Genomic DNA, 56,872 nt, shown 5'->3' with positions numbered 1-56,872 from the left:
CGCTGATCCCCGCGGGGGCCATCGCGCTTCTCACCGTCTCCGTCAATTTCGTCGTCGACTGGATGCTCCTGCGATCCTCCGGCCTCAAGGAGTGAGAGGATGAGTTCCGCCCAAGCCAGAGACGTCCTCCTCGAGATCCGAGATCTCAGGATCGACGGGCGCACCAACGAGGAATGGGTGCCGATCATCAAGGGCGTGGACCTGACGCTCCATCGCGGCGAGGTGCTGGGCCTCATCGGGGAGAGCGGCGCGGGCAAATCGACGATCGGCGCCGCGGCGATGGGCTATGCCCGCGACGGAACCCGCATCTCCGGCGGCTCCGTGACTTTCGACGGGCGCGACCTCGTCACCGCGTCGGAGGCACAGCGCCGCGCGCTTCGCGGCGCGCGCATCGCCTATGTCGCGCAATCGGCCGCCGCCTCCTTCAACCCCGCGCACAGGATCATCGACCAGCATGTCGAGGCGCCGGTCCATCACCGGCTGCGCTCGAAGGCCGAGGCCCGCGAGGATGCGATGGCCCTCTACGAACGGCTGCGGCTGCCCAATCCCGACGAGATCGGCTTCCGCTATCCCCACCAGGTCTCGGGCGGACAGTTGCAGCGGGCGATGACAGCGATGGCGATGTCTTGCCGCCCCGACCTCATCATCTTCGACGAACCCACGACCGCACTCGACGTCACCACGCAGATCGAGGTGCTTGCCGCGATCCGCGACATCGTGGCGGAGGTGGGCACGGCTGCGATCTACATCTCCCACGACCTCGCCGTGGTCGCGCAGATGGCCGACACGATCAAGGTCCTCCTCCGCGGCGAGGGGGTCGAGGAGGCGGAGACGCGGCGGATGCTTTCCCATCCGCAGGAAGAGTACACCAGGAGCCTCTGGGCCGTGCGCAGCTTCGAGAGGCCACAGAAGAGGCGTCCCGCCGGCGGCGCCGCCCCGCTCGTCGAGATCGCGGGCGTCGATGCCGCCTATGCGAGCGGCGGCAAGGTGCTCGACGACGTCTCCTTCGAGATCCATCCCGGCATGACGCTCGCCGTCGTGGGGGAATCCGGGTCGGGCAAGTCGACCGCGGCTCGCGTCATAACCGGCCTCCTTCCCCCGGCCCGCGGGGAGGTGCGCCTGAAGGGGAGCCCCCTGCCCCCGCATTTCCGCGACCGCTCCCGCGCCGAGCTGCGGCAGGTTCAGATGATCTACCAGATGGCCGACACCGCGCTGAACCCGAAGCTCAGGATCCGCGACATCGTGGGCCGCCCGGCGCAGTTCTACGGCGGGCTCTCCGGAAAGGAGCTGCGGCGGCGGGTCGAGGAGCTCCTCGAGCTCATCGAACTCGATCCCGCGGACTACATGACCCGTCGCCCCCCGGAACTGTCCGGCGGGCAGAAGCAGCGGATCGGCATCGCGCGCGCGCTCGCCGCGGACCCGGAGGTCATCATCTGCGACGAGGTGACGAGCGCGCTCGACCAGCTCGTCGCCGAAGGCATCCTGAAGCTCCTGGGTCGGCTGCAGGACGAACTCGATCTCGCCTACATGTTCATCACCCACGACCTCGCCACGGTCCGCGCGATCGCCGACGAGGTGGTGGTAATGCGCGACGGGCGGGTGGTCGAACAGGGTCCGAAGGACGAGATGTTCGCCCCGCCCCACCATCCCTATACCGACCTCCTCCTTTCCTCCGTGCCGGAGATGGACCCGGACTGGCTGAGCCGCCTGCTCGAGGAGCGGGGTCGCGACAATATCGGCGAGGCCGCGCGCGACGGATCGGGCGGGCATTGAGGGCGGAAATCGTTTGGCCCGCGGCCCGCAAACCCCTACCCTTCCCACGGTGATCGCCTGACGATCCGCCACGACGTACGCCAGACGGGAGGGATGCCGTGCCGGAAAGCCGCCTCGATATACGGGAGACCGAGCCCCGCGTGATCGAGATCGAGACCGCGCGGGTGCTCGCGCGAAGGCCCTCGCATTTCGCCGTGCTCGACATCGGGTCGAACTCCATCCGTCTCGTCGTCTACGACGATCTTTCCCGCGCGCCCTTTCCGCGGTTCAACGAGAAGTCGCTGGCGCGGCTCGGCGCGGGCTACGACGCCGAGGGCAACTTCACCGAGGACGCGATGGAGCGGGCGACACACGCCGTCCGGCGCTTCGCCGCGATCGCCCAGGCGATGGGCGTCGAGCGGCTCGATGCGATCGCCACCGACGCGATCCGCCGCGCGGGGAACGGGGCCGAACTCCTCGACCGCTTCCGCGCCCTCGGCATCGAGGTGCGCGTCCTCGGCGGCGAGGAGGAGGCGAGCTTTGCCGGGCGTGGCGTGATCTCGGGCTTCTTCCAGCCACGCGGCCTCGTCGGCGATATCGGCGGCGGCAGCCTCGACGTGGCGGAGGTGCTGGGCGACCGGGTGGGCGCGCGGAAATCCTCCATGCCGCTCGGCGCGCTGCCGGTGACGCGGATGCTCGAGGACGGCGTGAAGGCGGCGAAGAAGGAGGTCGACGCGATCCTCGAGGAGGGCCTGCCGCCGCTTCTGACCGATCCGGTCTTCTATGCCGTGGGCGGCGGCTGGCGGGCGCTCGCGCGCGTCCATATCGCCCGGACCGGGCATCCGATCAGCGTAGTCCACGGCTACGAGCTGCCGCGCAAGGTCGCGCAATCTCTCGCCAAGGAAATCGCCAAGATGGACCCCGACGAGATCGCGGCGCTCGACGACGTCCCGAGCCGACGGATCGACACGACCCCCGCGGCCGCCCTCGTCCTCTGGCGGGTGCTGAAGCGGCTGAAGCCCGACCGCGTGGTCTTCTCCGCCTGCGGGCTCCGGGAGGGCTGGCTCTACGATCAGCTCTCCGAGGAGGAGCAGTACCGCGATCCGCTCCTCGAGACGGCGATGGCGATCGGGCTGCCCTCCGCGCGGGTGCCGGATTTCGCCGCCGCGCTGGCGGACTGGACCGAAGGCCTCTTTCCCGGCGAGACGCAGGGCCGCCGGCGTCTCAGGCTCGCCGCCTGCGCGCTTACCGATCTCTGCTGGCGCGACCACCAGAAGATCCGCGATACCGAAGCCTATTCCCGCGTCCTGCAATTCCCCTTCATCGGCGTCCGCCACGCGGAACGGGTCTTCCTCGCGACCGTGCTGCGGGTGCGCTACGGCGGCAAGGTGGACGACGTGGTGGAAGAGGCCGCGAAAGACCTCCTGAGCGCGAGCGACCTCCGCCGGGCGGAGATCCTCGGGAGGGCGCTTCTTCTCGGCCACCGCTTCTCCGCGGGCGTTCCGGACCTGCTGACGAAATCGCGCGTGCGGATCGACAGCGAGATGGTGCGGCTCGAGATCCTCGACCCTGGGGAGGTGCCCGACACCGACGCGATCCAGTCCCGCGTCGACAAGCTCGCGAAATCCGCGAAGGTCTCCCGCGCCGAGATCGTGGAGGCGGACTAGCGCGCGGCCCGTCCCGCGAGTTTCTCGTAGATCGGCAGTGCCGCGTCGGCGAGTTGGCGGAGTTCTCCGTCGAGCTCCGGCAGCGGCCCCTCCGGCTCGGCGAAACCGCCGCTCGCATGGACCGCGTCGTACCAATGCACAGCCCAGACCCCGTCGCTCGGATGCCCCGCGCGGGGCCAGGAGAGCATCGCCTCGGTGAAGGAGAGCCCGAGCGCCCCGCAGAGCCCGCGGAGCGCGGCGTCCGGACCCGCGCGGATCGCAGCGCTGTCGAGCACCGGGCCGCCGAACCGGTCGTGGAGCTCGAGTTGCCGTTCGTAGCCGAGATCGGCGAGGCTCGGCAGCTCCCGCTTTCTCGCATAGCTCGCGACGACCCGCGTGGGATGGCGGATCAGGAAGACATGCGCCGCGCCCTCGGCCCAGTCGAGCGGAAAGCCGTCGAGCATGTGCTGGCACATGTGCTTCTGGTACCAGTGTTCCCGCCCGTCGGGCACCGGCCCGGCACAGGCGCGCGCGACCTCTTCCGGATCGGTGGGCTGGGAGGCGAGGATCTCGTCCCGCATCGGATGCTCGAGCCCCGTCGCCGCGAGATAGGCGGCGTAGAACGGCTCGTCGCTCACCGCGCAATCGGGCCGCGCACCGAAGGCGTACATCATCGCGGTCGAAAGGTTCCGCGGCCCCGACCAGCCGACGATCCTCACGCCCCCCTTTCCACCAGCTCGCGGTAGAGCTCCCGGATCCGCAGCGTCACCGGCCCCGCTTCCCCTTCGCCGATCTTCCGCCCGTCGATCTCGCTCACGGGCGTCTGCGCGCCGAACGTGCCGGTCAGGAACGCCTCGTCCGCGCCGTAGGTCTCGACGAGGGAGAAGTTGCGCTCGCGAAGCGGGATGCCGTCGGCGCGGCAGAGGTCGATCACCTTCTGGCGCGTGATCCCGTTCATGCAGTAATCGCCCGTGGAGGTCCAAACCTCCCCCCGCCGCACGATGAAGAAGTTGCAGGCATTGGTGGTGTTCACGAAGCCGTGGATGTCGAGCATCAGCGCCTCGTCCGCGCCCGCCTTCTCCGCGGCGATGCAGGCGAGAATGCAGTTGAGCTTCGAATGGGAATTGAGCTTCGGGTCCTGCGTCATCGGCAGGCCGCGCAGGTGCGGCACGGTGGCAAGCCGGACGGGACGTGCGAGTTGCGGCTTCGAATGTTCCATGATGATGACGAATGTCGGCCCCTCGCGGCTGAGCGCGGGATGCTGGAACGGCCGCACCTTGGGCCCGCGCGTGACCATCAACCGGGCATGGGCGTCGGTCTCCATCCCGTTCGCGGCCCGCGTCTCCTCGAGCGCGCGGACGACGCCCGCGCGGTCGTGCCCGAGATCGATGTCGATCACGCGCGCCGCCTCGAAGAGCCGGTCGAGATGGTCGTCGAGGAACGACCAGCGCCCGTCATGGAGCCGCAGCCCCTCCCAGATCCCGTCGCCGAGCATGAAGCCGCTGTCGTAGACGCTGACCACAGCCTCCGCCTTCGGCACGATCTTTCCGTTGAGATAGATGAGGATCGCCTCGTTGCGCGCATCCTCCTCCGCGGCGTGGGTGATCTGCCTGTCGGTCATGCCGCGTTCCCTTCCGGTTCTCCTGCGCCGCGCGCCCGCGTGAAGGTCCGCTCCATCCAGGCGACGAAGGACGTCGCATCGGCGGATTGCGGTCGATGCTCGGGGACCAGCAGGTAATGCTTTTCTTCGGGGATCATCGCGGCGATGTCCAGAAGTGCCAGCCGTCCGTCGCCGAGCGGACGTTCCAGGAGGCTCGTCCACCCCAGCGCGACCCCCTGCCCGTCCATCGCCGCATAGGCCGCGTCGCTGTAGCTGCTGAACCGCAGCCGCGCCTCGGCGACGGCGCCCGACCACCCGGCGCGCGCCAGCCATCTCGGCCACCCGATCCAGCTCGGCTCCGGCGACGCGCTCTCAATGAGGGAGAATCCCGCGGGCCGCGCGAGTGCGCCGGGATCGAGCGCCCCGAGCCGCGCGGCGAGCGCGGGCGCGGCGACGGGGGCGATCGTCTCGGGCAGCGCGCCGGCCACCCGCATCCCCCGGAAGGGCGGCCGTCCATAGCGGATCGCGACATCGACCTGCCCGTCGTCGGGCGCCGACCACGCATCCTCCGTCAGCACCCGCAACTCGACATCGGGATGCGCGTCGCGAAACGCCGAGAGCGCGGGGAGCAGGCGGAAATGCCCGAACGCGATCGAGGCCGCGACCGTCAGCCGCTCTCCCGTCATCGGCAGCGCGGCAACCGTCTCCGCGATCCCGTCGAAACCGCGCGTCACTGCCTCGAAGAGCCGCCGTCCCGCCTCCGTGAGCCGCACCCGCCGGTGGCTCCGCTCGAAGAGCGGGCGTCCCAGATCCGTCTCAAGCGCCTTGATGCGGCGGCTGACCGCCGCCTGCGTCACGTTCAGCTCCGCCGCGGCGCGGGTGAAGCTTTCCCGCCGCGCGGCCGATTCGAAGGCCACGAGCGAGGTCAGGCTGGGCAGGTCGCGGCGCAATCCATGCATGACGATTCCTTGTGCGACAGGGCGTCTTTTCGCAAGCTTAGAGGGATCTTTGCGAACGATCCATGACCTTAGATCATGCAAGGCGATCGGCGATGTGCCGTTGAGCGGGTCACCCGCGGCTCTATGCTGCGAGCGGTTTTCCCGAAGGAACGCGTCATGCCCAAGGACAATCTCGACCCGTCCGCCATCGCGGAGCTTCTCTCCGCCCGCCGCGCGGGCCATTCGCTGCCCGCGGGCCTCTATACGAGCCCGGAGGTCTGGAAGGCCGATTGCGACGCGATCTTCTCGCGGCACTGGATCGCCGTGGGTGTCGCATGCGACGTGGAGGAGGCAGGCGATGTCATCGCCCTCGACATCGGGCCCTCGTCCATCGTGATCCTGCGCGACGACGACAACGAACTCCGCGCCTTCCACAACGTCTGCAGCCATCGCGGCGCGCGGCTCGTCCCGCCAGGCCGCTCCGTCGTGGGCAAGCTCGTCTGCCCCTATCACCAATGGACCTACGATCTCGACGGCGCGCTCGCGCTCGCGCCGCAGATGGGCCGCGACCTCGACCGCGACCTGCATCACCTGAAGCCCGTCGCGCTGCGCGACGTGGGCGGCCTTCTCTATGCCTGCCTGTCCGACGATCCGCCGGGCGATATCGACACCCTCGTCGAGATCGCGGGCCCAAGGCTCGCTTCCTACGATCTGGGGCAGGCCAGGATCGCTTTCGAGGAGGACATCATCGAGGACGGCAACTGGAAGCTGACCCTCGAGAACAACCGCGAATGCTATCATTGCGCGTCGAACCACCCGCAGCTCAGCCTCTCGTTCCACGCCGCGGATTTCGGCTTCGACCCCGAGGGCCTGACGGAGACCGAGCAGGCAGAGGCCGATGCCCTCGCCGAGGCCTATGCCCGCTACAACGCCTACTGGGCCGCGGAGGGGTTGCCCTTCGAGGCGGTGGAGCACACGCTCGGCCATGCCACCAACTTCCGCACGCAGCGCCTGATCATCGCGGGCCTGGGCGAGAGCCAGACGCCCGATACCCGCGCCGCCGTCGCGCTGCCGCTCGGCTCCGATCGGCCCTGGCTCGGCGATCTGCATCTCTGGGGCATCAATTCGTGGAATCACGTGATGGGCGATCACGCCGTCATCGTCGCGGCCTATCCGATCGCGGCCGGCCGGACCCTCGTCCGCACGAAATGGCTCGTCCATCGCGACGCGGTGGAGGGGGAGGATTACGATCTGGAGAATTTGACCACCGTCTGGCGGACCACCAACGCGGAAGACGCGCATCTCGTGGGCCTCGCCCATCAGGGCGTCTCGTCGACCGGCTACCGTCCCGGCCCCTATTCCCGCTACACCGAACGCGCGGTCGACGACTTCGCCACGTGGTACGTGGAGCGGATGCGGGATCACGGATACGGCGCATGAGTTTCGAGGACTGGCACCTGCGCCGTCGCCGCCGCTTTCCCTCCGACCGCTGGGGCCGGCTCGTCTGCCGCGCCGCCTGGGACGAGGTACCGGGCGTGCGGAGCTTCCTGCTCGTCCCCGAGGATGGCAGCCGGATCGAGCACGATCCGGGCCAGTTCCTGACGTTCCGGATCGAGACGGAGGCGGGAACGATCGAACGCTGCTACACCATCGCCTCGTCGGCCGCCCGCGACGGCGGGGTGGAGATCACCGTGAAGCGGCAGGAGGGCGGCGCGGGCTCGCGCCTCCTCCACGACCGGCTCGCCCCGGGCACGACGATCGAGGCGTTCGGCCCCTCCGGCCGCTTCGGCCCCGCCTCCTGGCCCGGGGAGCGTTTCGCGCTCGTCGCCGCGGGCTCGGGCGTCACGCCGATGCTGTCGATCCTGCGCACCGCCGCCGATCGCGGCCTCGACATGGACGTGGTCTTCGTCCACGTCGCCCCCACAACCGCCGACCTGATCGCGGCCGACGAGATCGCCGCGCTCGGCCGCCGCCTGCCCCGCCTCGTGCGGGTCCCGATGCCGAGCCGGGATCCCGGCGCCACCCGCCTCGCGGGTGACACGCTCGAGCGGATCATCCCCGACATCGCCACCCGCACCGTCCTTTGCTGCGGGCCGCAGGGGTTCATGGAGGCCGTCCGCACCGCCGCCCGCGCCGCCGGTGTGCCGCCGGAGAGTTACGGCGAGGAGAGCTTCGACTTCTCCTCCCCCGAAGAGCAGATCACGCCCTCGGCGGAGACGCCCGCCCGCCAGATCACCCTCGCGCGTTCGAAGACAAGCATCCCCTGCCCCGAGACCTCGACGATCCTCGGCGCGATCAGGGCCGCGGGCCTGCCGATGCCGTCGTCGTGCGCGCGGGGCCTCTGCGGCACCTGCAAGACGTTCAAGCATTCGGGCGAGGTCACGATGGCGCACGAGGGCGGCATCCGGCAGCGGGAGATCGACCGCGGCTTCATCCTGCCCTGTTGCAGCCGCCCGCTCACCGACATCGTGCTCGACGCCTGATCCGGGCCTAGCGCGCCAGCCACCCGCCATCGACGTTGAGCACCGCTCCGCTGACGTAATCGGCGGCCGGCGTGCAGAGGAACGTGACCGCCCCCGCGATGTCGGACGGATCGCCCCAGCGCCCGGCGGGGATGCGGTCGAGGATCTCTCGCGAGCGCACCGGATCGTCGCGCAGCGCCGCGGTGTTGGCCGTCGCGACATAACCCGGCGCGACCGCGTTCACGTTGATGCCGCGTCCCGTCCATTCGTTGGCGAGCACCTTCGTCAGCCCCGCCACGCCGTGTTTCGCCGCGGTATAGGAGGGCACGCGAATCCCGCCCTGAAAGCTCAGGAGCGAGGCGATGTTGACGATCCGCCCCCGCGCGCCCCGCGCGATCGCCGCGCGTCCAAAGCCGCGGCAGAGCAGGAACACCGCCTTGAGGTTCACGTCCATCACCGCGTCCCAGTCGGCCTCGGAGAACTCCGCGCTGTCCTTGCGGCGGATGATGCCCGCATTGTTGACGAGGATGTCGAGATCGCCAGCCGCGCCGAGGCGCTCGGCCCCCGTCGCCGGGTCGGAGAGGTCGAGCCGGAACTCCTCCGCCCCGCCGCCTGCATCGGCGATGAGCGCGAGCGTCTCCGCGCAGGAGGACCGGCCCGCGGCCAGCACATGCGCCCCGGCCTCCGCGAGCCCCAGCGCGATCGCCTGTCCGATCCCGGTATTCGCGCCCGTGACGAGCGCCCGTCTGCCGTCGAGCCGGAACCTGTCCGCCATCGTCCCCTCCCCTTTCGCGTCCAACCGGACGAAACGCCCCCGGTTCCGTCCCGCTTCAGCCCTGCGGGCCCTGCGGCGCCATCTCGTCCCAGAAGGCGAAGATCGCGTCCACGTTCAGCGGCGACATCCAGCCGTGCCGCTCGAAATCGGCGCGCCTGCCCGCATCCCTGAGCGTGGAGAGGAAAAGCCTGCGGTCCGCGTCGCGCTGCGTGGGCGTCCGCGCGGCGGCGAGATCGCGCACCCGCGTGAGCCGTTCGACCCGTTCCGAACGCGGCGGCGGCGCCTCCGCGGTCCCGCCATCCTCCTCCCGGCCGAAGCCGTCGCGCAGTGCCGCGCCGAGATAGCGCACGGGACTCCGCACGCCCGATTGCCGCGCGACATAGGCGAGCCGGTCGGAGATCGCCTCCTCCCCGTGCTGCGCGATCCATTGCCGCGCCAGCCGGTCGCTCGCCCCGAGGTCGCGAAGCCGGGCATAGACGGGCCCTGCCCGCGCGGCCATCCCGTCGTCGATGTCGAGGATGGCGAGCTGCGGGTTCTCCTCGATGAGGAAGCGAATATCGGTGACCGCCCGCCCCCGCCTGCGCGTCTCGGGCGTGAGCACGATGTTGGAGCTGCGGCTGACCTCCTCCACCGCGGGCTTGATGATCTTGGCGTTGAGCTGCTTGAAGCTCTCGTAATAGGCGCTGTCGACCCCCATCAGCCGGCGGAAGAGGTCGAGCGGCCACCACCCCGTGCTCCCCGTCCGCACGAACCGGTAGCAATTCTCGTAGAGCGCCAGGGCATGGCCGGAGGTGAAGCGCTTCTGGATGTCGAGATTGATGAGCGCGAAGACCTTCGGGTCGTGCAGCTTCTCCGCCAGCGCGGGGGAATAGGCGTATTCGCAGATCCCGCCCTTGAGCTTGGCATAGGACAGGAGCGACGAGACCCCCCATTCCTGCCGCCCGCGCTCGTCGAGCATGTCCCATTCCGCCACGGTCTCGGCGAGGCCCCGGAGGCTCGCCTTCAGCGTGTCGAAATCGTTCGAGTTGTAGCCGATCATCAGGCAGAGCGTCCGCGCGTCGATCTCGTGCTTCGGCGCCGTGATGAGCGTATCGTAGGCATTGAGGAGCAGCACGTTCGAAAGCTTGCGCTGCAACAGCGTCAGCTTGCCGGAGACGTGGATCGCCGCCACGTTCTTCTTCACCGACGGCCGGCGCAACGCGCCCGTCAGCCGCTCGCGATCGAGTTCACCCATTTGCCCGCCCTCGTGCCGCCGGCCCTCTGCCGGGGCCATGCGGGGATCATGACCGAAAAGGCACCTTCGCGCTACCCCGTCCGGGGTACTTCAAGGCCGTCCCGTAAACGGGTTCTTCAGGCTTTTTCGGTCCCGGCGCGCCCCCGATAAGGAACCCGTTTCCGGGACGGAGGAGGCGCTCGGTCGCCTCTGATGAGGCATTGGAGTCCCGAACGACCGCTGGAGAGGGGATTTGTGCACGTTTCCCGCGAATCGGACCCTTTCATCCCGCATTCGGGTCCCGATTGCACCGCACACTGGTCCCGTCTATCCCGGATTTGGGTGCCGTAATCTCTTTAAACCATTGTTTCTCAACTACTATTCAGGATCAAACCTTCTAAAGACTCGATAGATCCTTCAACCGTCACGTTGCCTATCATGAAGGTTTCGTGGCGAAACCGAACGCTCAGGCACAGATTTCGACGGGAAAGGATTTCATTCGCCCCGATCACATGCTGCTATTATGGTGACAGGCAAGAAACTCGATAACATCAGCGAGGCAGTATGACATCATCAGGCAAGGCTCCCCTGCCCCCATATGCGAATATCGATCCGGGGCGGGCCGCGGCCAAGCTCGGCGCTCCCGTGGACACCGTGCGATTCGCCAAGGCGTCGGCTTTCGCCGCCAAGGGCCGCGAGGATCTCGCCCGCCGCGGCTATGCCCCGGACGGAGAGAAACGGCTCCGGCGGTTCTCGACCTGGGAGGTCTGCCGCTACCTGATCCCGGTCGCCCCCGCGCATTTCCGCCGCGTGCTCCGCGCCCATCCCGATCTGCCGCAAGGGACCGGCGAGGGCAACTCCAAGTGGTTCACCCTCTCCGACGTCCTGCGCCTGCGCGACCACTTCGCGACCGAAGGTGCCGCCGACCGGGAATACCGGCCCTGGCGTCCGGAGGGGTTGGCCGCAAAGGTCGTGGCCGTTGCCAACTTCAAGGGCGGCGTCGGCAAGACATCGACCTGCGCCCATCTCGCCATGTCGGCCGCGCTCGACGGCTACAAGGTGCTCGTCGTCGATCTCGACAGCCAGGGCTCCCTGACCTCGATCATGGGGGGCAAGGTGGCCGACGAATGGATGACCGCCTTCCCGCTCCTGGCCAAGGATTACGCCCGCGCCGTCGAGACCGAGAACCGGGTGCGAGAGGCCGGGGGTCAGCCGCCCCTGCCCCTCGACGAGACGCTCACCGCCGCCCGGAACATCGGCGCGCGGGACGTGATCCAGTCGACGCACTGGCCCAACATCGATCTCATCGGCGCGCAGCTCAATCTCTACTGGGCGGAGTTCCAGGTTCCCGTCTGGCGGATGGCCCTGCGGTCCTGGCCGCTATGGGATGCGCTGTCGAACGCGCTCGACGGCGAGGGTCTGCTGCAGGATTACGATCTGGTCTTTCTCGATACGCCGCCCGCGCTCGGCTATCTCACGATCAACGCCCTCGCCGCGTCCGACATCCTCCTCGTCCCGCTCGGCGCGAGCTTCCTTGAATTCGACTCGACGGGTCGGTTCTTCGACATGCTCTACTCGACCTTCGCCAGCATCGAGGACGGGGAGAACGCCGCCCGGCGGCGCGACAACCTGCCCGAGATGCGCTTCGAATGGGACGCGGTCCGCGCCATCATCACGCGGTTCGACGCCGGTCAGCAGACCGATCTCGCCAATGTCGTGCAAGCCTATTTCGGCGATCTTATGACCGCCTACCGACAGGAATACACGGCGATGATCGGTCAGGCCGGCGAGCAGGTGAACGGCATCTACGAGGCCGATTATCGGGAGTTTAACCGGGAGACCTATGTCCGCGGCCGCGAGACCTTCGACCGCACCTGGGCAGAGGTGAAGGAGGTCATCCTCGGCGCCTGGTGGCGCGACCTCCAGCTCGAGAAGGCCGAAGCGGAGGGCGCGACAAATGGCTAAGAGACGCAAGCTGGAAACCCCGGACCCGAACGATCTGGCGGATTTCGAGGCAAGGTTTCGCCGCGAAACCCGGACCGGTCCCGCCGCTCCGATCGGCGCGATGGCCGCCGATTCCGCCTCTGCCGCCGACCTGCGCACCCCCGATCAGCGCGCCGAGGCCGAACGCCACCGCGCCGGCGCCGAGGCCTTCGCGGACGCCAAGGGCCGCGGGCTGGTCCTGCAGGAGGTTCCGATCTCGGCCATCGACGACACCGTGCTCGTCCGCGACCGCTCGGTGATCGACGAGGGAGAGCTTCGCGAGCTGAGGGATTCGATCGGGCGGAACGGATTGCGACTGCCGATCGAGGTTTTCGAATTGCCCGATCCGCGGGGGGAGAAGATCTTCGGGCTGCTGTCGGGCTATCGCCGTCTCCTGGCGATCCGACAGCTCTTCGAGATGACGGAGCTGGAGAAGTTCGGGACCGTCAAGGCGATCCTCCGCGATCCGGAGGCGATGGGCGGACGCTTCGCGGCGATGGTCGAAGAGAACGAGGTCCGCTCGGGCCTCTCGCATTTCGAGCGGGGACGGATCGCGGTGATCGCGGCCGGGCAGGGGGGGTATCCGAATGTCGAGGCCGCGGTCGACGCGCTCTTCGCCTCGGCCTCCAAGGCGAAGCGATCGAAGATCCGGTCCTTCGCGGCGATCTTCGAGGATCTGGGCGACCTTCTCCACTTTCCCGAGACGATGACGGAGAAACAGGGCTTGCGCCTAGCCTCGGCTTTGAGGTCGGGGGCGGAACCGGCCTTGAGGGAGGCGCTCGCTAGCGTGCGTCCGGAGGGATTCGAGGACGAATGGGCCGCGATCGAGCCCGCGATCCGTGAGACCGAGGAGGCGGGTGCGCCGGACCGGTCGCGTGGAGGAAGGCCGTCGCGGCGTGCCGCTTCGCCGTCCGGGGGGCGGTCGCGGTCGCGGCTTTCGAGCGGGATCACCATCACTAAGAGCCGTGATGCCGGGGGGTTCACGCTGCGTCTCGAGGGCGGGGGGCTCGACGAGGCGCTGATCGAGAGCCTTATCGCGGAGATCGAGAGGATGCTGGAGAGGCCCTAGGTTTCGTGGCGAAACCCTTGTTTGGAAGGTTGGGGCAGATTAAATTGGTCTGGTCTGGTCTGGTCTGGTCTGGTCTGGTCTGGTCTGGTCTGGTCTGGTATCTAGGAGAGTGTTGTGACGAAGCAGGTCAACATATCGGAGGCGAAGGCGCAGCTTTCCGCGCTCATCGCCGGGATCGAGGCGTCCGACGAGCGGGTGATGATCTGCCGGAACGGCAAGGTCGTGGCGGAGCTGTCCCGGCCGCGCGCCGGGACGCTCGTGATCGGAGACTTGGCGTCGAAATATCGGGGCGCGGGCCCAGATATCCGCGGCACGGACGAGGATGTCCTCGCGGAGTGGGGCGAGGCGTGAATGGGGTCCGTCCTCCTCGACACCCATATCCTCCTGTGGCTGCGACGTGCGCCCGACAGGCTGTCCGAGCGGCAGATGGCGGCCCTGCGTGAGGCGGAGCTGCGGTTCGTAAGCGTCGCCAGCCTCTACGAGATCGCGCAGAAGGTTCGCATCGGAAAGCTCGACCTCGACGAAGCGGATGTGGCCGACCTGCCGGAGGCGGTGCCCCGTATCGGGCTGGAATGGCTCAATCTCGGGCCGCGTGAAACGCTTCGCGCGGCCGCCGTGACATGGCCGCACCGCGATCCGTTCGACAGGATGATCCTCGCCTCGGCGGAGGCGCGGGGGATGCCGCTCCTCAGTTCCGACGCGCGGTTCTCGGAGCCCGACATGCCCTTCGATGTCGAGATCCTCGATTGACGCGATGAGGCGGGCAGGGCGCGCAAACGTAGGGCGATCCGGCGGTTCGGCCAATACCCTTATGGTATCTCGCCCTGCCGCGTCCTTGCCGTGGATCAGGAAAACGGCTCGAATGTCTGAAGCTGCACCTCCGGAAAACATGCCCGGAGACGGCGTCATGTAGCAAGGCCACCGAATCGCGATGCCGATCTGGTGATGTAGTGCCGCGGAACGCGACGTCCGGTCGATGCGTTTCGTCTTGTCGAGAGTGCCGTGTCCCCGAAGCGCCGGCCCCAAAGATGGCGTGGGAGGGTCACCACGGGACCGGTCGGTCAGGTGCCCGGCCCGTGCAGAGTGACGGTACATCCTGGCGGGACGACAGCGGAGGATCAGTCGCGTGTACAGCTATTACGAGATTTCCGGGTTCAGCCCTTGCGAACCCAATGCGGGCCGCGACCTCGTGGAGGTGCCGGATCTGTCGAACGCGGCGCTCTTCCTCGATTTCGACGGGACGCTGGTCGAGACGGCGGACCACCCGGATGCGATCGAACTCGACGAGGGGCTCTGCGTCATGCTGCGGACGCTGCTCGATCGTACGGGGAAGGCGACGGCGATCGTGTCGGGCCGACGGCTTGAGGAACTCGAGCATCTGCTGCCGTGGTTCGACGGCACCCTCATCGGTTCGCACGGCGCGGAATCGCGCCGGAACGGCGCCTATGCGACGGTGCCAGAAACCGGGTCGGAAACGATCATGATGTTCAAGGACGTGGTCGGAAGCTGGGTGCAGCATCATCCTTCGGTCTTCTACGAGGAGAAGCCCGCATCGCTCGCGCTCCATTTCCGCCGTGCGCCCGAGCTTCATGCCGAATGCGGCCGGTTGCTCGATGCGCTGGCGCGCGATGCCGACGAGTACACCGTCCATCACGCCGACATGGCATTCGAGCTTCTGCCCGCGCGGGTCTCGAAACGGCAGGTAGTGGCCGATCTGATGGTGGAATGGGCGGGCCGCGTGCCGGTCGCCATCGGCAACGACGCGACCGACGAGGGGATGTTCCGCGGCGCGCAGGATCACGGCGGCTATGCCATCAAGGTGGGGGAGGGCGATACGGTCGCCGATCTCTGCCTTAACGACGTGAGCGACGTTCACCGGCTTCTGCGCGACTGGGTGACGGGGCCGGTCGCGATGACCCCATCACCGGCCTGAGGCGCGCGCTCAGGCGTCCTTCTCGATGCGGACCGGGATCGATTTCGACGCGGGCGTCTTCGATAGCTGGTCGTGGTGCTTGATCGAGATCAGCACGTTGCATTCCGGATAGTAGCCCGCGAGCGTCCCGCGCGGGATCTGGTAGGGAATGACCGCGAGCCCGCCCAGGCGGCGCGTCTCCTCGTCGCCGGCATCGGAGACGAGCGCCACACGGTCGCCCTTGACGTAGCCCGCCGCCGCCATGTCCTCCTCGTTCATGAGCACCACGTCGCGCGTCCCCTCGATGCCGCGGAACCGGTCGGAATAGCCGTAGATCGTGGTGTTGAACTGATCGTTGGAGCGCAGGGTGATGAGGCGGTAGCGCCCCTCCGCGTCCTCGAAGCTGATGGAATTGAGCTGATCGGGATCGGTGAAGACCGCCTTGCCGCTTTCCGTTTCCCAGATGCGCTTGTGGGCCGGGTTCTCCCGCCAGAAGCCGCCGGGCGTGAAGAGGCGGTTGTTGTACTCCGCGAAATCGTCGGGATAGGTCCGCTCGATCAGGTCGCGCACGAGCCCGTAATCGCCGGTCCACTCGTCCCAGCGGAGCTTGGGATTGTCGGGGATGAGCGCCTTTCCGAGCGCGCAGACGATGGCCATCTCGCTTTTGAGAAGCGGGGAGGGGGGTTTGCGGTGCCCGGTGGAGCCGTGGATCATCGAGAAGCTGTCCTCGATGGAGACGGCCTGCGGTCCGGTGGCCTGCTCGTCGATCTCCGCCCGGCCGAGGCAGGGCAGGATCCAGGCATGGCCCGCGGGAAAGAGATGCGAGCGGTTGAGCTTGGTGGAGACCATGACGGACATCTCCTGTCCGGCCCAGGCCTCCTCCATGCGCTTCTGCTCCGGCACGGCGCGCAGGAGATTGCCGCCGAGGCAGAGGAAGGCCTTGATCTTCTTTGTGAACAGACCTTCCACGGCATCGACGATGTGGGTCCCGTCCTCGAGCGGCGGGTCGAAGTCGAAGAGCGTCTTGAGCCGGTCGTTGGGGATGAGTTCGGCCTTCTCGGCGATGCCGACGGTGCGCTGGCCTTGTACGTTGGAATGGCCGCGCACGGGGCACATGCCGGCGCCGGGGCGGCCGATATTGCCCCGCAGCAGCATGAGGTTGACGAGCATCGCGATGTTGAGCGCGCCGCGCGAATGCTGCGTAAGGCCCATGCCGTAGACGCCGATCACCCGTTCGGAGGTCATGTAGACATCGGCCGCCTCGCGCAGCGCGCCCTCCGTCAGGCCCGCCTCCCGCGTGATGTCGGACCAGGACGTGTTGCGGCAGGTCTCGATGAAGGTGTCGAAGCCGGTCGTGTGCTCTTCGATGAAGGCCACGTCGAGGATGCGGGGGCGTCCCGCCTCCTGCGCCGCGTCGTCGGCCTCGATCACCGCCTTGCAGAGCCCCAGGATCGCCGCCACGTCGCCGCCCGCGCGAAGCTGGTGGTACTGGTCTGAGATGATCGTCTCCTTCCCCGTGGCCATCGCGACCGGGTCCTGCGGGCTGATGAAGGAGACGAGGCCCTGTTCGCGCAGGGGGTTGAAGGTGACGATCCGGACCCCGCGATCCTTGGCCTCCTTCAGCGGATGGAGGAAGCGGGGGGAGTTCGTGCCGGGGTTCTGGCCGAAGAAGAAGAAGCAGTCGGTCTTGGCGATGTCCTCCCAGATCACGGTGCCGACGGGCGAGCCGATCACCTCCTTCAGGCCCACGGAGGTCGTCTCGTGACACATGTTGGAGCTCTGCGGCAGGTTGTTGGTGCCGTAGAGCCGCGCGAGAAGGCCGTAGAGGTAGGACGCCTCGAGTGCTGCGTGACCGGAGGCGTAGAACACCACCTCCTCGGGCGAGAGGTTCTTCAGGATCGCGGCGATGCCGTCGATCGCCTCCTCCCAGCTCGTCTCGACGTAGCGGTCGCTTTCCGCGTCGAAGCGCAGGGGCGCGGTGAGCCGGCCCGTCATCTCGAGGTCGTGGTCGGACCAGTCGCGCAGCTCCGTGACGGTGTGGTCGTCCCAGAAGGCGGGCGTGCAACGGTGGGACGTGTTCTCCCACATCGTGTGCTTGGCGCCGTTCTCGCAGAACTCGAAGGCGCGGTAGTTCGGCGGCTTCGGCCAGGCGCAGGAGGAGCACATGAAGCCGCCGGGCTTGTTCTGCCGCCGCAGCGTGTCGAGAAAGCCCGCTTCGGGCCTGGACGTGCGCATGACCTGTTTCATGCCGCTGAGCGAGCCCCAGCCGCCTGCCGGGCCGGACTTCAGGGGTAGGTCGTCGATGTCGCTCATGGTGCCGCCCGCCTCTCAGGATGATCTGAACCAACGGACGACATTAAGCATGGTTCATTCAAGGCCCAAATGGGTCGCCGGGCGGTCAGGCCTCGACGAACCGGCGCACGAAGTCGGTGGCGGGCCGCAAGCGGATGTCGGCGGGGCGGCCGATCTGCTCGATGCGGCCCATCGACATGACGACGACGAGATCGGCGAGCGCCATCGCCTCCTCCTGGTCGTGGGTCACGAAGATCGTCGTGAGCCCGGTCTGGTCGTGGATGTCCCGCAAACCCTGGCGCAATTCCTTGCGGGCCTTCGCGTCGAGCGCGCCGAAGGGCTCGTCGAGCAGCATCATCCGCGGCTCGATCGCGAGCGCGCGGGCGAGCGCCACGCGCTGCCGCTGGCCGCCCGAGAGCTGGCTCGGGTAGCGCGATCCGATCCCGGGAAGCTGGATCAGCGCGAGCAGGCGGTCGACGCGGCGGGCGATCTCCGCGCGGTTCGGCCGCAGGGCGCGGGGCCGGGCGCGGAGCCCGTAGGCGATGTTCTCGAACACGGTCATGTGCCGGAAGAGCGCGTAGGACTGGAACACGAATCCCGCGCGCCGCTCCTGCACGCTCATGCCGGTGCTGTCGCGCCCGTCGAAGAGCACGCGCCCCGAGGTGGGAAATTCGAGCCCGCCCAGGAGCCGCAGGAGCGTGGTCTTGCCCGAGCCCGAGGGTCCGAGCAGCGCGACCAGCGCGCCTTCGGGGATGGAGAGCGAGACCGGGTGGAGGGCGCGGGTCGCCCCGAACTCCTTCGCGATCGCGTCGATTTCGATATGCATGGGCCTGCGATCCTTCAATGCTTGCGGATGGCCGAGAGCGCATCGGCGTGACGCAGCTCCAGCGCGGTCTTGATGGCGAGGATGAGGAGGGCGAGAAGCGCCAGGACCGCGGCCAGCGTGAAGGCCGCGACGGAGAGATACTCGTTGTAGAGCATCTCGATCGTGATGGGCATGGTGGCGGTCTGCCCGCGGATCTTTCCCGAGACGACGGCCACGGCGCCGAATTCGCCCATCGCGCGCGCGTTGCAAAGGAGCACGCCGTAAACAAGCGCCCATCGGATGTTCGGGAGCGTGACCGTCAGGAAGGTCCGCCAGCCCGATGCGCCAAGGGTCAGCGCGGCCTCCTCCTCCGCGCGGCCCTGCTCGATCATCACCGGCATCAGCTCCCGGGCGACGAAGGGGAAGGTGATGAAGAGCGTGGCGAGCACGATCCCCGGAAGCGCGAAGACGACCGGGTAGCCGGAGGCCACGAGCCAGCCGCCGAGCGTGGTGTTGGCGCCGAAGAGGAGCACGATGCAGAGGCCTGCCACGACCGGCGAGACCGAGAAGGGCAGGTCGATCAGCGTGAGGAGGAGCGACTTGCCCGCGAAGTCGAACTTGGTGACGGCCCAGGCCGCCGCGATCCCGAAGGCCGCGTTGAGGGGCACGGTGATCGCGGCGACGGTGAGGGTCAGGCGGATGGCCGACAGGGCATCGCGATTGCCGAGGCTCGCGAGTGCTGCGGCGATGCCGTCGCCGAGCGCCTCCGCGAAGACCGCCCAGAGCGGCGCGAACAGGAGGAGGCTCAGGAGCGTCAGCACGATCCCTATGAGCGTCCGGCGCACCCAGGCGGGCTCCGTCGTCGGGGAGATGCATGTGCGCGTGCGGGGCGGGGGCGGGCGGTTCTCGTGGCGGGTGAAGACCGGATCGGCGCTGATCATTGTGCGACACTCGACGGAAGGCGGTGGCCCTGGGCGCAACCCGTGGGCCGTGACCCCCCGGGGTTCGACCATGGGCGCAGGAGGAGCACGATCGCGCCCACCGTCCTGAGATTGCCGCCGACGAGGAAGCCGCCGAGGGCCGCGAGCGCGCCACCGCCCGTCAGGACGGCGGTCAGCGCGCCCGCGCCGGCACAGGCGATCGACACGAGAACGAGCGTCACGCAGGCGCCGCCGGGCGCGGTGCGGTCGTGTGCGGAAGCGAAATCAGACATATCCGATCCTCCGTCGGCTCCAGATCTGGACGAGATTGATGACGAGCAGCAGGGTGAAGGAGAGGACGAGCATCGCGATGCCGATCGCGGTGGCGCCGTCGTAATTGAACTCCTCGAGCTGGATGACGATGAGGAGCGGGGCGATCTCCGTCTTCATGGGGATGTTGCCCGCGATGAAGATCACCGATCCGTATTCGCCGACCGCGCGGGCGAGCGACAGCGCGAAGCCCGTCAGCGCGGCCGGCATGATCACGGGCAGCACGACGCGGGTGATCGTGCGCCAGCGAGAGGCGCCGAGCGTGGCCGAGGCCTCCTCGACCTCGCGGTCCATGTCCTCCAGCACCGGCTGGACGCTGCGCACGACGAAGGGCAGGCCCACGAAGACGAGCGCGAGGAAGATGCCCCACTGGGAATAGGCGATGCGCCAGCCGATCTCGGCCGCGAGCGCGCCGAAGAGGCCGTTCGGGGCGTAGAGTGCGGTGAGCGCGATCCCCGCCACGGCCGTGGGCAGCGCGAAGGGCAGGTCGACCGCGGCGTCGAGAAGACGCCGTCCTGCAAAGCGGTAGCGCACGAGCACCCAGGCGAGCAGGATGCCGAAGGCGAGGTTGAAGAGCGCCGCGAGGGCCGAGAGGCGGAACGACAGGAGAAGCGCCTGCCAGACGCGGGGGCGGTTCACGACCTCCCAGAGGTTTGTCGCGCCGAAGCTCGCGCCCTTCCAGAGGAGCGCGCCCACGGGCAGGAGCACGACGAGCGAGAGCATCGTGACCGTCACGCCCATCGACAGGCCGAAGCCCGGCATGGGCGAGCGCCGCGGGAGGAAGAGCGCCCTCATTGCCCGACGTAGATCTGGTCGAAGATGCCGCCCTGTCCGAAATGGCGCGGCTGCACCTCGGCCCAGCCGCCCATCTCCTCGATACCGACGAGATCGAGATCGGGCAGGCGGGCGACGTCCTCGGGATCGGCCGCGGAGCTGTCCCAACCGCGGTAGAAATGCTTGAACGCGAGCGCCTGCGCCTCGGGGGAGTAGAGATGCTCCAGATAGGCGGTGGCGAGCGCGCGTTCCTCGTCGTCGGCGATATTGGCCTCGAGGAGCGCCACGGGCGGCTCCGCGCGCATCGAAACGGAGGGGACGACGATGTCGAACTGGTCCTCGCCCATCTGTTCCAGGGCGAGATAGGCCTCGTTCTCCCAAGCGAGGAGGACGTCGCCGATGCCGCGCTGCGCGAAGGTGGTGGTGGCCCCGCGCGCGCCCGAATCGAGGACGGGGACGTGGCGGTAGAGCTCGCGCACGAAGCCCTCCGGGTCGCGGTCGTCCTTCTCCGCCCAGGCCCAGGCGGCGAGGTAGTTCCAGCGCGCCCCGCCCGAGGTCTTGGGGTTGGGGGTGATCACCTCGACGCCGTCGCCGACGATGTCGTCCCAATCCTCGATCCCCTCGGGATTGCCCTCGCGCACGAGGAACACGATCGTCGAGGTGTAGGGCGCGGCATTGTGGGGCAGGGCGGATTGCCAATCGGCGGGCAGCTTTCCCGCCGTCGCGATCTGGTCGATGTCGGAGGCGAGCGCGAGCGTCACCACCTGCGCGTCCAGCCCGTCGATCACCGCGCGGGCCTGCGCGCCCGATCCGCCGTGGCTCGTTTCGAGCGTCGGCGCCTCGTGGCCCTCGGCCTCCCACCATGCGGCGAAGGCGGCGTCGTAGTCGCGGTAGAATTCCCGCGTCGGGTCGTAGCTGACGTTGAGGAGCGTCTCGGCCCTGAGGTCCGTGGCCGCGCCGAGGGCGATGGCGCTCGCCATGAGCGTCGTGAGCGCGAGGGGCCGCAAACCGGAGGCGGTCGGCGGGAGAGGGGCGGAACGGGGAGGGCGCCCGGAGAGCGGGTCGACGATCTGGATCGCGGTGGACATGGTATGGCATCCTTCCGTTGGCAGGCGGTGCTTACGACATAATCTTGATAGTTCTTATCGTGATTAAGCAAGAACAAAATCACGGTAGGAAATATCGTGATTTATAGGAGGACGGGCGCAGCCGTTGTGTGGGCCGAAAACCAGTTGCGGCAATAGGTTAGATCAGGCTTCGGCCCCGGGTGCGACGAGCGGTATCATCTCGCCCGCCGCGTCGCCCCGCAGGAGATCCGCGAGCGTCAGCGATTCGATCATCACCAGATAGGTCCAGAAGAGCTCGGAGAAGGACCTGCGGATCCGGCAGGTCGCCTCGTCGGTGCAATCCTCGCAGCGCTGGTAGGCGATGCGCGACAGGCAGGGCAGGGGGGCGATCGGCCCGTCGATCAGCCGCATGAGGTTCGGGATCGAGATCTGCGCAGGCTCCTTGATCAGGATGTAGCCGCCGGAGCGTCCGCGGATCGAGCCGACGATCCCGGCGCGCTTTACCTCCAGGAGGATGTGTTCGAGAAACCGCTTCGGCGCGCCGGACCGCGTCGCGATCTCCTCGATCCGCATCGCCCGTCCCCCGGCGGCCTTCTCGTCTCCGAGCACCATCACCGCCTTCAGGGCGTACTTCATCTTCTGCGTGATCATGGAGGAAGCGTAGCAGGGGGATCGGGCAAAGGCGATACGTCAGCGCCCCCCACCGCGCCGCCGGGGTGTCAGCACTCCGGCAGGTTGACCGCGATGCCGCCCGTCGAGGTTTCCTTGTACTTCACATTCATGTCGCGCCCGGTCTCGAGCATGACCTTGATGCAATTGTCGAGCGGCATGAAATGCGTGCCGTCGCCCCGAAGCGCCAGCGCCGCGGCGGAGACGGCCTTGATGGCGCCGAGCGCGTTCCTCTCGATGCAGGGCACCTGAACGAGGCCCGCGGCCGGATCGCAGGTCATGCCGAGATGGTGTTCCAGCGCGATCTCCGCGGCGTTCTCGATCTGCTCGTTGGTGCCGCCCTGGATGGCGCAGAGACCGGCCGCGGCCATCGCCGAGGCGCTGCCGACCTCGCCTTGGCAGCCCACCTCCGCGCCCGAGATCGAGGCGTTCGACTTGAGGATGCCGCCGATCGCGGCCGCGGTCAGCAGGAAGTCGCGCCGCTTGTCGTCGGTGAGCCCGCCGCATTGATCGCGCCAGTAGCGCAGCACCGCCGGGACGGTGCCCGCCGCGCCGTTCGTGGGGGCGGTCACGACCTTGCCGCCGGCCGCGTTCTCCTCGTTGACGGCCATGGCGTAAAGACCCAGCCATTCGTTGCCCGCGTGGGGCAGCTTCTGGTTGCTGAATTCCTCCGCCCGCAGCTTCTCGTGGATGTCCTTGGCACGGCGGCGGACCTTGAGCCCGCCGGGCAGGATGCCGCCCTCGTTGAGCCCGCGGTCGATGCAGGCATCCATCGCGCCCGAAATGCGGTCGAGGCCTTCGTCGATCTCTTCGCGGGATTTCTGCGCCGCCTCGTTCGCGCGCTTCATCTCCGCGATCGAGAGGCCCGAGGTGCGGCCCATGGCCAGCATCTCGCGCGCCGTGGCGAAGGGGTAGGGGATCCGGGGATCGGGACCGGACCGGTCGCCCTCCCGCGCGCGATCGATGCGCAGCTCCTCCTCCGTCCGCACGAAGCCGCCGCCGACGGAATAGTAAGTGCGGGTGAGCGCCGGGGCGCCGCGCCCGTCGAAGGCGCGGATGACGAGGCCGTTCGCGTGGAGCGGCAGGGCCGGGCCGTAATCGAAGGTGAGATCGCTCGCCGGATCGAAGGTCAGGGCCGGCAGGCCTTCAGGTTCGAGCCTGTGCGTCTCGTGCAGCCGCGCCAGCGCCGCCTCTGCCTCGTCGGGATCGAGCGTCGCGGGATCGAAGCCCAGAAGCCCCAGCATCACCGCGCGGTCGGTCGCGTGGCCTTTGCCGGTGAAGGCGAGCGAGCCGTGGAGCGAGACCTTGATCGCCGCCGCCGCCCCTGCGCCGGGAATGAATTCCGCGCCACCGCGAAGATCGGCGAGGAAACGTTCGGCGGCGACCATCGGCCCCATCGTGTGCGAGGAGGAGGGGCCGATGCCGAGCTTGAAGAGCTCGAAGACGGAGACGAACATGGGCAGACCTCTCTTGCGGGGGGCATCTCCCCGATGGTGGGGGCGCGGAGCGCGGGCCGCAACCCTCAGAGACCGGCGCGCAGCTCCTCGATCCCGGTCTCCACGAGGGCCAGCGCATGGGGCGCGAAGGAGCGCCAGATGTCGAGGCGGAAGCTGTCCTCCGCCTCCCGCCAGAGGATCACGCTCGCCCCGTCGAAGACCGTGCGGACGGCGCGTCCGGTGACGAGCGCGCGCAGGTCGCGCGGGCAGCCCATCGCGACGATCTGGGCGGCGCCGGGCCCCGAGATGCGGTAGCAGAGCTCCCGGTCGGAGATGTCGGCGAGCGCATGGGGCGCGTCATGCCGGATCTCCGCCATGCGCGCCTTCAGGCCCGCGCCCTGATCCTCCGGCAGCGTGAGGAGCCATTCGTCGGGGCCGAGGCAGACCGCGCGGCGTGCGTCGTTCTCGGCGATGTCGCCGATCCGGCGCGGTACGCCGACCCAGAGCGCCTCCGAGATCCGGTCGAGATGATGCGCGCGGGCGCGGAGCGAGAAGCGCGCCTCAGGCGGCAGCGGTTCGACGCGCGCGGCGGTCGGGCGGGTTTCCGTGTCGGTGTTCATCGCTGAATTCCTCTCAGGCCTTGGCCCGTCCGCCATCGGGATCGTAGAAGTTCGCCGACGCGATCCGGGCGGCGATCACCTCGTTCTCCATCGGGATGTAGACGATCTCTCCCATCCGGTCGTGACCGTCCTTGACGAGCGCCATCGCGATGGAGCGACCGAGCGCCGGGCTGCGGTAGGACGAGGTGACGTGGCCGATCATCGCGCGGGGCAGCGGCGCGTCGCGCTCCGCCGTGATCTGCGCACCCTCCTCGAGCTTGACCGCGCCGTCCTCGGTCAGGAGCCCCACGAGTTGCTTGCGCCCCTTGGCCACGAGGTCGGGACGCTGCAGACCGCGCATGCCGATGAAGTCCGCCTTCTTCGAGCCGAGCGCCCAGCCGAGCCCCGCATCCTGCGGGGAGACCGTGCCGTCGGTGTCCTGGCCCACGATGATGAAGCCCTTCTCCGCGCGCAGGAGATGCATGCTTTCCGTCCCGTAGGGGGTGATGCCGTGCGGCGCACCGGCCGTCATCAGCGCCTCCCAGAGCGCGAGGCCGTGACGGGCGGGGACGTTGATCTCGTAGCCGAGTTCGCCCGTGAACGACAGGCGGAAGAGCCGGGCGGGAAGGCCCGCGACGGTGCAGTCCGCGACCGACATCATCGGGAAGGCCGCGTTCGAGATGTCGAGCCCCTCGACGAGCGGCTCGAGGACCTTGCGCGCGTTCGGGCCGTTCAGCGCGACGACGGCCCATTGCTCCGTCGTGGAGGTGAGCCAGACGTCGAGGTCGGGCCATTCGGTCTGGAGGTAATCCTCCATCGTATTGAGCACCCGCGCCGCGCCGCCCGTCGTGGTGGTGACGTGGAACTGATGCTCGGAGATGCGCCCGATCACCCCGTCGTCGCGAACGTAGCCGTCATCGCCCAGGAGCACGCCGTAGCGCAGCTTGCCGGGTGCGAGCTTCGTCCAGGGGTTGGTGTAGACGCGGTTCATGAACTCCACCGCGTCGGGGCCCGTCACCTCGATCTTGCCCAGGGTGGAGGCGTCGAAGATGCCGACGGAGGCGCGGGTGGCGCGGCATTCGCGCTCGACCGCCGCGTCCATGTCCTCCTCCCCTTGGGGGAAATAGCGGGCGCGACGCCACTGCGCCACCGGCTCGAAGACCGCGCCGTGCGCCTCGGCCCAGGGGTCGATCGGGGTCTTGCGCGTCACCTCGAAATGCGCGCCGCGATGGTAGCCCGCGAAGGCGCCGAAGGTGGTGGGCGTGTAGGGCGGGCGGAAGGTGGTGAGCCCCACTTCGGGCGGCGTCTTGCCGAGCGCGTCGGCCGCGATCATCAGCCCGTTGATGTTCGAGAGCTTCCCCTGGTCGGTCGCCATCCCGGTGGTGGTGTAGCGCTTCACGTGCTCGATCGAGCGCATCCCCTCGCGCACGGCGAGGCGGATATCCTTGGCGGTCACGTCGTTCTGGAAGTCGACGAAGGCCCGGACGCGGGACGGATTGCGGTCGGTGGGCAGCTCTTCGTGCGCCCGGCCGGTGCCCGCGCGGTCCGTCGTCACGTCGAACTCGGGCGTCGTCGCCTCCCGGCCCAGGGCGCCTGCGGCCTCCGCCCCGGCCTTCGCGCCGTCGGCGAGCGCGGCACCGATCCCCCAGAGGCCGCGGCCCGCGCCCGCGATCTCGCAATTCTCGGTCTTGCGGTCGGGCAGGAAGGTCTGTGCCTCCGCGTCCCAGGCGAGCCCGCCCTTGGTGTGGGAGAAGAGGTGCAGTGCGGGCGTCCAACCGCCCGACATGAGGAGCGCGTCGCAAAAGAGCGTGCGGGGCGACAGGACGCGGCCCGAGGCCACCGGATTGACGCGGACCGACTTGATCCGGAGCCGACCCTTCGTGCCCGTCACGGTATGGCTCGCGAGCACCTCGATCCCGCGGGCGCGGGCTTCCGACCGCAGATCGTCGCGGATCTCCGAGCGGGTGTCCACGATGGCCGCGATCACGGCGCCCGCATCGGCAAGGTCGAAGGCGGCATGATAGGCGCTGTCATGCGAGGTGACGACCACGCCGCGATCGCAGACCCGCACGCCGAAGCGGTTGAGGAAGGTCTGCGCCGCGCCCGCGAGCATCACGCCGGGCCGGTCGTTGCCGTCGAAGACGAGCGGCTTTTCCTGCGCACCCTGCGCGAGCACGACGCGGGCGGCACGCACCCGCCACATCCGCTCCCGCGGGGCGTTGGCGGGCACGGTGTCGAGGTGGTCGGTCACGCGCTGGCAGAGGCCCACCATGTTCTGGTGGTAATAGCCCATCGCGATGGTGCGGGGCAGGACCTGCACGCCGAGCGCCTCGAGTTCCGCCGCGGCGTCTGCGAGCCAGTCCCAGGCGGGGGTGCCGCCGATCTCCACGCCGGGCTCGGAGAGAAGCGAGCCGCCGATCTCCGAATTCTCGTCGACGAGCATCACCGAGGCGCCCGAACGGGCCGCAGCGAGCGCCGCGGCGATCCCCGCCGGACCGGCGCCCGCCACGAGCACGTCCACATGGGCGTAGCGGGAAGCGTAGTGGTCTGGATCGACCTCCGTCGGTGCGCGGCCTAGGCCCGCGGCGCGGCGGATCACCGGCTCGTAGACCTTGTCCCAGAAGTTCCGCGGCCACATGAAGGTCTTGTAGTAGAAGCCCGCGGAGAAGAGCGGCGCGAGGAGGTTGTTGACCTCGCCCACGTCGTACTCAAGCGTCGGGAAGCGGTTCTGGCTCTCGGCCGCGAGACCGCTCCGAAGCTCCTGCACCGTGGCGCGGGTATTGGGCTCGAACCGGCCGCTGTCGCGGGAGGTCTCCACGAGCGCGTTCGGATCGTCGGATCCGGCGGTGACGATGCCGCGCGGGCGATGGTACTTGAAGGACCGCCCGACGAGGTGGATGCCGTTCGCGAGCAGGGCGGAGGCGAGCGTGTCGCCCCTGAGGCCCTTCAGGCTCTTGCCGTCGAAGGTGAAGCGGACGGGATCGGCATGGTCGACCCGGCCACGGCCCGGGATGCGGTAGCTCATTTCTGGCCCTCGAGATCGGTGAGGGCAGGCTTCGGCGCGCCCGCCTCGTAGGTGGTGAGGAACCGGTCGGACACCGTGTCGCGGACCGCGTTGAAGAACCGGCCGCAGCCGTAAACATGGCGCCAGCGTTCGTAATGCGGTCCGCGCACGTTCGAACGGTAGAAGAGGAAATCGCGCCAGACCTCGTCCGTGACCTCCGAGGGTACGGCCGCGCGGGAGACATGCGCCTCGCCCGCATAGGCGAATTCCGCCTCCGGCAGGGTCTCGTCGCAATAGGGGCAGTGGATGAGCAGCATGGTGTTACCCCTTAATGCGCGACGGCGGCGGCGGCCGCCTCGTCGATGAGACGCCCGCTGGTGAAGCGCTCGAGCGTGAAGGGCGCGTTGATCGGGTGCGGCTCGTCCTTGGCGACGGTCCAGGCGAGGACGTGGGCCGCGCCGGGCGTCGCCTTGAACCCGCCCGTGCCCCAGCCGCAATTGACGTAGAGGCCCGGCACCGGCGTCTTGCCGAGGATCGCGGAGCGGTCAGGGGTCACGTCCACCGTGCCGCCCCATTTCCGCAGCATCCGCATCCGCGTGACGGTCGGGAAGATCTCGCAGATCGCGGCCAGCGTATGCTCGATGAGCGGCAGGCCGCCGCGCTGCGAATAGGAGGTGTACTGGTCGGTGCCCGAGCCGATGACGAGCTCGCCCTTGTCGGATTGCGACATGTAGGCGTGGACCGCGTTCGACATCACGACGCAGGGCATGCAGGGTTTCACCGGCTCCGACACGAGCGCCTGGAGCGGGAAGCTCTCGAGCGGCAGGCGCACGCCCGCGCTGTCCATCACCACGGAGGTGTGGCCGGCGGCGGAGACGGCGACCTTCTTCGCGCGGATGAAGCCGCGCCCGGTCTCCACGCCCGCGACGCGTCCGGAGGCGTCGCGGCGGATCGCGGTCACCGGGCAGTTCTGGATGATGTCGACGCCGCGCGCCGCGGCCCCGCGCGCATAGCCCCAGGCGACCGCGTCGTGGCGCGCGGTGCCCGCGCGGCGCTGGAGAGCCGCGCCCAGGACCGGATAGCGCGCATCCTGGTCGATGTTGAGGATCGGGCAGAACTGCTTCGCCTCCCACGGCGTCAGCCACTTGTTGTCGACGCCGTTCAGCCGGTTGGCGTGGACGTGGCGCTGGAAGCTCTGCACGTCGTGGACGTTGTGCGCGAGCATCAGGACACCCCGGCGGGAGAACATGACGTTGTAGTTCAGCTCCTGGCTCAGCCCCTCCCACAGGTCGAGCGCGTGGTCGTAGAGCCGCGCGCTCTCGTCGTAGAGGTAGTTCGAGCGGATGATCGTCGTGTTGCGCCCCGTGTTGCCGCCGCCGAGCCAACCCTTCTCCACCACCGCGACGTTGGTGATCCCGTGCTCCTTGGCGAGGTAGTAGGCCGCTCCGAGGCCGTGACCGCCGGCACCGACGATGACCACGTCGTATTCCTGCTTGGGCTGGCTGTCGGGCCATTGCGCCTCCCAGCCCTTCTGGCCGGTCAGCGCATTCTTGACGAGGGCGAAGGCGGAAAAACGGGTCATGGGAACGGCGCTCGCGATTCGGGGATTGCCGCCTGTTTGCCACGAACCGACCGGCGAGTTCTGTAGATGCGCGTCAGAAATGCGGTATGATCGCGACATGCCTGAAACGATTCCCTCCTCGCCCAATCCCGGCTTGCGCGTGGGCTTCCTGCTGGCGCGGAACTTCACCTTGTCGGCCTTCGCCAATTTCGTGGACATGCTGCGCCTTTCGGCGGACGAGGGCGACCGGTCGCGCCCGATCCGCGCACGCTGGAGCGTGCTCGCGCATGACATGGCGCCGATCCGGTCGAGCTCCGGCGTCACGGTGAGCCCGCAGGAGCGGCCGGGCGATCCGCAGCGCTTCGACTACATCGTCGTGGTGGGGGGGCTGATCGACGAGGGCGGCACCTTGCCGCGCGAGCATACGGATTTTCTGCACGCGGCGGCCGCGGCGGGGGTGCCGCTCGTGGGGCTCTGCACCGGGGCGTTCCTGCTCCACCGCGCGGGGCTAATGCAGGGATATCGCTGCTGCGTGAGCTGGTTCCACCACGGCGACTTTCTCGAACAGTTCGACGGGCTCGTGCCGGTTTCCGATCGGATCTTCGTCGTCGATCGCGACCGTCTGACCTGTTCGGGGGGGGCGAGCTCCGCGCATCTCGCCGCCTGGCTCGTGGAGCGGCATCTGGGCCGGTCCGTCGCGCTGAAGAGCCTGCACATCATGATCATCGAGGAGGCCATGCAGGCCGACGAGCCGCAGCCGGGCCTGCCTTCGGAGCTGCACAGCGCCGATCCGCTGGTGCGCCGCGCGATCCTGCACATGCAGCAATCGCTGGGCCTGGCCCCCCCCGTCTCTCGCATCGCCGAGGGGCTGGGGGTCGGGCGCCGCAAGCTCGAGCGGCACTTCGCGCGCGCGCTCGGCATGTCGCCCGCGGAGGCGTTCCTCAGGCTGCGCCTCGATCACGTGCGGTTCCTCCTGTCGAGCTCCGCCCATTCGGTGACGCGGATCGCGGCGGAGACGGGGTTCTGCGACGCCTCCCACCTCATCCACACCTTCCGCGACCGCGAGGGGACGACGCCGGAGGCCTGGCGGAAGGCCCGCCGGGAGGCCGACGCGGCGGCCTAGCCCGCGGGGGCCGCATCCTTCGCCTCGAGCTTCCGCTCTCCGGGAAAGAACATGTAGTAGAAGACCGGCGCCGCGATCAGCGTGAGGATCGTCGCGAAGCCGAGCCCGCCCATGATCGTGACCGCCATCGAGGCGAAGAACGCGTCCCAAAGGAGCGGCACCATGCCGAGGATCGTGGTCGCGGCGGCGAGCATCACAGGGCGCAGGCGGGAGGTCGAGGCCTCGACGACCGCGCGGGTGAAGGGCACGCCCGCCGCGCGGGTGAGGTCGATCTCCTCCACGAGAACGATGCCGTTCTTCAGGAGCATCCCCGACAGGCTGAGAAGCCCCAGGAGCGCCGTGAAGCTGAAGGGCAGCCCGGTGGCGAGAAGCCCGATCGCCACGCCGTTGACCGACATCGGAACGAGCAGCCACACGACGAGCGGCTGGCGCAGGCGCCCGAAGAGCAGGATCGAGATCAGGACCATGACGAGAAGCGAGAGCGGCAATTGCCGGCCGAGGCTTTCCTGCGCATCGGTCGCGTTCTCGTACTCGCCGCCCCATTCGAGCGCGTAGCCCTCGGGCAGGGGCATCCCCTCGATCGTGCCGCGGATCTGCGAGAAGACGCTGTCGGCGTTCACGTCCGCGGGGATGTCCGCGAGGACGGAGATCGTCGGCACCCGGTCGCGGCGCTGGTAGAGCGTGTCCTGCGCGGCATAGCCGAACCCGTCGAGGAGCTGCTCGAGCGGGATGAAGCTCTGCGCCGCGCTGGAATAGACCGGCTGGTCGATCAGGTGGGCGCCGCCCTCCTGCGTCGATCCGGGCATCCGCAGGATGATCGGGATAAGGCGGCTGCTCTCGCGGTAGGTTCCGGTGACGGCCCCGTCCGTAGCGAGCTGCAGGGCCTGGGCCACGTCCTTGCGCGTGACGCCGGCGGTCTGCGCGCGGCTTTCGTTGTAGAGGGGCTCGATCACCAGTTCGCGCTCGCGCCAGTCTGTGCGCAGATCGCGGACTTCGTCGGAGGCCGTGGCCATCCGCGCCGCCGCCTCTTCGGCGAGCTCGCGCAGGATGTCGGGGTCGGGCCCGGAGAAGCGCGCCATGATGGGCGCGCCGCCCCCCGGCCCGAAGGCTAGGCGTTCCGTGCGGAATTCCCCCTCCGGCAAGGTTTCGCGGCCGAATTCCTCGAGATCCGCGCGCAGGGCGGGAATGGCGTCGAGGTCCTCGGTCCGGATGATGAGATGGCCGTAGGTGGGGATCCGCTTCTCCGGCGCGTAGGTCAGCATGAAGCGCGACGCGCCGCCGCCGATGAAGGCCGTGACGGAGACCACGTCGTCGCGCTCGAGAAGCCAGTCCTCGATCTCGGCGAGGTCGCGCGAGGTCGCGTGGATGCTCGCGCCCTGCGGCAGCTTGTAATGGACGTAGAAGAGGGGCGTGTTGCTGTCGGGGAAGAATTGCTGCTTCACCTGCCCGAACCCCCAGTAGCAGGCCACGGTCAGCGCCACGAGCGCCACGACGACCAGCCAGCGGATACGAAGCGCCACCCGCAGCGTCGCGGCATAGGCGCGGAACACCGCTCCATCATAGGCGCCGGGTCCCCCGCTCGAGCCCACGCGGAAGAAGTAATGCGCGAGAAGCGGCGTGGCGGTGATTGCGAGGATCCACGACAGGAGGAGCGAGATGCCGATCACCGCGAAGAGGGAGAACAGGAATTCTCCCGTCGCATCGGGACTGAGCCCGATCCCGGCGAAGGCCGTGATCCCGATGATCGTCGCGCCCAAAAGCGGGATCTGTGTCTTGGTTGCCGTGTCATGCGCCGCTTCGCGCGAGGACTTGCCCTGCGCCATGTCGCTCTGCATCCCCTCCGCCACGACGATGGCGTTGTCGACGAGCATGCCCATGGCGATGATGAGCGCGCCCAACGAGATCCGCTCCATCTCGATGGAGAAGATCGCCATGAAGAAGATCGTGCCGGTCACGGTGAGAAACAGAGTGGCGCCAACGACGATGGCGGAACGCCAGCCCATCGCCAGCGCGAGGACCGCGATGACGATGACAACGGACAGCGCCAGATTGCTCAGGAACGCGTTGGACGCGTCGTCGACGACGACGTGCTGCTGGTAGACGGGATTGAGCATGACGCCCAGCGGGATGTCGGAGCGGAGCCGGTCGAGCCGGGCATCGACGCGCGCGCCCACATCGACGATGTTCTCGCCGTCGCGACCGGAGACGCCGATGGTGAACGCTTCCTCCCCGCCGTAGCGGATGATCATCTCCGGATCCGTGACGCGCCCGCGGGAAACCTCCGCGAAATCGGTCAGATCGACGATGTCGCCCTCCACACCGATCGAGAGTCCCTGGATCTCGTCGACGGAGGTCGATCCCGAGGGGGCGTCGATCCGGATCGACTGGCTCTGCTGGTCGATCGAGCCCGCCGGCACGATGGAGGTCGATTCCGCGATGGCATTCGCGATCGCCTGCGGCGGCACGCCGAGATTGCTGAGAATGGCGGGGTCGGGCTCGACGAAAATCGCTTCCTGCGGCAGTCCCGCGAGTTCGACATCGGCCACGCCCTCGACGGTCAGGAGCTCGCGGCGCAGGAAGTCGGCGACGTCATGCGCCTCGGCATCGGTGAAGCCCGGCATCGTGACGGCATAGAAGATGCCGAAGACGTCGCCGAACCCGTCGTTGACGAAGGGCGTGCCGGCATCGGCGGGCAGGTTCGCGCGCGCATTGCCCACCCGCGCGCGCAGCTTGTCCCAGACCTGGGGCAGTTCGTCGCCGCCATAGGTACTCTCGACCTCCACCTCGATCCGGCTGAGACCCGGCTGGTTCGACGAGGTTATGAAATCGACCTCCGACATCTGCTGGATCGCGGATTCGAGAGGTTCGGACACTTCCCGCGCGACCGTGGCGGCAGAGGCGCCGGGATATTCGGTCACCACGACGGCGGTCTTGATCGTGAACGCCGGATCCTCGAGCCGCCCGATCGTGGCGAAGCCCCAGACCCCGCCCACGAGGCAGGCGAGCATCAGGATCCAGGTCAGCAATGCCCGGTCGATCGAGCCGCGCGCAATCGACATGCCCGTCAGTTCCCGAGACCGGTGAAGGGACGCACGGCCTGTCCGTCCGTGAGGCCCGACGCGCCCGCGGCGACGATCTGCCGGCCGGGTTCGACCCCCTCGACCACCGCGATGCGCGCGTCGTCGCGGACCTCGATCTTCACTTCCTGCCAGGTCACCGTGCCGCTCGTCTCCTCTGGGTCGGGCTCGTAGACCATGAGGCCCGGCGTGCGGTCGGCGCGGAAGACGATGGCCGTCTCCGGCACCAGGATGTCGTCGCCGGTATCGCGCGGAGCCATCGCCGTGACGGTCACGGAGGCGCCCGGCAGCGCCCAGCCCGGAATTTCGGACGTGAAGGCGAGGGTGATCGTGTAGGTCTGCGCGACCTCAGCGGTTTCCGCCTCGAATTCCCGCAAGGCGAGGGGATATTCCTCCGGCAGACCGGGGAAACGGGCCGTGAAGGTGACGCCGTTGCCGTCGGCGGCGCGGCGGAAGAGGATCTCCGGCACCTCTATGTCGACGCGGAGTTCCGACATGTCGTGCAGGCGGACGACCGGCTCACCGGCCGCGACGGTGCTGAAATTCGCCACCTCGCGCCGTGCGATGAGCGCGTCGAAGGACGTCTCGAGCGTCGCGTCCTCGAGCCGGTCGCGCGCATCCTCCACCGCGATCTCCGCAAGCTCGACCTCGGTCTGCGCATCGCGGATCTGCACCTCGGCCACGGTCGAGTTCGACAGCTCCTGCAGCCGCGCGAGGTCGCGGTTCGCCTTGGCGAGCGTCACCTCCGCGCGTTCGAGCGCCCGCCGGAACGGGGTCAGGTCGAGTTCCGCGACGACCTGCCCTTCGGCGAGGGGGCGTCCCTCCACGGCGGGGAACGCGACGATCTGCCCGCTGACCTGAAACGCGAGGTCGACCGTCTCCTTCGCGCGCACGCGTCCGAAGAACTCCCGCATGAGCGGATGCGCGCCCTCGTTCAGCTCGACGAGCTTGACCGCCTGCGGCGTCGCGCTCGCGGCGACCGGATCGTCCTGCGCGGCAAGCGGTGCGGCGAGGAGGCAGAGAAGGATCGGCAGGGCGGAGAGGCGCATCGTTCGTCTCGTCTCCAGATTGGGGAGATCCTCGGGCCGAGCCCCCGGCAGGCGGGCGTCGGCGTCGCGGTATCATGTCTAAGGCATCGCATGGGGAGAGGTGTAGTCGGTCTTCGCAATTTTCTCGCGAACGTGAGGCCGGGTGGCAACGATGACGTGCAGGCGGCCCGGCTTCAGAGCGACGCGGTGATGCCCCCATCGACGAAGATCGTCGTTCCGTTGACGAAGGAGGAGGCATCGGAGGAGAGGAAGATGGCCGTGCCGACCAGTTCCTCCACCTTACCCCAGCGCCCAGCGGGCGTGCGCTTCTCGAGCCAAGCGGTGAAATCCGGGTCGTCGACCAGCGCCTGGTTCAGCGGCGTCTCGAAATAGCCCGGGGCGAGGCCGTTGCATTGCAGGCCGTACTGCGCCCAATCCGTGGCCATTCCCTTGGTAAGGTTGGCGACCGCCCCCTTCGTCGCGGTATAGGGCGCGATGCCGGGCCGGGCGAGGGCGGTCTGGACCGAGCAGATGTTGACGATCTTGCCCGCACCTCGCGCGATCATGTGCCGCGCCACGGCCTGTCCGACATGGAAGACCGACGCGACGTTGGTTTGCAGGATGCGATCGAAGGCCGCCGCCTCGAACTCCTCGAGCGGCCCGCGATGCTGCATGCCCGCGTTGTTGACGAGGATGTCGATCGGCCCGGTCTGCGCCTCGAACCCGTCGATCGCCTTGCGGACCGCCTCGTGATCCGTGACGTCGAAGGCGAGCGCGTGGACGACCGCCCCGCTCTCGCGCAGCGCCTCGGCGGCGACCTCGAGCTTCGCCGCGTCGCGGCCGTTGAGCACGATCTCGGCGCCCGCGGCAGCGAGGCCACGGGCCAGCGCCGCGCCGATGCCCTGGCTCGATCCGGTGATCAGGGCGCGCTTTCCGCTCAGGTCGAAGAGGTCGAGGCTCATGCGCCCGATCCTCCCCGATAGGTCTGCGCCCCGCAAGCGTCTTTCGCGGAAGCGAACCATTTCCCTCGACTTCACCCCGCCGCCGCAGCAGCATGGCGCCAGGGTCGCCACGGCCCCGCCCGAGACCGAACCACCCCGGAGGAGCGAAATGAAGAACATCGTCATTCACGGCGCGCACGACCTGCGCGTGGAGGAGCGCGATGTCGCGCATCCGGGTCCGGGCGAGGTTCTGATCGAGATGCAGCGGGGCGGCATCTGCGGCTCCGATCTGCATTATTTCAACCACGGCGGCTTCGGCGACGTACGCATCAGGGAACCGATGATCCTCGGCCACGAAGTCGCCGGCCGTGTCGCGGAATGCGGGGAGGGCGTCGAGGGGATCGAGCCGGGACAGCTCGTCGCGATTTCTCCCTCGCGGCCATGCCGCAGCTGCCGTTTCTGCGATGTCGGCGAGTTCCACCAGTGTCTCAACATGCGGTTCTACGGCTCCGCGATGCCGTTTCCCCATATCCAGGGGGCGTTCCGCCAATCGCTGGTCGTCGACCAGGCGCAATGCGCGGTGGCCGACGGGCTGAGCCCCGCCGAGGCTGCGATGGCCGAACCGCTCGCCGTGGTGCTCCACGCGACGAACCGCCTCGGGCCGCTCCTGGGGCAGGCCGTCCTCGTCACGGGGTGCGGGCCCATCGGCATCCTCTCGATCCTCGCCGCGCGCCGGGCCGGGGCGGATCTGGTCGTCGCGACCGATCTCGGCCCGTTCCCGCTCGAGATGGCGCGCCGGGCGGGCGCCGATATCACGGTCGATGCCCGCGAAGATCCGGGGGCGATGGCCGAGTTCCATGCCGAGAAGGGGCGGTTCGACGCGCTCTACGAATGTTCCGGCTCCGCCGCGGCGTTGCGAACGGCCATTCCGGCGATGCGGCCGGGGGGGCGGATCGTGCAGGTCGGGTTCGGCGGCGACATGGATCTTCCGCTCCAGGCGATGACGGCGAAGGAGCTGCGCTGGACGGGCTCGTTCCGGTTCCACGGGGAGTTCTTCACAGGCGTTTCCCTGATGCGGAAGGGGCTGATCGAGGTGAAGCCTTTAGTCACCCACACGTTCGGGATCGACGAGGTCGATGCGGCCTTCGCGATGGCCGGGGATCGCACGCAGGCGATCAAGGCGCAGATCGACTTCACCGCCGCGCGCGCCTGACGGCGTTCACGTGTCGAGGCGCAGGAGCGTGCCGAAGGGCGGATCGGGCGCGTCCCGCGGCGCGACCCAGATCACCGGGAAGCGTGGCGGAACGCCCGCCGGTCCGTCCAGATCGGTGAGGATCACGAGCACCGAGGGGGAAAGCGCCTCGCTCCGCGCGAGGAGATCGAGATAGGATGTCCCGCCGCCCGTCCGCATCGACATTCGCGCGATCTCTCCGACCTGTCCCGGGGTGAGCTTCCGCGTGGTGTGGACCGCCTCGTCGAAGGCCAGGACATGCGTCTCCGCGGCCATCCGGCGTGCGACGAGGCCCGCTTCCGCTACGAAGAGCGCCAGCATGTGGGCCTCGATGGAGCTCGACGTGTCGAGCCCGATGACGATCCGCGGCTGCCAGTTCGACCGCTGGCGTCCGGGCTCGAAGACGGGCTCCGGCCCCGTCCGGTCGCGCGCGCCATGCAGCGCGACCCAGCGGCTGGCCGGACGCCGCCATGTCTGCCGCGGGCTTTCCGACAGCGCCCGGGCCATCAACCGCCGCAGATGCAGCTCCCAGGGCAGGGAGGGCGGCCCTGTATCCGCGATCGCGGCGCCGAGTGCGCCGAAGCCGTGGCCCGCGCGGCGTCCGATCTCTGCCGCGCGCTCGATGTGACCGTGCCATTCCGCAGGGGATTGGGCGCCCTCGCCGGCATCCCCGCCCTCGAGATCGCGGGCGAACGCCTTGCGATCGCCGTATTCCTTCGCGCCTTTCCGGCTCCTTTCGTCGCGGTGGAGCCGCAGCGCCAGCCGCTCGACATCCCAGGCCGCGAGCGCCGCGCCGGGATCGGCGGCGTCCTCCCCGATGGCCGCGAGCAGGTCCGCCAGCGTCACGGCCGGCGGCGGCACGACATGCCCGGCGAGAGAGAGGGTCTCGTTGACGATCGCGTCCGCCGCGAGGTTGTAGAGTTCGGCGTCGAAGCCCGGCCCGATCCGTTCGGCGAACGCCTCCTGCCGCGGGGCGTGGCGGAGCGCGATGTGCAGGACGTGATGCGCTGCCAGCCCCACCTGCCGCGCGAGGGGCAGCGTGTCGAAGCCGGGGGCGTAGAGGATCGTCTCCCCCCGCGTCCGCGTGGGCCCCGGATCGTCGCGGTGGCGGCACCAGAGCGCGAGGGAGGCGAGACCGGGATCGACCTCTCCGAGCTGTGCGAGCGCCGTTCCGGCCCGGCGCGCGTGGATCAAGACAATCCCGCCGCCCGGCGGTCCTCGGCATAGGTCGCGTAGGCCTCCGATCCGGCGAAGTGCTCCTCCCAGCCGTTTTCGAGCGCCTTGCGGATCAGGATCTCGAAACCGAAGCCCGCCAGCTCCGCGAGGGGCAGCCCCCGGAAAGGCGCGGCGTCGAGCTCCCGCAGATCGGCGAGGATCTCGATCACCGCGGGCAGCGTCCGTTCGTCCGCCACTGCGATGGCGCCGTAGATCAGCGCGGTGAGCCCGTGCAGGCTCGTGGGATAGAGCGCCCGCCTTTCGCGCCGGGAGGCGGCGAGCATCTCGTCGACATGCACGCTCGCAGCGATCTCGTCGGCGATGAGCACGAATTCGGCCGCCGCCGCATTCCCGACCGTGCCCGCGATCAGGACGTCGCGGATGCGCCGGTCGGAAACGGCCCCGAGGATATGGCTTACGCGGGTCCAGGAGCGCGGGGTGCAGGCGACGGTATGGCCGCGCTTGAGCTCGGCCTCCGTCGTCTCGAGAAGGTCGGGGCGGGTGCGGATGAAGGCCACCACCGCGGGATGGATCCCCGCCGCGGGCGCGTAGCCCTGCACCCAGTCGGCCGCGTCGGCACGCACGACCATGTGGACGAGCCGGTCGGCGAGCGCCGTGCCCATCTCGTAGGCGACCGCGCCGTCCTCGATCTCGTTGCCCGCGCCCACGACGAGGGTGGTGTCGGGCAGGCGGTAGCGCCCGATCCGCCGCTCCTGCAGGAGACCGTAGACCGTGGGTTGCAGCGCGGGCGCCGCGGCGGTCAGCTCGTCGAGGAAGAGGATCGCGGGAGCGCCCGGATCGTGGGGCAGGTCGTCGGGCGGATACCAGACCGTCCGCTTCGTGTCGTGGTCGTAGAAGGGCAGCCCGCGCAGGTCCTGCGGCTCGATCGTCGTCAGGCGCAGGTCGAAGAGCTGCGCGCCGCGGCGCCGCGCGAGGGTCTCCACGATCTCGGTCTTGCCGACGCCGGGCCGCCCGTGGAGCATGTAGGACGCGGTGAGCGCGCCCGCCTCCTGCGCGGCCCAGCCGGCGGCGAGCGCCTCGAGCGCCTGGCCCGCCGAGACCGCCCTGGCGTTGACGGCCATGTTCACGCCCCCGCCATGGCGGATCGCCCGAGCCGCGCCGCGAGCCGCGCATGGGCGGAGACCGACCGCGCCTCGATGCGGAACTCCCGCAGGAAGGTCGATTGCCGCTGGTTCACGTCCTGCAGATCCGTTTCGCGCACCTCCCCGTCGAAGAGCCGCGCGTCGAGAAGATCGCGCTCCCGCGCGTCGAGAGCGAGGATCCGGGGCGCTGGCGTGGCGGACTGGACGGAAACGAGGGTGAGGGGCGTGATGCGCGCCAGCTCCGACTGCTCGATCACGAGCTGCAGCTCGCCCTCGGCGATCTCCTGTCGCGCGGCGATCTCGCGGAGGCAGGACCGCGCGTTGAAGCTCAGCGTGGCGAGATGGCGGGCCACGGTCTCGTCGTCCACCAGCCGCTCCCGGCTCGCCTCGTCATGTCGCAGGAGCTTCATTTCCACGAGGGCGAGGACCGCAAGCATGATGAGCGGCGCCTGCGCGATGGGCAGCGCGAGATGCGGCCAGATCATCATCGCGACGACGAAAGGCACGAGCGCGCCTCCGTAGCGCAGGGGCTGCGCCTCGAAGGCGAGGCGCGCGAGGAACGGGGTCGACGCGCCCCGTCGCGGCACGATCGCGACGCGGCCAAGAAACTTCCTCGGCAGCGACCGCGTCTCGAGGATCGCGGGGTTCCAGAGCGTATCGTGCGTCGCGATGAACATGGGGTCCAGCATAGCGGAGCCCGGCTCACGTTCCACCGCGACAGAAGGCCACGAAACTGCCGTCTCGCGTCCGCTCAGCCCTCCGGGAGGAGCTGTTCGATCTCGTCCGTGAGTTGCGACGCGGCCTCGCCCGCATCCACCTGGTCGTTGGCGATGGCGGAGAGTTCGTCGAGCACCGCCTGGCTGATCCGCACGCCATTCTGGCCGGGCCAGGCGAACCAGGGATAGGCGCGCGAAAGCTGCTCCGCCGAGGTCTCCCAGGCCGGATGATCCGCATAGAAGGGCCCGAGATGATCGGGGCCGAGCGCGCCTTCGTTGACCGGCATGTAGCCCGTGTTCTCGACGATGTAGGTCTGCGCCTCCGGCCCGGTGCCGTAGAGGAGGTACTCCCACGCGGCCGCGCGGGCCTTCGGGTCGTCCGCCAGGATGACGGCCGCCATGCCGCCCGAGGCGACGCCGCCCTCCTCGACGAGACGCGGCATCTGGGCCGTGCCCCACTCGAACCGGCCGTCGATCTCGGTCTCGAAGGAGCGGACGGCGGCCGTGGAATTGAAGTAGAGGCCGAGCCCGCCCGCATACATCTGCTGGCGTGCGGCGTCGTTCGGCACCGCCTCCTGCCCGCCCTCGTCGTGGAACCGCTCGAAGAGGCCGAGGGCCTCGGCGCCCTCTTCGGTCGAGAAGGCGATCTCCCCGTCTTCGGTGAGGGGCTGGAGTCCGGCATTGGCGAGCAGGTTCTGCGCCATCCAGTCGTCGTCACCCGGCGCGTAGTACATGCCCATGATATCGGGGCCGAGCGCGTCGATATCGGCCGCGAGCGCGATCGTCTCGTCCCATGTCTCGGGCATGTTCTCCGGATCGCCGCCGGCCTCGCGCACCAGTTCGGCGTTGTAGAACATCACCGGCGTGGACGAGGTCCAAGGCAGCCCGTACTGCACGCCGTCGATCTGCGTGAGCGCCAGCGCCTCGGGCGTGTAGCCCATCGCACCCATGTCGACCCCCTCCATGAGGTCGTCGAGTGGTTCGACCATGTCGCGGGCCGCGAGCTCGCGCAGGAGGTGGGAGCCCACCATGAAGACGTCGGGCGCGTTGCCGGCCATGTCCTGCCGGATCACCGTGACGAGCCCCTCGTCGTAATCGGGGGAAGGGGCCTGCATCTCGATGCGGATGTCGGGATGCGCCTCCATGAACCGATCCGCGATGCCCTGCTGCCATTCGGCGTGATGCGGCCAGGCGTGATAGACGGTGAGCGTCGTCTCCTGCGCCGCGAGGGGGGCGGCAAGGAGCGCCGACGTGCCCGCGAGGGCGAGGGTGAAGTGGCGTCTGTGCATCTTGGTATCCTTGGTCATTGGGTCGGAGTCAGGCCCGCGCGCCCATGCCGAAGCCCCGGACGAGCGCGCGCTGGAAGAAGAGGAACGCCAGGACGAGCGGCGCGGTGATCATCACGCCGCCCGCCATCAGCGCGCCCACGTTGCCCGCGCTCTCGCCCGAGGAGCGGAACGCGGCGAGGCCCATGGGCGGCGTCATCATCTCCGTCCGGGTGACGACGACGAGCGGCCAGTAGAGGTCGTTCCAGTGGTTGATGATCGAGATCGTGGCGAAGGCGGCGACGGCGGGCCAGGCGGCGGGCACCATCAGCCGCCAGACGATGCCAAGCTCGGAAAAGCCGTCGAGCCGGGCCGCGTCGATCACCTCGGAGGGGTAGTTCACGAAGAACTGCCGGAAGAGGAAGATCGCGAGCGCGGAGATCACGAAGGGCGCGATGAGCGCGGTATATGTATCGAGCAGACCCATCCAGGCGATCGCGACGTAGAGCGGGATGGCAGGAACCTGCATCGGGATCATCAGCGCCACGATCACCGCCCCGAAGAGGACGGGCCGCCCGCGGAACGGCAGCTTCGCGAGCGCGTAGCCCGCCGGCGCGGCGATCGTGACCTGCAGGACGAGGAGCACGCCGCAGACGAGCGCGCCGTTCAACATGAAGCGCGCGAGCGGGACCTCCGTCAGCGCGAAGGCGTAGTTCTCCCGTGCCGCGGCGAGGGACGGGGCGGGCAGGAGCGCGCCCGAATAGATCGTGCCCTGCGCGGCGAAGGAGACCGCCAGCATGTAAACGAAGGGCAGGAGCGTCACCGCCGCGGCGAGACAGAGGAGGGTCCAGCCGAGAGCCCTAGCCATGCCGAGACCGCCTGTCGAAGAGGACGATGTTGAGGATCGAGGCACCGGCGACGATGCCGAGGAAACAGACGGCGAGCGCGGAGGCGAGGCCGATGTCGAAATACCGGAACGCCTCCTGATAGAGCGTGTAGAGCACCATCTCCGTCGCCCCGTTCGGTCCGCCATTGGTCAGAACGGCGATGGTCTCGAACTCCGACACGGTCCGGATGAGAGTGATGACGGTCACAAAGAGCGTAACGGGAGCGAGCATCGGCCAGGTGACCATCGCGAAGCGGCTCCATCCCCGATCCGCGCCGTCGATCGCGGCCGCCTCGTAGAGATCCTTCGGGATGGTCGAGAGGCCCGCGACGAAGAGGAGCACGTTGTAGCCCACCATCTTCCACACGCCGATGAAGGCGAGCGTGTAGAGCGCGAGCGACGGGTCCGACAGGAACCGTTCCTTCTCTAGACCCGATGCCGCGAGGGCCACGTTGACCATGCCGAAGGAGGGGTGGAGCACGACCTCCCAGGCGGTGGCCATCGCCACGAGCGTTGCCGTCACCGGCAGGAAGAAGACGGTGCGGAAGAAACCGCCGAGCCGCCCCGTCGCCTCGATCAGAACGGCGAGCCAGAGCGCCAGCAGGATCGAGACCGGGGCCACGATCGCGGCGTAGAGCGCGGTATTGCCGAGTGATTGGCGGATGCGGTCGTCGGCGAGCATGCGCGCGTAGTTCTCGAGCCCGATCCAGGACGCGCCTGGCATTCCGAACCGGTAATCCGTAAGCGACAGGACGAGCACGCCAGAGGACGGCAGGAAGAGGAGAAGCGCCAGGAGGAGGGCCGCGGGTGCGGCGAGGAGGAGCCCCGCCCGACGCCGGGCACGCAGATCGGCGGTCGACCCCGTCATGCGACCTCTCGCGCACGCGACGGGGTCTCCGCCTCGCCTTGCGGCGCGTCGAAGCGGCGGGCCGCGTCGAGATCGAAATGCAGCACGCCCTCCGCACCCTGCGGCCAGTCCGCGATCTCGTGCGACCTGATCCGCACGACCGCCGTCTCGCCGTCCGCGAGGCGGACAAAGAGGTTCGCGTCGTGTCCGGCATGTTCCGCATGATCGACGGTGCAGGGCAGTCCGGGCAATCCGGGGCGCCGCGCCGTGCGGATGCTCGCATCCTCCGGGCGGAACGCGACGACACCCGCCATCCCCTCGAGCGCCGCCCCGCCGATGCGGATGTCGCCCGCCGCGGTCGCCCCGCCGATATGCCGGCGCAGCGTGGCGGCCGGCACCACGTTCAGATGCGGTTGCGAGAAGAAGCGCGCGATGGCGAGCGTCTCGGGGTCGCGGTAGATCTCGTCGGGGGTGCCGACCTGGTGGATGCGGCCGTCGAACATCACCGCGATCCGGTCGGAGATCGCCATCGCCTCCGTCTGGTCGTGGGTGACGAAGAGCGTGGTCGCCCCGATCCGCCGCTGCAGCGCGCGCAGATCGGTCCGGGTGCGATTTCTCAGCGCGGCGTCGAGATTGGCGAGCGGCTCGTCGAGGAGGAAGAGCGCGGGCTCCCGGATCAGCGCCCGCCCGAGCGCCACGCGCTGGCGCTGTCCGCCGGAAAGCGCCGCGGGCCGGCGCCCGAGGAGCGGCTCGATCTGGAGCTGCCGCGCCGTGGCGCCCACCCGGTCGGCAATGCTTTCTCGCGTCCTCCGCATCCGCCCCGAAAGCCGCCAGAGCAGGGGCAGGCGGCCGAGTGGGCCGAGCTCCGACATCCGCAGGGGGGCCGCGATGTTCTCCGCGCAGCTCATGTGCGGGTAGAGCGCGTAGGACTGGAACACGAAGGCCACGCCGCGATCGCGCGGACGAAGCCCGTCGACGGATTGTCCGCCGATCCGGATCGTCCCGCCCTCGACGGCCTCGAGCCCCGCGATGGAGCGCAGGAGCGTGGACTTGCCGCAACCCGAGGGCCCGAGGATCGAGACGAACTCGCCCGCACCGACCGACAGGCTCACCGCGTCGAGGGCGCGATGCGCACCGAAGCGGCAGGTCAGATCCGCGATCTCGAGGGTCTGGCTCTCCATCGTGTGGTCTGTCCCCTGCATCTGCCGCGGGAAGATGGCACAGGGCGGAGGACAGGATATGCGGCATTCGGTCACGCGACCGGCAGTTCGACCGCCGCGGGAAGGCAATCGGGCGGATGACAGCGGGGGTTCGGCGGCCTAGCATCGGAGCAAAGAGGGGGGAGAGACATGTCGCAATCGCGCCGCTTCGTTCACGAGGGGATGAAGGTCCCGTTCGTGCTGCTTGTCACCTGTTTCGCGGCCTGGGGGGTGGCGGCGAACATGACCGATCCGCTCGTGCAGGTCTTCTCCCGCATCTTCTCGATGTCGACGCTGCAGGCCTCCTTCGTGCAATTCGCCTATTACGGGGCCTATTTCCTGCTGGCGCTGCCGGCGGCGTTCATCAACCGGCGCTATTCCTACAAGACCGGCGTCCTCGTGGGCCTCGGCTGCGCGATCGCGGGGGCGTTCCTGTTCTATCCCGCCTCGATCGCCATGACCTACGGCTTCTTCCTGCTCGCGCTCTTCCTGCTCGCGGGCGGGCTCTCGATCCTCGAGACCTCGGCCAACCCCTTCGTGATCGCCATGGGGCCCGAAGGCAACGCGACGCGCAGGCTCAACTTCGCGCAGGCCTTCAATCCCGTCGGCACGAATATCGGCGTGTTCCTGTCGGCCACGCTGATCCTGCCGCAGCTCAACGTCGCCGATCCCGAGGAACGCGCGGCGATGGCGCCCGAGGCGCTGCGCGCGGTGCAGCAGAGCGAGCTGCAGGCGGTGATGATCCCCTATGTGGGCTTCGCCTTCGTGCTCGTCGCGCTCTGGATCCTGATCTACGTCTACCGCATGCCCGCCGACCGGGAGGAGGAGAGCGAGGGCCCCGTCGACGTCCATTTCGGCGCCACGCTGAAGCGGCTCCTCGCGAACCGGCACTATTCCTTCGGGGTCGTCGCGCAATTCTTCAACGTGGCGGGGCAGACCTGCACCTGGACCTTCACGATCCCCTACGTGATCGCGGCCATCGGCGGGAACGAGGCGCAGGCGGGCTGGTATCTCCAGGCGAGCCTCATCGTGTTCCTCCTGTCGCGCTTCGCAATGGTCTGGCTCATGGGTTTCGTCCGGCCCGCGCTGCTTCTGACGATCATGGCGCTTCTGGGAACAGGGCTCAGCCTCTATGCCGTCGTCTCGCCCGACATCTCCGGGGTCTGGGCCGTGGTCTTCATCTCCGCCTCGCTGTCGCTGATGTTCCCGACGATCTATGGCATCGCGCTCCACGGGCTTGGGGAGGATACGAAGTTCGGTGCGGCGGGTCTCGTCATGGCGATCCTCGGCGGTGCGCTGATGCCGCTTGTCCACGGCGCGACGCTCGACGCCTACGGTGCCGCCATCTCCTACGTCGTGCCGGGGCTCTGCTTCCTCGTCGTGGCGGCCTACGGGGTCTTCGATCTCGCCGGCAAGTCGCGGGCGGTCCCGGCCGACGCGATCTGAGACGGGGCCTCCCACCGCGGTCTTGCGCGGCGGGGCCCCAGCCCCTATCCCCGTCGCGCGAGGCCGGGCGCGACGTCCCGGCGTAACGGGACGAAGCGATGAAGCTGGGACGACGCGACATTCTGATGGGCGGTGGCGCCGCCGCGCTGTTTACTGCCCTCCCAGGTACGGGGCGCGCGGGCTTCGCGCCGTCGCCCTCCGGCTGGCGGGACTTCGAGATCACGACCCGCGTGGAGCTTCCCCGCGGCGGCGCCTCCGCGCAGAGCTGGGTGCCGATCCCCGCGGTCGCCGAGCCTGGCTGGCACGAGGCGGGGCGCACGCGCTGGCAGACGAACGCGGACCGAGCGGAGATCGCCGAGGATCCCGCGACCGGCGCGCGTTTCGTCCATGCGGTCTGGTCCGGCGGGTCCGACGATGCCGTGCTCGAGGTCGTCTCCGTCGCATCGACGCGGGACCGCGACGTCGATCTTGTTCACCCCCGCGACGTCGCCCCGCTCTCCGAGGAGGACCGCGCGCGCTATCTCGCCCCGACCATGCTGATCCCGACGGACGGGATCGTGCGGGAGACCGCGCTCGGGATCACCCAAGGGGCGGAGACGGATCTCGACCGGGCGCGGCTCATCTACGACTGGATCGTCGAGAGCACGGAACGGAACCCGGATACCCGCGGCTGCGGGCTCGGCGACATCGCCTCGATGCTCGCCATGGGCGATCTGACCGGCAAATGCGCCGATCTGAACACGCTCTTTGTCGGGCTCGCTCGTGCCTTCGGCCTGCCCGCACGCGATATCTACGGGCTGCGCGTCGCGCCCTCGGCCTTCGGCTACAAGAGCCTCGGTGCCGGGTCGCCGGACGTGACCAAGGCGCAGCATTGCCGCGCGGAGGTCTTCCTCGACGATTTCGGCTGGGTGCCGGTCGATCCCGCCGATGTCCGAAAGGTCGTGCTCGAGGAACCGCCGAAGACGCTCACGCTTGCCGATCCGGAAGTGCGGGACGTGCGGCAAGCGCTCTTCGGCGCGTGGGAGGGGAACTGGATCGGGTACAATTTCGCCCACGACGTGGAGCTTCCCGGCTCCGATGCCGGTCCGGTGCCGTTTCTCATGTATCCTCAGGCGGAAATCGAAGGTCGCCCCCGCGACCCGCTCGAGCCCGCGGCGTTCACCTATTCGATCACCGCCCGCGAACGCGCGGTCTAGCCCTGCCGGATCGGCGGCCACATGCGTGCGAGCACCGCGTCGCGCCGCACGACGCTGTGGTAGAGGGCCGCCGCGACATGCAGCGCGACGAGGAGACCCAGCGCCCAGGCCGCGTAGAAATGAACGCCCTGGGCGATCCCGGCGAGATTTTCGGAGCGGGGCACGAGGCTCGGGATCCCGAGCGCGTCGAGTGCCTCGACGGGAAAACCCCCGGCGCGGACCCGGATGTAGCCGCTGAGCGGCATGACGAAGAGCAAAAGATAGAGGGCCGCGTGGTTGAGCGCAGCCGCCCGCTCCTGCCAGGCGGGCAGGCGGGCACGTTCACCCGGCGGATCGGCCATCCTCCAGCCGACGCGGAGGAGGACGAGGAGCATCACGGCCACGCCCGCGTTCTTGTGGAAGATGAAGAGGGTGTCCTGGAGCGGGCGCGAGATCCCGTCCCGGGTCATCACGATACCGGCGGCGACCATCGCGAAGACGAGGAGCGCGGTCGTCCAGTGGAGGAGCCGCGCGGGCGTCGCGTAGCCGTGGGTCATTCCGGCGCCGCGCATCCGGCGGAGGAAAAGCAGGTGGCGATCATCTCCCTCATCTCCGACATCGGCCGCACGGGGATGTCCGGCCCGGGCAGCATGCCGTCGCTCCAGGATCCGTGCAAGCGGTCCAGAAGTCCGCTGTCACGCGCGATCACGTGGATCGGCACGGTCGCGCTCGCCTCCTGTCCCGCGACGAGGGGGGCGGGCTGGTGATCGCCCACGACGATCACCAGGGCGTCCTCGGCGAAGCGTGCGATCCACTGCGCGACGATCTCGAGCGTGTAGTCGAGCGAGCGGGAATAGGCGGCGCGGATCGTCCCTGGGTCCGACCAGACCTCCCGTGGGGTTGCGCCGGAGCGCCGCGTGCCGTCGAAGATCGCGCCATCGCCGATCTCCTCCCAGGGCAGGATGTCCGGCGTGGGAGTCCAGGGCGCGTGGGAAGAGATCAGTGCCGCCTCGACCATGACGGGGCCATCGTCCCGCGCAAGCCGATCGAGCGCCGTCAGCGTGTACTGGTCGGGCATCGTGACCCATTCGAAGGGCTGGCCGCGATAGCCGAGATCGTCGCGCGCGAAGACGGCGTCGTAGCCGTACCAGGCCGCGTCGGGCCAGTCCCGCGTGATCGCCGGCATGATCGCGACGCTCCGCCATCCGGCCCGCGCGAAGAGGCGGTTCAGGGAGAACCGATCGGAGGCCATGAGCGCGTCGTAGCGGGGCTGCGATCCGATCCGGAGGCCCGAGAGGAACGTCGCGTGGGAAAGCCAGCTCTGTCCGCCGCGGGTCGGCGCGTCGAGCCAGGCGGAGCGGGTGGCGAAGCCCGCCTGCCGCAATCTCGCCTCCGCTGCCTCGAGCCGCGCATGGCTCGTCGCGCGATACTCGACCGCATCGAGCCAGGATCGCCCGTAGCTTTCAACGAAGAGCAGGATCACGTCGCGACCCGCCAGCGCGGAGAGATCGGCCGCGATGCGATCATCGCGCGCGAGTGCAACCGCGAACCGCGTCTCGTCGACGATGGTCTCGCGATAATTCGCGATCCGACCGGTGATGTCGGAGGGGAGCACGGCCGGCCGGCCGGCCAGCCCGATCGCGGCGGCGAGACCGAGACAGGCGATCCGGCCCGGCCAGTCGAGCTTCGGGAGCGCCCCGGTGGACCAGTAGAGCGCGGCGAAGACGGCGAGAAAGGCGAGGATGGCCCCGCCGATCATGGCGATCGTCGCAAGCGCGCCGATACTGCCCCGCGCAAGCTCCCACCCGGAGGCAAGAAGGTGCAGATCGAGGATCGGGTCGAAGCCCCGCTGGAACGCCATGATCATTCCCAGATCCGCAAGGCGGAGCAGCGTCAGGACCGCGAGCCCCGCGACGAGGAGGCCATGCAAGACACGCGTTCCGCGCGGCAGCAGGACCAGTCCGAGGAGGATGACGGCAAGATCGACGGGCGGACGGACGAAATGGCCGAACGTGTAGTCGCCGATGCGGATCGGGAGCGGCAGCAGGAGGCTCAGGAGGACGACGGCGAGCCCTGCCCGGAGACCACGTGAGACGTCTGGCCTCATTGCTGCGGTTCCTCGTGCCGGTGGGCCTCGTGGCGGTCGTTCTCTGGTTCGTCGATCCACGCGCGGCCTGGGACGAGCTCCGTTCCGCACGGATCGCGCCGCTCCTCGGGGCGCTTGCGCTGAGCCAGATGGTGATCGTCGCTTCCGCGCTGAGATGGGCGGATACCTGCACCCGGCTCGGACGGTCGATCCCGATCCGCGAGGCCGTGTCGGAATACTATCTCTCGAGCCTCTTCAACCAGGTACTTCCGGGCGGCATTGCGGGCGATGCGGTCCGCGCCTGGCGGGGCCGATCGCGGGGCGGGGCGCTGCCAGTCGCGAGGGGGGTCGCGATCGAGCGGATGTCGGGTCAGGTCGCGATGGCGGCTGCGCTTCTCGCCGGCGTGGCACTGGGGGGCGTGCCCGGCACGGGGCGGCTCGTCGGGGCGTTCGTGGCGGGCGTGATCGCCGTCCTCGCGGCCCTCGTGATCGTGCTGAAGTTCGGAGCGGATCTCCGCCGGGCTTGGGGTACCGGCCCGGCCATCCTGGCGCAGGCGCTTCTCAACCTCGCGATCGTGGCCGGGCTCGTCGGGGGTTTCGCGCTCTGCGCCCGGGCCGTGGGCACCGGGATGGGTCTGGCCGACGCGCTCGTCGTGATCCCGGTCTGTCTCGCCGCGATGCTCGTCCCCGTGGGGATCGGCGGTCTCGGGATGCGGGAGGGCGCGGCCGCCGCGCTCTGGCCGCTCGCGGGCTTCGCGGCGGAGGCGGGTGTCGCGGCCTCGCTCCTCTTCGGGGGCGTTTCGCTCCTTGGGGCCATGCCGGGGCTGGTCGTTCTCGTTCATCGGCGGCGATGAAGCCGGATGACGTCGCGGCCGAAGGACCAGAAGATCGCGGCGAAGGCGATGAAGGTCAGGGCGCGGCCGATGGGTGGTGGCGCGTCGAGCACGAGAAGAGCGATGGGCGTCGCCACCTGCAGGACGCAGACGGCCTTGCGCAGCGCCGAGGGCGGCAGCGACCCGCCAAGCCACGGCAAGCTCTGACGCAAAAGACAGAAGATGTAGTAAGGTGCTATGAGGAAGAGGATTTCCGGTCCGGCGTGGCCGAGCCGCCAGGTGAGAAGCGACAGGACGAGTGTCAGGGCCGCGTCGACCTCCACGTCGAACCGCGCCCCGTAGGGGGAGGCGAGGCCGCTCCGCCGCGCGATCGCCCCGTCGACGCCGTCCGCGGCGAGGAGGAGGGCCGCGAGGGCTATGGGCACGAGGCGCCCCGTCGCGGCGACAGCCTCGGGGGCGAGCGCGTATCCGGCGAGCACGACAGTTCCGGCCGCACGCAGCGCGGTCAGCATGTTCGCCGGTCCGAAGCGGGGATGCGGATGCGCCTCGAGCGCCGCGATCATCGCGGCCGAGCAGAGCGCCCAGAGCGTCAGGAGGAACGGCGCGACAACCGCCTCCACCCCGTCCGCCCCCTCGATGAGGCGCCCGGCGATCCAGACGGGCGGGGCCAGCGCGGCGGTCACGACGAGGCAGCCCGCGAGACGGACGCGCCCTCCGAGCGGATGGGGCTTCGGGCGGGATGGCGTATCGCTCGTGGTGATGTGATTGGCCTCCTTGCGTGTCGCGGTCGACATATGATGAGCGGATCGCGCGACAATCGTCGAGCCGCGAATGTGAAGGAAATGTAAACGGAATGTGGGTGAGCGGAACGGCAGCCGCGATCGGTCGATCGGTCGACACGTATTACCGCGACGCCGCGCGGTGTTCGCGGATGGTGTCGCTGCTCGAGGGACTGGTGCCTCGCGGCGGGCTCGCTTTCGACATCGGCGCGCATCTGGGTGACCGCGCGGCGAGCTTCGTGAAACTGGGTGCGCGGGTCGTCGCCGTGGAGCCGCAGCCCGCGATGTTCCGCGCGCTACGCCTCCTGCGCGGCACATGCCGCGACGTCTCCCTGGTCCAGGCGGCGGTGGGCCGTACGGCGGGCGACGCCACGATGCTGCTCAATTCCGCGAACCCCGCGACCTCGACCCTCTGCCGTGATTTCGTCGCGGCCGCGCAAACGGGACCATCGTGGCAGGGCGAGAACTGGGACCGGCATGTGCGCGTGAGCGTGGTCACGTTCGACGATCTCATCGCCCGCTTCGGCGTGCCGGATTTCACCAAGCTCGATGTCGAGGGACGGGAGAACGAGGCGCTCGCGGGCCTGTCGCATCCGCTCCCGGCCCTGTCGTTCGAGGCCACCTCGATCCGGCGCGGCGTCGCGCTCTCCTGCATCGATCGGCTGGAGACTCTGGGCGCGTACCGCTACAATTTGAGCCTCGGCGAGAACCACGTCCTGCGGCATGAGGATTGGGTCTCCGCGGATGCGATCCGGCGCGACATCGCGGGGCTCACGCATGAGGAGAATTCCGGCGACGTCTATGCGCTCCGGGCGCACTGATCGCCGACCGGGCGAGAACCCTACGGAAGTCTCACGATATCGGATCGGTGCTCCCTTCGAAGGCACGGGCTGGTTGTGCGCGCTGCCGGAAGAATGCACAAATCAGCATGCCCATCCCCGGACAGCTTCGATGCGGCGGTCCTGAATCAGGAAACCTCCGCGGGGCGGGCATCGGAACCTATGGCACCCGGGACGGGGTCCGGTGCGTAATCCTGAATGAGCCCGACATGATCGCGACAGCCGAGACCGAGGCAGACCCGAACGGCGCCGTCCCGCGCCTGGTGGCGGGTCGAGGACGCGGGTGATGAGCCGGCACTCACCCCAGGTCGGGTCCCGTCGGGGCCTGGCCGCGCTCGAAGCCGGGCTCGGTGAGGATCTGACGCGGCTCGGCTTGCCGCGGGCATCCTGGACGGCGCGGCGCGACGGGCCCGACGGCACGACCCTGCACGACGTTCTGGTGATCGGCGGCGGGCAGTTCGGGATCGGCCTCGCCGCCGCCCTGAAGCTCGCGGGGATCCCGGACACCCTTGTCATCGATCGGGCGGAGGAGGGATCGGAAGGGCCCTGGACCACCTTTGCGCGGATGCCGACGCTGCGCTCCCCGAAACATCTGCCGGGAATCTGCTTCGGCATCCCGCGACTGACGTTCCAATCGTGGTACCGCGCCCGGTTCGGAGACGCGGCCTGGGGGGCGCTCTACAAGATCCCGAACGCGATCTGGCAGGATTACATCGGCTGGGTGCGCCGGACGCTCGATCTGCCGGTCTGGAACGGGGTCGAGGCCACCCGGCTGGAGCCCGCCGCCGATCACGTCGCCGTCATGCTCTCGGACGGGACGCGCCTGCACGCCAGGCACGTCGTGGTCGCGACCGGGCGCGGGGCCGTGGGCGGACAGAACCACGTGGCCGGCATTTCTCCGGCCCTCGGACCCGACAGGGTCGCGCATACGAGCGACGAGATCGATTTCGAACGGCTTCGCGGCAAGCGCGTGGCGGTGGTCGGGGTCGGGGCCTCCGCCTTCGACAATGCCGCCACGGCGATGGAGGCAGGAGCGGCCTCCGTCGACATGCTGGCCCGGCGCCATGCGCTGCCGCAACTCAACAAGGGCCGCCCGTCGAGCGGGATCGGGTTTCTCGAAGGCTGGGCGGGGCTCCCGGACGCCGATCGCTGGCGGCTCGCCGTCTATCTCGACGCGATGCAGGGCGTGCCGCCGCACGAGACGGTGCTGCGCGCGCTGGAACGGCCGGGTCTTTCGGTCCATTTCGCCACCCGTCTCCTCTCCGCCAAGCCCTCGGGCGAGGGATTGCGGCTCGAGGTCGAGAACGGCCCAACGGGGGAGTACGATTTCCTGATCCTGGGCACGGGGTTCCGCGTCGATCTCTCGCGGGAGCCGCTCTTCGACGCGATCTCCCCGCGCATCGCGCTCTGGCGCGACACTTACATGCCTCCCGACGATCTCGTCCGCCCGCATCTGGGGCTCTACCCCTATCTCGGCGATGCGCTGGAACTGAAGGCGACGGAGGGTCCGCCTCTTGATCGCATCCACCTCTTCAACGCGGCGAGCTGGCTCAGCGCCGGCGCGATGGCCCTCGACATGCCGTCGCTCGACATCGCGCCCGCCCGGCTCGTCACCGGGATCACCCGAGCGCTCTTCGCGGAGGATTTCGAGGCGATCTTCGCCAGTCTGTGTGATTGGCAGGACGAACACGAGCTGGAAGCGACGCCCTTCTACGCCCCGCGCTACGTCAACGAGACGGGACGCTAGACCGATACGCGCGCCGCTCATAGGGACGATCGGCGCCGGCCTCGTACTCGATCAGACGGTCCACTTTTTCTTTTCCGCGACATCGCAGGCGATGTCTTCGGTAATGATAGACCGGCGGATCAATCCAGCTCCATCGACTACGGCACGTCGAACCTGCTGACCTTCGCCCTGATCCTGACGATTGCGATCCTGGGCGCGCGCGGCGCTGCTCAGGATGTTCTACCGCCTTGCTCTCCTTCTGCTGATCCGGTTCCGCCCCTAGGGCCTTCTGGGAGGGCATCGAAATGGTAGGAGGTCATTTCCTCGTGGGGGCCACGTTCGCCCGATCTTCCCTTGCCAGGTTGTTTCGCGGATGGTTTGGGGAGGGGGGTTTTTTGGTTGGGGTGTTTCGGGATGAAGGTTGCGATACTTGGCGGTGACGGGTTCTGCGGGTGGCCGACGGTTCTGCATCTGAGCGATGCGGGCCACGAGTTGCACGTGATCGACAACCTGTCGCGGCGGTGGATCGACACGGAGCTCGGTGTGCAGTCCCTGACGCCGATGGATTCGATCCAGGAGCGGTGCCGGATCTGGCGGGCGGAGACGGGGCGGGTGATCCATTTCCACCTGCTCGACCTCGCCGAGGAGTTCGAGCGGCTGAAGGCGTGGCTGGGCGAGCACCGCCCGGACGCGATCGTGCACCTGGCCGAGCAGCGCGCGGCGCCCTACTCGATGCGGTCGGACCGCCACAAGGTCTACACGGTGCGCAACAACGTGAACGCGACGCACAACCTCTTGGCGGCGCTGGTGGAGACCGGTCTCGACGCGCATCTGGTGCATCTGGGCACGATGGGGGTCTACGGGTATTCGAGCGTCGGCGCGCCGATCCCGGAGGGCTATCTCGACGTGGAGATCGACACGCCGGCGGGCAAGCGGTCGCAGGAGATCCTCTATCCGACGCGTCCGGGCTCGGTCTACCACATGACGAAGTCGCTCGATCAGATCCTGTTCCAGTTCTACGCGCAGAACGACGGGCTCAGGATCACGGACCTGCACCAGGGGATCGTGTGGGGGACGCATACCGAGCAGACGGCGCGCCACGAGCAGCTCGTCAACCGGTTCGACTACGACGGGGATTACGGCACGGTGCTGAACCGGTTCCTGATCCAGGCGGCGATCGGGCATCCGTTGACGGTGCACGGGACGGGGGGCCAGACGCGGGCCTTCATCCATATCCGCGACAGCGTGCGCTGCATCGAGCTGGCGCTCGGCGATCCGCCGGCCTCGGGGGAGCGGGTGAAGATCTTCAACCAGATGACGGAGACGCACCGGGTGCGCGATCTGGCCGAGCTTGTGGCGCGGCTGACGGGGGCGCGGGTGGCGATGCTGCCCAATCCGCGCAAGGAGGCCGCCGAGAACGACCTGGTGGTGAAAAACGACCAGTTCCTGGCGCTGGGTCTCGCTCCGACGACGCTCGAGGACGGGCTTCTGGAGGAGGTGGTGGAGGTGGCGCGCCGCTACGCCCACCGCATCGACCGCACCCGCGTCCCCGCCCTCTCGGCCTGGACCCGCGACCTCGCATCCAAACTCGAGCGCGATCCCGAAGGCCGAGCCCTTCGATCCGTCTCCTGAGGGGCGAACCGTGCCGCACGATGCCTATGTCACGCTCGTCACCAACGACGATTTCGCGATCGGCGCGGGCGCGCTCCTCACCTCGCTGGAGGTGTCGGGCACGCGGGCCGAGCGGGTCGTGCTCTGCACCGGAGGCGTGAGCCGAGCGGCGCGCGACCGGCTGGCGCAAAGGGGCGCGACGCTCGTGGACGTCGAGCTACTGCCCACTTCGGAGGAGTTCGACGCGATCCATGCGCGCGGTCGCCTGCACGAGGCCGCCCCCTTCACGCGCGGGGAAAAGCCGGGCTTCCACACGCCACTCGACAATTTCGCCAAGCTGAGGCTCTGGGAGCTCGATCACGACCGGGTGGTGTTCCTCGATGCCGACACGCTCGTGCTGAGAAACATCGACCGGCTCTTCGAGTATCCCGAGTTCTCCGCGGCGCCAAACGTCTACGAAGGCCTGTCGGACTTTCACCGGATGAATTCCGGCGTCTTCACGGCGCGCCCATCGCCCGCGACCTTCGAACGGATGCTCGAACGGCTCGACGCGCCGGGTGCGTTCTGGCGGCGAACGGATCAGACCTTCCTGCAGGCGTTCTTCCCCGACTGGCACGGGCTGCCGGTGACGATGAACATGCTGCAATATGTCTGGCTGAACCTGCCCGAACTCTGGTCCTGGGACGCGATCCACGTGCTGCACTTCCAGTACGAGAAGCCGTGGGAGAGCCATGCAAAGACGGACCGTCTCCGGCCCCTGATCGACCTGTGGCGATCCTTCGAGGACGGGCGGCCGATCGATCATCTTCGGCTTCCACCCCCATGCGCGTCGCGCTGACCGGCGCCACCGGGATCGCGGGCCATGCGGTCGCCTTACACCTGCGTTCCCGCGGCGACGAAGTTCTGACGCTTGGCCGTCGGCCCTCGACGCTCGGCCTGCCGCATGTCGATTGGCGCTTCGGCGAGCGGCCCGACATCGCGTGCGATGCGCTCGTCCATTGTGCCTTCGCCCATGTGCCGGGGCGCTACCGTGGCGGCGAGGGCGACGATCCAGAGGGCTTCATGCGACTCAACCGTGATGGCACACGGGCGCTTTTCGACGCGGTGAAGGATGCGCGGATCGTGTTCGTCTCCTCCCGTGCCGTCTATGGCGCCTATCCGGCCGGAACGCGGCTGACGGAAACGCTCCGTCCCCGGCCCGACACGCTCTACGGCGAACTTAAGGCGACGACGGAACGCGACGTGGCCGAGCGGGGAGGGACGAGCCTCCGCGCGACCGGCCTCTACGGACCGCCTCCTCCGGGCGGGCATCACAAATGGGCGGGGCTCCTCGACGATTTCGCCGCTGGACGGTCAATCGCGCCGCGCGCGGGAACGGAGCTGCACGTCGCGGATTTCGCCGCCGCGATCGCGCTCTGCCTCGACACGGCGGCTCCGAAAGCCGTGAACGCCTCCGATCTGTGTCTCGACCGCCGCGACCTTCTGGAGATCTATGCCGACATAACGGGGATCCGGGGCATCCTTCCCGAGCGGTCTGGGGACCGGGTCAGCGAGATGTCGGTGGACATGCTCCGCGCCCTAGGGTGGGAGCCCGGGGGGGTGCCGAGGTTGCGCGCTGACCTCCGAGAGCTTGTCTTGGGGGCCGAACGCTCCGTCTGAGGGACTCTCATCTGCCCGCCCGCATCCAAGGTGCCGGCACCAATAGCACCGCTAACGAGCCGCGGCCGTTGCGTTGGTGAAAGCGATATCCAGTTCACTGACGGTCGATACCGGTGCAAAAGGCCGGGCCCTACCTTTAGTTAGATCAACGTTGATCGGTGCCTAAGCTCATGATTCTCTTGTTTTGAGGGGATGGGAGGGCACGAAGATGATGGGACGTTTGGCGGTCCAGGAGGCTCTTTTTTACCGGTTCCGGATCGAGGATCACGTCCCGCCCGATCACCTGCTTCGGCGCATCGACCGGGTTCTGGATTTCGATGTCACCCGTCCGCGGCTCGCTGCACTCTATAGTCCGATCGGCAGGCCAACGATCGATCCGGAGCTGATGATCCGGATGCTTCTGGTGGGCTATCTCTACGGCATCCGGTGCGAGACGCGGCTCTGCGAGGAGGTTCACCTGAACCTCGCCTACCGGTGGTTCTGTCGCCTCGGGCTCGAGAGGCGTGTGCCGGATCGATCGAGCTTTTTGAAGAACCGCTACGGGCGCTTCGCCGATGGCGACGTTCTTCGTACCGTCTTCAAGATGGTCGTCGGGCGCTGTGTCGAGGCCAGCCTCGTGGGCGGGACCGGTGCCCTGATGGACGGCAGCTCGGTCGAGGCCGATAGCAATCGTTACAGGTGCGCTGCGCCCGCGGAACTCGAGACTGCTTGGGCCGAAGCCGAAGCCGAGGACGTCGCACGGCCCGTCCGCGCCTATCTCGATCAGCTGGACGCCGAGGCGGGTGTCGAGCGTGAAGGGCCAGCCCGCAAGCCGCCAAAGGTGATCTCGGAAACCGATCCGCAGGCGGCGTGGTCGATCAAGGACGGGCCCGGACGCTTCAGCTACGAAACCAACTACCTAGTCGACGACCGCCACGCGATCACCGTGGATGTGGAGGGTGAGGCGGATCAGTGAGCGGTCCAGTGGACCGGTCACCCGACGACCCCCGTACGTCTGAGCCAAGAAATCATCGCGGCGAAGGCGATGCTCGAGCGGAGCAAGGCCAAGCTCGGATTTGCGCCGGCATCGCTGGCAGCGGACAAGAGCTACGGCACCGCGCCCTTCCTGGCGTGGCTCCTAAGTTGGAAGGTCACGCCTTTCGTCCCGGTCCTCGATCGCAAGCCGCAGACCGACGGCAAGCTGACCCGAGACGCATTTGTCTACGACCGGGACCGCGACTGCTTCATTTGCCCCGAGGGCCACGATCTGACCTACCGCAACATCACCGTCGAGACCGGCG

Annotated in this window: 50 protein-coding genes and 2 pseudogenes (1 of these 52 cut by a window edge); 22 read left to right on the top strand and 30 right to left on the bottom strand. The window is 68.8% G+C overall.

The genetic code is table 11. The features are described from left to right. The 3 genes from LX81_RS14205 to LX81_RS14195 all read left to right on the top strand — a co-directional run. On the top strand, positions 1-95 hold the final stretch of the coding sequence (locus LX81_RS14205) for an ABC transporter permease (RefSeq protein WP_111537980.1). The gene continues 967 nt to the left of window position 1, outside the view; 95 of the gene's 1,062 nt are visible here — the last part of the coding sequence; its start codon lies off the left edge, out of view; its stop codon occupies positions 93-95. A 4-nt stretch (positions 96-99) separates the two neighbouring features. After that, a complete protein-coding gene (locus LX81_RS14200; RefSeq protein WP_111537979.1) occupies positions 100-1,773 on the top strand; it encodes an ABC transporter ATP-binding protein in 1,674 nt (557 codons plus the stop codon). 98 nt (positions 1,774-1,871) lie between these two features. Beyond that, positions 1,872-3,419 carry a Ppx/GppA family phosphatase gene (locus LX81_RS14195; protein ID WP_111537978.1) on the top strand — a complete coding sequence of 516 codons (1,548 nt, stop codon included), beginning with the start codon at positions 1,872-1,874 and terminating at the stop codon, positions 3,417-3,419. Here LX81_RS14195 and LX81_RS14190 read toward each other — a convergent pair. Genes LX81_RS14190 through LX81_RS21905 form a run of 3 tightly spaced genes read right to left on the bottom strand, consistent with a single transcriptional unit; the run spans position 3,416 to position 5,957 of the window. Beyond that, complete coding sequence (locus LX81_RS14190) at positions 3,416-4,117, bottom strand: sulfotransferase-like domain-containing protein (RefSeq protein WP_111537977.1); 702 nt, start codon at positions 4,115-4,117, stop codon at positions 3,416-3,418. The two genes, LX81_RS14195 and LX81_RS14190, sit on opposite strands and share 4 nt — an antisense overlap. After that, positions 4,114-5,019 carry a D-amino acid aminotransferase gene (locus LX81_RS14185; protein WP_111537976.1) on the bottom strand — a complete coding sequence of 302 codons (906 nt, stop codon included), beginning with the start codon at positions 5,017-5,019 and terminating at the stop codon, positions 4,114-4,116. The genes LX81_RS14190 and LX81_RS14185 overlap by 4 nt, the downstream gene beginning before the upstream one ends. Further along, positions 5,016-5,957, bottom strand: a complete 942-nt coding sequence (locus LX81_RS21905; protein ID WP_170133951.1) for a LysR substrate-binding domain-containing protein — start codon at positions 5,955-5,957, stop codon at positions 5,016-5,018. Before LX81_RS21905 ends, LX81_RS14185 begins: the two co-directional genes overlap by 4 nt. 156 nt (positions 5,958-6,113) lie before the next feature. Between LX81_RS21905 and LX81_RS14170 the strand changes: the two genes are divergently transcribed. Beyond that, positions 6,114-7,376, top strand: a complete 1,263-nt coding sequence (locus tag LX81_RS14170) for an aromatic ring-hydroxylating oxygenase subunit alpha (protein ID WP_111537975.1) — start codon at positions 6,114-6,116, stop codon at positions 7,374-7,376. Further along, entirely contained in the window at positions 7,373-8,419 is a 1,047-nt protein-coding gene (locus tag LX81_RS14165) for a flavin reductase family protein (protein ID WP_111537974.1), read from the top strand. Before LX81_RS14170 ends, LX81_RS14165 begins: the two co-directional genes overlap by 4 nt. A 7-nt stretch (positions 8,420-8,426) precedes the next feature. Here LX81_RS14165 and kduD read toward each other — a convergent pair whose 3' ends face one another. Together kduD and LX81_RS14155 are read right to left on the bottom strand one after the other, a co-directional pair. After that, positions 8,427-9,173, bottom strand: coding sequence for a 2-dehydro-3-deoxy-D-gluconate 5-dehydrogenase KduD (gene kduD, locus LX81_RS14160; RefSeq protein ID WP_111537973.1), 747 nt, complete (start codon positions 9,171-9,173; stop codon positions 8,427-8,429). Between the two features lie 55 nt (positions 9,174-9,228). Further along, positions 9,229-10,446 (bottom strand): replication initiation protein, encoded by a 1,218-nt coding sequence (locus tag LX81_RS14155; RefSeq protein WP_234822620.1) that lies wholly within the window; start codon positions 10,444-10,446, stop codon positions 9,229-9,231. Between the two features lie 504 nt (positions 10,447-10,950). On the opposite strand from LX81_RS14155, the gene LX81_RS14150 reads away from it, so the two are divergent. The 5 genes from LX81_RS14150 (at position 10,951) to otsB (ending at position 15,371) form a co-directional block, all read left to right on the top strand. Next, positions 10,951-12,351, top strand: coding sequence for an AAA family ATPase (locus LX81_RS14150; protein ID WP_111537971.1), 1,401 nt, complete (start codon positions 10,951-10,953; stop codon positions 12,349-12,351). Continuing rightward, complete coding sequence (locus LX81_RS14145) at positions 12,344-13,438, top strand: ParB N-terminal domain-containing protein (protein WP_111537970.1); 1,095 nt, start codon at positions 12,344-12,346, stop codon at positions 13,436-13,438. The genes LX81_RS14150 and LX81_RS14145 overlap by 8 nt, the downstream gene beginning before the upstream one ends. Positions 13,439-13,552: 114 nt before the next feature. Further along, positions 13,553-13,789, top strand: coding sequence for a type II toxin-antitoxin system Phd/YefM family antitoxin (locus tag LX81_RS14140; protein ID WP_170133950.1), 237 nt, complete (start codon positions 13,553-13,555; stop codon positions 13,787-13,789). After that, positions 13,790-14,188 (top strand): type II toxin-antitoxin system VapC family toxin, encoded by a 399-nt coding sequence (locus tag LX81_RS14135; RefSeq protein ID WP_111537969.1) that lies wholly within the window; start codon positions 13,790-13,792, stop codon positions 14,186-14,188. A gap of 376 nt (positions 14,189-14,564) precedes the next feature. Continuing rightward, positions 14,565-15,371, top strand: coding sequence for a trehalose-phosphatase (otsB, locus tag LX81_RS14130; protein ID WP_170133949.1), 807 nt, complete (start codon positions 14,565-14,567; stop codon positions 15,369-15,371). Positions 15,372-15,380: 9 nt separating this feature from the next. On the opposite strand, the gene LX81_RS14125 is transcribed toward otsB, so the two are convergent. The 12 genes from LX81_RS14125 to LX81_RS14070 form a co-directional block, all read right to left on the bottom strand. Then, positions 15,381-17,663 carry an FdhF/YdeP family oxidoreductase gene (locus tag LX81_RS14125; RefSeq protein ID WP_111537967.1) on the bottom strand — a complete coding sequence of 761 codons (2,283 nt, stop codon included), beginning with the start codon at positions 17,661-17,663 and terminating at the stop codon, positions 15,381-15,383. A gap of 85 nt (positions 17,664-17,748) precedes the next feature. After that, positions 17,749-18,468 (bottom strand): sulfate/molybdate ABC transporter ATP-binding protein, encoded by a 720-nt coding sequence (locus LX81_RS14120; protein WP_111537966.1) that lies wholly within the window; start codon positions 18,466-18,468, stop codon positions 17,749-17,751. 14 nt (positions 18,469-18,482) lie between these two features. Then, a complete protein-coding gene (gene cysW, locus LX81_RS14115; RefSeq protein ID WP_111537965.1) occupies positions 18,483-19,388 on the bottom strand; it encodes a sulfate ABC transporter permease subunit CysW in 906 nt (301 codons plus the stop codon). Next, positions 19,385-19,660 (bottom strand): hypothetical protein, encoded by a 276-nt coding sequence (locus LX81_RS14110; RefSeq protein WP_111537964.1) that lies wholly within the window; start codon positions 19,658-19,660, stop codon positions 19,385-19,387. Before LX81_RS14110 ends, cysW begins: the two co-directional genes overlap by 4 nt. Then, entirely contained in the window at positions 19,653-20,492 is an 840-nt protein-coding gene (cysT, locus tag LX81_RS14105) for a sulfate ABC transporter permease subunit CysT (protein ID WP_111537963.1), read from the bottom strand. Before cysT ends, LX81_RS14110 begins: the two co-directional genes overlap by 8 nt. Then, positions 20,489-21,451 (bottom strand): sulfate ABC transporter substrate-binding protein, encoded by a 963-nt coding sequence (locus LX81_RS14100; RefSeq protein WP_111537992.1) that lies wholly within the window; start codon positions 21,449-21,451, stop codon positions 20,489-20,491. The genes cysT and LX81_RS14100 overlap by 4 nt, the downstream gene beginning before the upstream one ends. 270 nt (positions 21,452-21,721) lie before the next feature. Further along, on the bottom strand, positions 21,722-22,189 hold the full coding sequence (locus LX81_RS14095; protein ID WP_111537962.1) for an RrF2 family transcriptional regulator: 468 nt from the start codon (positions 22,187-22,189) through the stop codon (positions 21,722-21,724). A gap of 68 nt (positions 22,190-22,257) precedes the next feature. Next, positions 22,258-23,664 (bottom strand): L-serine ammonia-lyase, encoded by a 1,407-nt coding sequence (locus LX81_RS14090; RefSeq protein ID WP_111537961.1) that lies wholly within the window; start codon positions 23,662-23,664, stop codon positions 22,258-22,260. Positions 23,665-23,729: 65 nt separating this feature from the next. Further along, positions 23,730-24,263: a sarcosine oxidase subunit gamma gene (locus LX81_RS14085; RefSeq protein WP_111537960.1), complete on the bottom strand. Its 534-nt coding sequence runs from the start codon at positions 24,261-24,263 to the stop codon at positions 23,730-23,732. A gap of 13 nt (positions 24,264-24,276) precedes the next feature. Next, positions 24,277-27,267, bottom strand: coding sequence for a sarcosine oxidase subunit alpha family protein (locus LX81_RS14080; protein ID WP_111537959.1), 2,991 nt, complete (start codon positions 27,265-27,267; stop codon positions 24,277-24,279). Next, positions 27,264-27,563 (bottom strand): sarcosine oxidase subunit delta, encoded by a 300-nt coding sequence (locus tag LX81_RS14075; protein WP_111537958.1) that lies wholly within the window; start codon positions 27,561-27,563, stop codon positions 27,264-27,266. Before LX81_RS14075 ends, LX81_RS14080 begins: the two co-directional genes overlap by 4 nt. 11 nt (positions 27,564-27,574) lie before the next feature. After that, on the bottom strand, positions 27,575-28,828 hold the full coding sequence (locus LX81_RS14070; RefSeq protein WP_111537957.1) for a sarcosine oxidase subunit beta family protein: 1,254 nt from the start codon (positions 28,826-28,828) through the stop codon (positions 27,575-27,577). A gap of 97 nt (positions 28,829-28,925) precedes the next feature. Here LX81_RS14070 and LX81_RS14065 point away from each other — a divergent pair, with 97 nt between their 5' ends. Next, positions 28,926-29,930 carry a GlxA family transcriptional regulator gene (locus LX81_RS14065; protein ID WP_111537991.1) on the top strand — a complete coding sequence of 335 codons (1,005 nt, stop codon included), beginning with the start codon at positions 28,926-28,928 and terminating at the stop codon, positions 29,928-29,930. Here LX81_RS14065 and LX81_RS14060 read toward each other — a convergent pair. The 3 genes from LX81_RS14060 to LX81_RS14050 form a co-directional block, all read right to left on the bottom strand. Further along, positions 29,927-32,989, bottom strand: a complete 3,063-nt coding sequence (locus tag LX81_RS14060) for an efflux RND transporter permease subunit (RefSeq protein ID WP_111537956.1) — start codon at positions 32,987-32,989, stop codon at positions 29,927-29,929. The two genes, LX81_RS14065 and LX81_RS14060, sit on opposite strands and share 4 nt — an antisense overlap. A 5-nt stretch (positions 32,990-32,994) precedes the next feature. Further along, positions 32,995-34,056, bottom strand: coding sequence for an efflux RND transporter periplasmic adaptor subunit (locus tag LX81_RS14055; protein WP_111537955.1), 1,062 nt, complete (start codon positions 34,054-34,056; stop codon positions 32,995-32,997). Positions 34,057-34,229: 173 nt separating this feature from the next. Further along, positions 34,230-34,997, bottom strand: coding sequence for an SDR family oxidoreductase (locus tag LX81_RS14050; protein WP_111537954.1), 768 nt, complete (start codon positions 34,995-34,997; stop codon positions 34,230-34,232). 148 nt (positions 34,998-35,145) lie between these two features. Between LX81_RS14050 and LX81_RS14045 the strand changes: the two genes are divergently transcribed. Continuing rightward, positions 35,146-36,189 carry an L-idonate 5-dehydrogenase gene (locus tag LX81_RS14045; protein WP_111537953.1) on the top strand — a complete coding sequence of 348 codons (1,044 nt, stop codon included), beginning with the start codon at positions 35,146-35,148 and terminating at the stop codon, positions 36,187-36,189. Positions 36,190-36,195: 6 nt separating this feature from the next. On the opposite strand, the gene LX81_RS14040 is transcribed toward LX81_RS14045, so the two are convergent. From LX81_RS14040 to LX81_RS14010, 7 genes are all read right to left on the bottom strand, one after another. After that, on the bottom strand, positions 36,196-37,401 hold the full coding sequence (locus tag LX81_RS14040; RefSeq protein WP_111537952.1) for a vWA domain-containing protein: 1,206 nt from the start codon (positions 37,399-37,401) through the stop codon (positions 36,196-36,198). After that, positions 37,398-38,504, bottom strand: coding sequence for an AAA family ATPase (locus LX81_RS14035; protein ID WP_111537951.1), 1,107 nt, complete (start codon positions 38,502-38,504; stop codon positions 37,398-37,400). Before LX81_RS14035 ends, LX81_RS14040 begins: the two co-directional genes overlap by 4 nt. Before the next feature lie 2 nt (positions 38,505-38,506). Then, positions 38,507-39,214, bottom strand: a complete 708-nt coding sequence (locus LX81_RS14030) for a hypothetical protein (protein ID WP_111537950.1) — start codon at positions 39,212-39,214, stop codon at positions 38,507-38,509. A 62-nt stretch (positions 39,215-39,276) separates the two neighbouring features. After that, a complete protein-coding gene (locus LX81_RS14025) occupies positions 39,277-40,530 on the bottom strand; it encodes an ABC transporter substrate-binding protein (protein WP_170133947.1) in 1,254 nt (417 codons plus the stop codon). A 28-nt stretch (positions 40,531-40,558) separates the two neighbouring features. Beyond that, a complete protein-coding gene (locus LX81_RS14020; RefSeq protein WP_111537948.1) occupies positions 40,559-41,374 on the bottom strand; it encodes a carbohydrate ABC transporter permease in 816 nt (271 codons plus the stop codon). Then, positions 41,367-42,260, bottom strand: coding sequence for a carbohydrate ABC transporter permease (locus LX81_RS14015; protein WP_111537947.1), 894 nt, complete (start codon positions 42,258-42,260; stop codon positions 41,367-41,369). Before LX81_RS14015 ends, LX81_RS14020 begins: the two co-directional genes overlap by 8 nt. After that, positions 42,257-43,420 carry an ABC transporter ATP-binding protein gene (locus LX81_RS14010; protein WP_170133946.1) on the bottom strand — a complete coding sequence of 388 codons (1,164 nt, stop codon included), beginning with the start codon at positions 43,418-43,420 and terminating at the stop codon, positions 42,257-42,259. The genes LX81_RS14015 and LX81_RS14010 overlap by 4 nt, the downstream gene beginning before the upstream one ends. A gap of 168 nt (positions 43,421-43,588) precedes the next feature. Here LX81_RS14010 and fucP point away from each other — a divergent pair, with 168 nt between their 5' ends. Further along, positions 43,589-44,884 (top strand): L-fucose:H+ symporter permease, encoded by a 1,296-nt coding sequence (gene fucP, locus LX81_RS14005; RefSeq protein ID WP_111537945.1) that lies wholly within the window; start codon positions 43,589-43,591, stop codon positions 44,882-44,884. Positions 44,885-44,982: 98 nt separating this feature from the next. After that, positions 44,983-46,080, top strand: coding sequence for a transglutaminase-like domain-containing protein (locus LX81_RS14000; RefSeq protein WP_111537944.1), 1,098 nt, complete (start codon positions 44,983-44,985; stop codon positions 46,078-46,080). Here LX81_RS14000 and LX81_RS13995 read toward each other — a convergent pair. Next, positions 46,077-46,616 (bottom strand): cytochrome b, encoded by a 540-nt coding sequence (locus LX81_RS13995; protein WP_111537990.1) that lies wholly within the window; start codon positions 46,614-46,616, stop codon positions 46,077-46,079. The two genes, LX81_RS14000 and LX81_RS13995, sit on opposite strands and share 4 nt — an antisense overlap. Continuing rightward, positions 46,613-48,166 carry a sulfatase-like hydrolase/transferase gene (locus LX81_RS13990; protein ID WP_111537943.1) on the bottom strand — a complete coding sequence of 518 codons (1,554 nt, stop codon included), beginning with the start codon at positions 48,164-48,166 and terminating at the stop codon, positions 46,613-46,615. Before LX81_RS13990 ends, LX81_RS13995 begins: the two co-directional genes overlap by 4 nt. Here LX81_RS13990 and LX81_RS13985 point away from each other — a divergent pair. Beyond that, positions 48,148-48,999, top strand: a complete 852-nt coding sequence (locus LX81_RS13985; protein ID WP_170133945.1) for a lysylphosphatidylglycerol synthase transmembrane domain-containing protein — start codon at positions 48,148-48,150, stop codon at positions 48,997-48,999. The genes LX81_RS13990 and LX81_RS13985 overlap by 19 nt on opposite strands. Here LX81_RS13985 and LX81_RS13980 read toward each other — a convergent pair. After that, positions 48,984-49,772: a CDP-alcohol phosphatidyltransferase family protein gene (locus tag LX81_RS13980; protein WP_111537941.1), complete on the bottom strand. Its 789-nt coding sequence runs from the start codon at positions 49,770-49,772 to the stop codon at positions 48,984-48,986. The genes LX81_RS13985 and LX81_RS13980 overlap by 16 nt on opposite strands. A 65-nt stretch (positions 49,773-49,837) precedes the next feature. Here LX81_RS13980 and LX81_RS13975 point away from each other — a divergent pair, with 65 nt between their 5' ends. The 7 genes and pseudogenes from LX81_RS13975 to LX81_RS22510 form a co-directional block, all read left to right on the top strand. After that, a complete protein-coding gene (locus LX81_RS13975; protein WP_234822619.1) occupies positions 49,838-50,578 on the top strand; it encodes an FkbM family methyltransferase in 741 nt (246 codons plus the stop codon). Between the two features lie 304 nt (positions 50,579-50,882). Beyond that, complete coding sequence (locus LX81_RS13970; protein ID WP_111537939.1) at positions 50,883-52,343, top strand: NAD(P)-binding domain-containing protein; 1,461 nt, start codon at positions 50,883-50,885, stop codon at positions 52,341-52,343. Positions 52,344-52,736: 393 nt separating this feature from the next. Further along, positions 52,737-53,954 (top strand): NAD-dependent epimerase/dehydratase family protein, encoded by a 1,218-nt coding sequence (locus LX81_RS13965; protein WP_111537938.1) that lies wholly within the window; start codon positions 52,737-52,739, stop codon positions 53,952-53,954. 10 nt (positions 53,955-53,964) lie between these two features. Then, entirely contained in the window at positions 53,965-54,771 is an 807-nt protein-coding gene (locus tag LX81_RS13960; protein ID WP_111537937.1) for a glycosyltransferase, read from the top strand. Beyond that, on the top strand, positions 54,756-55,592 hold the full coding sequence (locus LX81_RS13955) for an NAD-dependent epimerase/dehydratase family protein (RefSeq protein WP_111537936.1): 837 nt from the start codon (positions 54,756-54,758) through the stop codon (positions 55,590-55,592). The genes LX81_RS13960 and LX81_RS13955 overlap by 16 nt, the downstream gene beginning before the upstream one ends. A 208-nt stretch (positions 55,593-55,800) precedes the next feature. Beyond that, positions 55,801-56,295, top strand: a pseudogene (locus tag LX81_RS13950) (transposase); the annotation flags it as partial. 321 nt (positions 56,296-56,616) lie between these two features. Then, a pseudogene (locus LX81_RS22510) lies at positions 56,617-56,872 on the top strand (IS5/IS1182 family transposase); the annotation flags it as partial.

It is taken from the genome of Palleronia aestuarii (assembly GCF_003253995.1).
GTDB classification, from domain to species: domain Bacteria; phylum Pseudomonadota; class Alphaproteobacteria; order Rhodobacterales; family Rhodobacteraceae; genus Palleronia; species Palleronia aestuarii.
Note: the sequence above shows the minus strand (reverse complement) of the source record. Positions and strands in the feature narration are given on the sequence as shown.

Coding starts and splice junctions, on each gene's coding strand:
- LX81_RS14200 (WP_111537979.1), top strand. CDS start 100: ATGAGTTCCGCCCAAGCCAGAGACGTCCTCCTCGAGATCCGAGATCTC.
- LX81_RS14185 (WP_111537976.1), bottom strand. CDS start 5,019: ATGACCGACAGGCAGATCACCCACGCCGCGGAGGAGGATGCGCGCAAC.
- LX81_RS21905 (WP_170133951.1), bottom strand. CDS start 5,957: ATGCATGGATTGCGCCGCGACCTGCCCAGCCTGACCTCGCTCGTGGCC.
- LX81_RS14170 (WP_111537975.1), top strand. CDS start 6,114: ATGCCCAAGGACAATCTCGACCCGTCCGCCATCGCGGAGCTTCTCTCC.
- LX81_RS14165 (WP_111537974.1), top strand. CDS start 7,373: ATGAGTTTCGAGGACTGGCACCTGCGCCGTCGCCGCCGCTTTCCCTCC.
- kduD (WP_111537973.1), bottom strand. CDS start 9,173: ATGGCGGACAGGTTCCGGCTCGACGGCAGACGGGCGCTCGTCACGGGC.
- LX81_RS14155 (WP_234822620.1), bottom strand. CDS start 10,446: ATGGCCCCGGCAGAGGGCCGGCGGCACGAGGGCGGGCAAATGGGTGAA.
- LX81_RS14150 (WP_111537971.1), top strand. CDS start 10,951: ATGACATCATCAGGCAAGGCTCCCCTGCCCCCATATGCGAATATCGAT.
- LX81_RS14145 (WP_111537970.1), top strand. CDS start 12,344: ATGGCTAAGAGACGCAAGCTGGAAACCCCGGACCCGAACGATCTGGCG.
- LX81_RS14135 (WP_111537969.1), top strand. CDS start 13,790: ATGGGGTCCGTCCTCCTCGACACCCATATCCTCCTGTGGCTGCGACGT.
- LX81_RS14125 (WP_111537967.1), bottom strand. CDS start 17,663: ATGAGCGACATCGACGACCTACCCCTGAAGTCCGGCCCGGCAGGCGGC.
- LX81_RS14120 (WP_111537966.1), bottom strand. CDS start 18,468: ATGCATATCGAAATCGACGCGATCGCGAAGGAGTTCGGGGCGACCCGC.
- cysW (WP_111537965.1), bottom strand. CDS start 19,388: ATGATCAGCGCCGATCCGGTCTTCACCCGCCACGAGAACCGCCCGCCC.
- LX81_RS14110 (WP_111537964.1), bottom strand. CDS start 19,660: ATGTCTGATTTCGCTTCCGCACACGACCGCACCGCGCCCGGCGGCGCC.
- cysT (WP_111537963.1), bottom strand. CDS start 20,492: ATGAGGGCGCTCTTCCTCCCGCGGCGCTCGCCCATGCCGGGCTTCGGC.
- LX81_RS14100 (WP_111537992.1), bottom strand. CDS start 21,451: ATGGCGAGCGCCATCGCCCTCGGCGCGGCCACGGACCTCAGGGCCGAG.
- LX81_RS14095 (WP_111537962.1), bottom strand. CDS start 22,189: ATGATCACGCAGAAGATGAAGTACGCCCTGAAGGCGGTGATGGTGCTC.
- LX81_RS14090 (WP_111537961.1), bottom strand. CDS start 23,664: ATGTTCGTCTCCGTCTTCGAGCTCTTCAAGCTCGGCATCGGCCCCTCC.
- LX81_RS14085 (WP_111537960.1), bottom strand. CDS start 24,263: ATGAACACCGACACGGAAACCCGCCCGACCGCCGCGCGCGTCGAACCG.
- LX81_RS14080 (WP_111537959.1), bottom strand. CDS start 27,267: ATGAGCTACCGCATCCCGGGCCGTGGCCGGGTCGACCATGCCGATCCC.
- LX81_RS14075 (WP_111537958.1), bottom strand. CDS start 27,563: ATGCTGCTCATCCACTGCCCCTATTGCGACGAGACCCTGCCGGAGGCG.
- LX81_RS14070 (WP_111537957.1), bottom strand. CDS start 28,828: ATGACCCGTTTTTCCGCCTTCGCCCTCGTCAAGAATGCGCTGACCGGC.
- LX81_RS14065 (WP_111537991.1), top strand. CDS start 28,926: ATGCCTGAAACGATTCCCTCCTCGCCCAATCCCGGCTTGCGCGTGGGC.
- LX81_RS14060 (WP_111537956.1), bottom strand. CDS start 32,989: ATGTCGATTGCGCGCGGCTCGATCGACCGGGCATTGCTGACCTGGATC.
- LX81_RS14055 (WP_111537955.1), bottom strand. CDS start 34,056: ATGCGCCTCTCCGCCCTGCCGATCCTTCTCTGCCTCCTCGCCGCACCG.
- LX81_RS14050 (WP_111537954.1), bottom strand. CDS start 34,997: ATGAGCCTCGACCTCTTCGACCTGAGCGGAAAGCGCGCCCTGATCACC.
- LX81_RS14045 (WP_111537953.1), top strand. CDS start 35,146: ATGAAGAACATCGTCATTCACGGCGCGCACGACCTGCGCGTGGAGGAG.
- LX81_RS14035 (WP_111537951.1), bottom strand. CDS start 38,504: ATGGCCGTCAACGCCAGGGCGGTCTCGGCGGGCCAGGCGCTCGAGGCG.
- LX81_RS14030 (WP_111537950.1), bottom strand. CDS start 39,214: ATGCTGGACCCCATGTTCATCGCGACGCACGATACGCTCTGGAACCCC.
- LX81_RS14025 (WP_170133947.1), bottom strand. CDS start 40,530: ATGCACAGACGCCACTTCACCCTCGCCCTCGCGGGCACGTCGGCGCTC.
- LX81_RS14020 (WP_111537948.1), bottom strand. CDS start 41,374: ATGGCTAGGGCTCTCGGCTGGACCCTCCTCTGTCTCGCCGCGGCGGTG.
- LX81_RS14015 (WP_111537947.1), bottom strand. CDS start 42,260: ATGACGGGGTCGACCGCCGATCTGCGTGCCCGGCGTCGGGCGGGGCTC.
- LX81_RS14010 (WP_170133946.1), bottom strand. CDS start 43,420: ATGGAGAGCCAGACCCTCGAGATCGCGGATCTGACCTGCCGCTTCGGT.
- fucP (WP_111537945.1), top strand. CDS start 43,589: ATGTCGCAATCGCGCCGCTTCGTTCACGAGGGGATGAAGGTCCCGTTC.
- LX81_RS14000 (WP_111537944.1), top strand. CDS start 44,983: ATGAAGCTGGGACGACGCGACATTCTGATGGGCGGTGGCGCCGCCGCG.
- LX81_RS13995 (WP_111537990.1), bottom strand. CDS start 46,616: ATGACCCACGGCTACGCGACGCCCGCGCGGCTCCTCCACTGGACGACC.
- LX81_RS13990 (WP_111537943.1), bottom strand. CDS start 48,166: ATGAGGCCAGACGTCTCACGTGGTCTCCGGGCAGGGCTCGCCGTCGTC.
- LX81_RS13980 (WP_111537941.1), bottom strand. CDS start 49,772: ATGTCGACCGCGACACGCAAGGAGGCCAATCACATCACCACGAGCGAT.
- LX81_RS13970 (WP_111537939.1), top strand. CDS start 50,883: ATGAGCCGGCACTCACCCCAGGTCGGGTCCCGTCGGGGCCTGGCCGCG.
- LX81_RS13965 (WP_111537938.1), top strand. CDS start 52,737: ATGAAGGTTGCGATACTTGGCGGTGACGGGTTCTGCGGGTGGCCGACG.
- LX81_RS13955 (WP_111537936.1), top strand. CDS start 54,756: ATGCGCGTCGCGCTGACCGGCGCCACCGGGATCGCGGGCCATGCGGTC.